The 57,671-nt window shown below is 28.5% G+C and carries 58 protein-coding genes, 2 tRNA genes and 1 pseudogene (1 of these 61 running past the window's edge); 25 read left to right on the top strand and 36 right to left on the bottom strand.

The features are described from left to right. On the bottom strand, nt 1–10 hold the 5' end (the start) of the coding sequence (gene mnmL, locus ACYUDJ_RS19400) for a tRNA modification radical SAM protein MnmL/YtqA (RefSeq protein WP_003488195.1). The gene continues 923 nt to the left of window position 1, outside the view; 10 of the gene's 933 nt are visible here — the first part of the coding sequence; it begins with the start codon at nt 8–10; its stop codon lies off the left edge, out of view. A 66-nt stretch (nt 11–76) separates the two neighbouring features. Further along, nucleotides 77–1,204, bottom strand: a complete 1,128-nt coding sequence (locus tag ACYUDJ_RS19395; RefSeq protein ID WP_003488193.1) for a hypothetical protein — start codon at nt 1,202–1,204, stop codon at nt 77–79. A gap of 139 nt (nt 1,205–1,343) precedes the next feature. On the opposite strand from ACYUDJ_RS19395, the gene ACYUDJ_RS19390 reads away from it, so the two are divergent. Both ACYUDJ_RS19390 and ACYUDJ_RS19385 read left to right on the top strand, forming a co-directional pair. Continuing rightward, the gene (locus ACYUDJ_RS19390; protein WP_003488191.1) at nt 1,344–2,390 is read left to right on the top strand and encodes a YkvI family membrane protein; all 1,047 of its coding nucleotides are present in this window, start codon (nt 1,344–1,346) and stop codon (nt 2,388–2,390) included. A 32-nt stretch (nt 2,391–2,422) separates the two neighbouring features. Next, nucleotides 2,423–3,319 (top strand): radical SAM protein, encoded by an 897-nt coding sequence (locus ACYUDJ_RS19385; RefSeq protein WP_003488189.1) that lies wholly within the window; start codon nt 2,423–2,425, stop codon nt 3,317–3,319. Nucleotides 3,320–3,484: 165 nt separating this feature from the next. On the opposite strand, the gene ACYUDJ_RS19380 is transcribed toward ACYUDJ_RS19385, so the two are convergent. From ACYUDJ_RS19380 to murI, 5 genes are all read right to left on the bottom strand, one after another. Beyond that, nucleotides 3,485–5,281, bottom strand: coding sequence for a heme NO-binding domain-containing protein (locus ACYUDJ_RS19380; RefSeq protein ID WP_003488187.1), 1,797 nt, complete (start codon nt 5,279–5,281; stop codon nt 3,485–3,487). Between the two features lie 298 nt (nt 5,282–5,579). Beyond that, the gene (locus tag ACYUDJ_RS19375) at nt 5,580–6,242 is read right to left on the bottom strand and encodes a helix-turn-helix domain-containing protein (RefSeq protein ID WP_003488186.1); all 663 of its coding nucleotides are present in this window, start codon (nt 6,240–6,242) and stop codon (nt 5,580–5,582) included. 14 nt (nt 6,243–6,256) lie between these two features. Then, a complete protein-coding gene (locus ACYUDJ_RS19370) occupies nt 6,257–6,631 on the bottom strand; it encodes a DUF3783 domain-containing protein (RefSeq protein WP_041347884.1) in 375 nt (124 codons plus the stop codon). Nucleotides 6,632–6,648: 17 nt separating this feature from the next. Continuing rightward, on the bottom strand, nt 6,649–7,167 hold the full coding sequence (locus ACYUDJ_RS19365) for a peptidylprolyl isomerase (RefSeq protein ID WP_003488184.1): 519 nt from the start codon (nt 7,165–7,167) through the stop codon (nt 6,649–6,651). 146 nt (nt 7,168–7,313) lie between these two features. Then, on the bottom strand, nt 7,314–8,087 hold the full coding sequence (murI, locus tag ACYUDJ_RS19360; protein ID WP_043032619.1) for a glutamate racemase: 774 nt from the start codon (nt 8,085–8,087) through the stop codon (nt 7,314–7,316). Between the two features lie 192 nt (nt 8,088–8,279). Here murI and ACYUDJ_RS19355 point away from each other — a divergent pair, with 192 nt between their 5' ends. After that, nucleotides 8,280–10,178, top strand: coding sequence for a type I glutamate--ammonia ligase (locus ACYUDJ_RS19355; protein WP_003488182.1), 1,899 nt, complete (start codon nt 8,280–8,282; stop codon nt 10,176–10,178). 45 nt (nt 10,179–10,223) lie between these two features. Here the strand turns inward: ACYUDJ_RS19355 and ACYUDJ_RS19350 are convergent, their stop codons facing one another. Then, entirely contained in the window at nt 10,224–10,772 is a 549-nt protein-coding gene (locus tag ACYUDJ_RS19350; protein ID WP_030032564.1) for a 2'-5' RNA ligase family protein, read from the bottom strand. Between the two features lie 395 nt (nt 10,773–11,167). Here ACYUDJ_RS19350 and ACYUDJ_RS19345 point away from each other — a divergent pair, with 395 nt between their 5' ends. The 5 genes from ACYUDJ_RS19345 to rlmH all read left to right on the top strand — a co-directional run bounded on the left by ACYUDJ_RS19345 (nt 11,168) and on the right by rlmH (nt 15,008). Beyond that, nucleotides 11,168–12,421, top strand: coding sequence for a UDP-N-acetylglucosamine 1-carboxyvinyltransferase (locus ACYUDJ_RS19345; protein WP_042386036.1), 1,254 nt, complete (start codon nt 11,168–11,170; stop codon nt 12,419–12,421). 25 nt (nt 12,422–12,446) lie between these two features. After that, nucleotides 12,447–13,232: an MBL fold metallo-hydrolase gene (locus tag ACYUDJ_RS19340; RefSeq protein WP_003488178.1), complete on the top strand. Its 786-nt coding sequence runs from the start codon at nt 12,447–12,449 to the stop codon at nt 13,230–13,232. A 16-nt stretch (nt 13,233–13,248) separates the two neighbouring features. Beyond that, nucleotides 13,249–13,830 carry a GerMN domain-containing protein gene (locus ACYUDJ_RS19335; protein ID WP_003488177.1) on the top strand — a complete coding sequence of 194 codons (582 nt, stop codon included), beginning with the start codon at nt 13,249–13,251 and terminating at the stop codon, nt 13,828–13,830. Nucleotides 13,831–13,844: 14 nt separating this feature from the next. Further along, nucleotides 13,845–14,348, top strand: coding sequence for an SEC-C metal-binding domain-containing protein (locus ACYUDJ_RS19330; RefSeq protein ID WP_003488176.1), 504 nt, complete (start codon nt 13,845–13,847; stop codon nt 14,346–14,348). Nucleotides 14,349–14,528: 180 nt separating this feature from the next. Further along, the gene (gene rlmH, locus ACYUDJ_RS19325) at nt 14,529–15,008 is read left to right on the top strand and encodes a 23S rRNA (pseudouridine(1915)-N(3))-methyltransferase RlmH (RefSeq protein WP_003488175.1); all 480 of its coding nucleotides are present in this window, start codon (nt 14,529–14,531) and stop codon (nt 15,006–15,008) included. Between the two features lie 440 nt (nt 15,009–15,448). Here rlmH and ACYUDJ_RS19320 read toward each other — a convergent pair. Beyond that, nucleotides 15,449–16,666 (bottom strand): annotated as a pseudogene (locus ACYUDJ_RS19320) (MFS transporter). A 35-nt stretch (nt 16,667–16,701) separates the two neighbouring features. After that, nucleotides 16,702–17,337, bottom strand: a complete 636-nt coding sequence (locus tag ACYUDJ_RS19315) for a flavodoxin family protein (RefSeq protein ID WP_003488173.1) — start codon at nt 17,335–17,337, stop codon at nt 16,702–16,704. Between the two features lie 292 nt (nt 17,338–17,629). On the opposite strand from ACYUDJ_RS19315, the gene ACYUDJ_RS19310 reads away from it, so the two are divergent. The 3 genes from ACYUDJ_RS19310 to ACYUDJ_RS19300 all read left to right on the top strand — a co-directional run bounded on the left by ACYUDJ_RS19310 (nt 17,630) and on the right by ACYUDJ_RS19300 (nt 19,742). After that, nucleotides 17,630–18,202 (top strand): TetR/AcrR family transcriptional regulator, encoded by a 573-nt coding sequence (locus ACYUDJ_RS19310; RefSeq protein ID WP_043032621.1) that lies wholly within the window; start codon nt 17,630–17,632, stop codon nt 18,200–18,202. 246 nt (nt 18,203–18,448) lie between these two features. Then, nucleotides 18,449–18,835, top strand: a complete 387-nt coding sequence (locus tag ACYUDJ_RS19305) for a helix-turn-helix transcriptional regulator (RefSeq protein ID WP_042386031.1) — start codon at nt 18,449–18,451, stop codon at nt 18,833–18,835. Between the two features lie 31 nt (nt 18,836–18,866). Further along, nucleotides 18,867–19,742: a methionyl aminopeptidase gene (locus tag ACYUDJ_RS19300; protein WP_043032622.1), complete on the top strand. Its 876-nt coding sequence runs from the start codon at nt 18,867–18,869 to the stop codon at nt 19,740–19,742. A gap of 80 nt (nt 19,743–19,822) precedes the next feature. Here the strand turns inward: ACYUDJ_RS19300 and ACYUDJ_RS19295 are convergent, their stop codons facing one another. The 7 genes from ACYUDJ_RS19295 to prdC form a co-directional block, all read right to left on the bottom strand. Beyond that, on the bottom strand, nt 19,823–20,362 hold the full coding sequence (locus ACYUDJ_RS19295; protein WP_043032623.1) for a nitroreductase family protein: 540 nt from the start codon (nt 20,360–20,362) through the stop codon (nt 19,823–19,825). A 306-nt stretch (nt 20,363–20,668) separates the two neighbouring features. Further along, entirely contained in the window at nt 20,669–21,430 is a 762-nt protein-coding gene (prdD, locus tag ACYUDJ_RS19290) for a proline reductase cluster protein PrdD (RefSeq protein WP_043032624.1), read from the bottom strand. A gap of 74 nt (nt 21,431–21,504) precedes the next feature. Then, complete coding sequence (locus ACYUDJ_RS19285) at nt 21,505–21,975, bottom strand: glycine/sarcosine/betaine reductase component B subunit (RefSeq protein WP_043032625.1); 471 nt, start codon at nt 21,973–21,975, stop codon at nt 21,505–21,507. 179 nt (nt 21,976–22,154) lie between these two features. After that, a complete protein-coding gene (prdB, locus tag ACYUDJ_RS19280; RefSeq protein WP_003488163.1) occupies nt 22,155–22,880 on the bottom strand; it encodes a D-proline reductase (dithiol) protein PrdB in 726 nt (241 codons plus the stop codon). Nucleotides 22,881–22,906: 26 nt separating this feature from the next. After that, a complete protein-coding gene (locus ACYUDJ_RS19275; RefSeq protein WP_043032626.1) occupies nt 22,907–23,098 on the bottom strand; it encodes a CBO2463/CBO2479 domain-containing protein in 192 nt (63 codons plus the stop codon). A 2-nt stretch (nt 23,099–23,100) separates the two neighbouring features. Continuing rightward, a complete protein-coding gene (gene prdA / locus ACYUDJ_RS19270) occupies nt 23,101–24,846 on the bottom strand; it encodes a D-proline reductase (dithiol) proprotein PrdA (RefSeq protein ID WP_043032627.1) in 1,746 nt (581 codons plus the stop codon). Nucleotides 24,847–24,958: 112 nt separating this feature from the next. Beyond that, a complete protein-coding gene (gene prdC, locus ACYUDJ_RS19265; protein WP_042386023.1) occupies nt 24,959–26,245 on the bottom strand; it encodes a proline reductase-associated electron transfer protein PrdC in 1,287 nt (428 codons plus the stop codon). 562 nt (nt 26,246–26,807) lie between these two features. On the opposite strand from prdC, the gene ACYUDJ_RS19260 reads away from it, so the two are divergent. The 8 genes from ACYUDJ_RS19260 (at nt 26,808) to ACYUDJ_RS19225 (ending at nt 36,665) form a co-directional block, all read left to right on the top strand. Beyond that, nucleotides 26,808–28,304: a YjjI family glycine radical enzyme gene (locus ACYUDJ_RS19260; RefSeq protein WP_043032628.1), complete on the top strand. Its 1,497-nt coding sequence runs from the start codon at nt 26,808–26,810 to the stop codon at nt 28,302–28,304. Then, nucleotides 28,297–29,133, top strand: a complete 837-nt coding sequence (locus ACYUDJ_RS19255) for a YjjW family glycine radical enzyme activase (RefSeq protein ID WP_043032645.1) — start codon at nt 28,297–28,299, stop codon at nt 29,131–29,133. Before ACYUDJ_RS19260 ends, ACYUDJ_RS19255 begins: the two co-directional genes overlap by 8 nt. A gap of 344 nt (nt 29,134–29,477) precedes the next feature. Continuing rightward, nucleotides 29,478–29,729, top strand: a complete 252-nt coding sequence (locus tag ACYUDJ_RS19250) for a TM1266 family iron-only hydrogenase system putative regulator (RefSeq protein ID WP_003488151.1) — start codon at nt 29,478–29,480, stop codon at nt 29,727–29,729. 2 nt (nt 29,730–29,731) lie between these two features. Next, nucleotides 29,732–30,790, top strand: coding sequence for a [FeFe] hydrogenase H-cluster radical SAM maturase HydE (gene hydE, locus ACYUDJ_RS19245; RefSeq protein ID WP_043032629.1), 1,059 nt, complete (start codon nt 29,732–29,734; stop codon nt 30,788–30,790). Continuing rightward, entirely contained in the window at nt 30,791–32,167 is a 1,377-nt protein-coding gene (hydG, locus tag ACYUDJ_RS19240; RefSeq protein ID WP_043032630.1) for a [FeFe] hydrogenase H-cluster radical SAM maturase HydG, read from the top strand. Nucleotides 32,168–32,175: 8 nt separating this feature from the next. Then, the gene (gene hydF / locus ACYUDJ_RS19235) at nt 32,176–33,369 is read left to right on the top strand and encodes a [FeFe] hydrogenase H-cluster maturation GTPase HydF (RefSeq protein WP_043032631.1); all 1,194 of its coding nucleotides are present in this window, start codon (nt 32,176–32,178) and stop codon (nt 33,367–33,369) included. A gap of 378 nt (nt 33,370–33,747) precedes the next feature. Continuing rightward, a complete protein-coding gene (locus ACYUDJ_RS19230; RefSeq protein ID WP_043032632.1) occupies nt 33,748–35,121 on the top strand; it encodes a sodium:solute symporter family protein in 1,374 nt (457 codons plus the stop codon). A 299-nt stretch (nt 35,122–35,420) separates the two neighbouring features. After that, entirely contained in the window at nt 35,421–36,665 is a 1,245-nt protein-coding gene (locus tag ACYUDJ_RS19225) for a glycosyltransferase family 4 protein (protein ID WP_043032633.1), read from the top strand. A 165-nt stretch (nt 36,666–36,830) separates the two neighbouring features. Here the strand turns inward: ACYUDJ_RS19225 and ACYUDJ_RS19220 are convergent, their stop codons facing one another. After that, a complete protein-coding gene (locus ACYUDJ_RS19220) occupies nt 36,831–37,508 on the bottom strand; it encodes a PHP-associated domain-containing protein (protein ID WP_003488140.1) in 678 nt (225 codons plus the stop codon). Nucleotides 37,509–37,803: 295 nt separating this feature from the next. Here ACYUDJ_RS19220 and ACYUDJ_RS19215 point away from each other — a divergent pair, with 295 nt between their 5' ends. The 4 genes from ACYUDJ_RS19215 to ACYUDJ_RS19200 all read left to right on the top strand — a co-directional run bounded on the left by ACYUDJ_RS19215 (nt 37,804) and on the right by ACYUDJ_RS19200 (nt 41,198). Beyond that, entirely contained in the window at nt 37,804–38,289 is a 486-nt protein-coding gene (locus ACYUDJ_RS19215; protein ID WP_003488138.1) for a dUTP diphosphatase, read from the top strand. 107 nt (nt 38,290–38,396) lie between these two features. Continuing rightward, on the top strand, nt 38,397–38,828 hold the full coding sequence (locus tag ACYUDJ_RS19210; RefSeq protein WP_003488136.1) for a DMT family transporter: 432 nt from the start codon (nt 38,397–38,399) through the stop codon (nt 38,826–38,828). Nucleotides 38,829–39,008: 180 nt separating this feature from the next. After that, entirely contained in the window at nt 39,009–39,914 is a 906-nt protein-coding gene (locus ACYUDJ_RS19205) for a selenium metabolism-associated LysR family transcriptional regulator (protein WP_003488134.1), read from the top strand. 87 nt (nt 39,915–40,001) lie between these two features. Continuing rightward, nucleotides 40,002–41,198: a S8 family serine peptidase gene (locus ACYUDJ_RS19200; RefSeq protein WP_460289932.1), complete on the top strand. Its 1,197-nt coding sequence runs from the start codon at nt 40,002–40,004 to the stop codon at nt 41,196–41,198. 34 nt (nt 41,199–41,232) lie between these two features. On the opposite strand, the gene ACYUDJ_RS19195 is transcribed toward ACYUDJ_RS19200, so the two are convergent. The 16 genes from ACYUDJ_RS19195 to ACYUDJ_RS19120 form a co-directional block, all read right to left on the bottom strand. Beyond that, nucleotides 41,233–42,114: a LysR family transcriptional regulator gene (locus ACYUDJ_RS19195; RefSeq protein ID WP_003488130.1), complete on the bottom strand. Its 882-nt coding sequence runs from the start codon at nt 42,112–42,114 to the stop codon at nt 41,233–41,235. A 28-nt stretch (nt 42,115–42,142) separates the two neighbouring features. Beyond that, on the bottom strand, nt 42,143–43,090 hold the full coding sequence (locus ACYUDJ_RS19190) for a phosphoglycerate dehydrogenase (RefSeq protein ID WP_003488128.1): 948 nt from the start codon (nt 43,088–43,090) through the stop codon (nt 42,143–42,145). A 199-nt stretch (nt 43,091–43,289) separates the two neighbouring features. Then, complete coding sequence (locus tag ACYUDJ_RS19185; protein WP_003488126.1) at nt 43,290–44,129, bottom strand: acetyl-CoA carboxylase carboxyltransferase subunit alpha; 840 nt, start codon at nt 44,127–44,129, stop codon at nt 43,290–43,292. Nucleotides 44,130–44,175: 46 nt separating this feature from the next. Next, complete coding sequence (gene accD / locus ACYUDJ_RS19180; protein WP_043032635.1) at nt 44,176–45,045, bottom strand: acetyl-CoA carboxylase, carboxyltransferase subunit beta; 870 nt, start codon at nt 45,043–45,045, stop codon at nt 44,176–44,178. Nucleotides 45,046–45,064: 19 nt separating this feature from the next. Further along, nucleotides 45,065–46,411, bottom strand: a complete 1,347-nt coding sequence (locus tag ACYUDJ_RS19175; RefSeq protein ID WP_003488122.1) for an acetyl-CoA carboxylase biotin carboxylase subunit — start codon at nt 46,409–46,411, stop codon at nt 45,065–45,067. A 31-nt stretch (nt 46,412–46,442) separates the two neighbouring features. Continuing rightward, nucleotides 46,443–46,877 carry a 3-hydroxyacyl-ACP dehydratase FabZ gene (gene fabZ / locus ACYUDJ_RS19170; RefSeq protein WP_003488121.1) on the bottom strand — a complete coding sequence of 145 codons (435 nt, stop codon included), beginning with the start codon at nt 46,875–46,877 and terminating at the stop codon, nt 46,443–46,445. A 19-nt stretch (nt 46,878–46,896) separates the two neighbouring features. Beyond that, complete coding sequence (gene accB / locus ACYUDJ_RS19165; protein WP_003488118.1) at nt 46,897–47,373, bottom strand: acetyl-CoA carboxylase biotin carboxyl carrier protein; 477 nt, start codon at nt 47,371–47,373, stop codon at nt 46,897–46,899. Between the two features lie 3 nt (nt 47,374–47,376). Further along, nucleotides 47,377–48,615 carry a beta-ketoacyl-ACP synthase II gene (gene fabF, locus ACYUDJ_RS19160; protein WP_003488115.1) on the bottom strand — a complete coding sequence of 413 codons (1,239 nt, stop codon included), beginning with the start codon at nt 48,613–48,615 and terminating at the stop codon, nt 47,377–47,379. A gap of 19 nt (nt 48,616–48,634) precedes the next feature. Beyond that, on the bottom strand, nt 48,635–49,381 hold the full coding sequence (gene fabG, locus ACYUDJ_RS19155; protein WP_003488113.1) for a 3-oxoacyl-[acyl-carrier-protein] reductase: 747 nt from the start codon (nt 49,379–49,381) through the stop codon (nt 48,635–48,637). 17 nt (nt 49,382–49,398) lie between these two features. After that, complete coding sequence (gene fabD / locus ACYUDJ_RS19150) at nt 49,399–50,343, bottom strand: ACP S-malonyltransferase (RefSeq protein WP_043032636.1); 945 nt, start codon at nt 50,341–50,343, stop codon at nt 49,399–49,401. 20 nt (nt 50,344–50,363) lie between these two features. Then, nucleotides 50,364–51,290 (bottom strand): enoyl-[acyl-carrier-protein] reductase FabK, encoded by a 927-nt coding sequence (gene fabK / locus ACYUDJ_RS19145; RefSeq protein WP_003488108.1) that lies wholly within the window; start codon nt 51,288–51,290, stop codon nt 50,364–50,366. A gap of 126 nt (nt 51,291–51,416) precedes the next feature. Then, nucleotides 51,417–51,641, bottom strand: coding sequence for an acyl carrier protein (gene acpP, locus ACYUDJ_RS19140; RefSeq protein WP_003359433.1), 225 nt, complete (start codon nt 51,639–51,641; stop codon nt 51,417–51,419). Nucleotides 51,642–51,681: 40 nt separating this feature from the next. After that, nucleotides 51,682–52,662: a beta-ketoacyl-ACP synthase III gene (locus tag ACYUDJ_RS19135; RefSeq protein WP_043032637.1), complete on the bottom strand. Its 981-nt coding sequence runs from the start codon at nt 52,660–52,662 to the stop codon at nt 51,682–51,684. After that, nucleotides 52,655–53,131 (bottom strand): MarR family winged helix-turn-helix transcriptional regulator, encoded by a 477-nt coding sequence (locus ACYUDJ_RS19130; RefSeq protein WP_003488104.1) that lies wholly within the window; start codon nt 53,129–53,131, stop codon nt 52,655–52,657. Before ACYUDJ_RS19130 ends, ACYUDJ_RS19135 begins: the two co-directional genes overlap by 8 nt. Before the next feature lie 15 nt (nt 53,132–53,146). Beyond that, nucleotides 53,147–54,205 carry an NAD(P)H-dependent flavin oxidoreductase gene (locus tag ACYUDJ_RS19125; protein WP_003488103.1) on the bottom strand — a complete coding sequence of 353 codons (1,059 nt, stop codon included), beginning with the start codon at nt 54,203–54,205 and terminating at the stop codon, nt 53,147–53,149. Between the two features lie 97 nt (nt 54,206–54,302). Next, nucleotides 54,303–55,238 (bottom strand): M23 family metallopeptidase, encoded by a 936-nt coding sequence (locus ACYUDJ_RS19120; protein WP_043032638.1) that lies wholly within the window; start codon nt 55,236–55,238, stop codon nt 54,303–54,305. Between the two features lie 180 nt (nt 55,239–55,418). On the opposite strand from ACYUDJ_RS19120, the gene ACYUDJ_RS19115 reads away from it, so the two are divergent. Then, nucleotides 55,419–56,405 (top strand): DnaD domain protein, encoded by a 987-nt coding sequence (locus tag ACYUDJ_RS19115; protein ID WP_042386012.1) that lies wholly within the window; start codon nt 55,419–55,421, stop codon nt 56,403–56,405. After that, nucleotides 56,398–57,375: an ATP-binding protein gene (locus ACYUDJ_RS19110; protein WP_043032639.1), complete on the top strand. Its 978-nt coding sequence runs from the start codon at nt 56,398–56,400 to the stop codon at nt 57,373–57,375. The genes ACYUDJ_RS19115 and ACYUDJ_RS19110 overlap by 8 nt, the downstream gene beginning before the upstream one ends. A 91-nt stretch (nt 57,376–57,466) precedes the next feature. Here the strand turns inward: ACYUDJ_RS19110 and ACYUDJ_RS19105 are convergent. After that, nucleotides 57,467–57,542, bottom strand: a tRNA-Thr gene (locus tag ACYUDJ_RS19105). A 4-nt stretch (nt 57,543–57,546) separates the two neighbouring features. After that, nucleotides 57,547–57,623 (bottom strand) — tRNA-Asp (locus ACYUDJ_RS19100). Nucleotides 57,624–57,671: the final 48 nt, after the last annotated feature.

The raw sequence follows: 57,671 nt of genomic DNA, 5'->3' as shown, positions 1-57,671 counted from the left end.
TTGTTTCCATAATAAATTCCTCCAAAAAAAGTATCTGTGAATATTATATGACACAGATACTTTTTTTTCAAAATAACTACATTTTTTTAACTTTAAATTCTTTTAAATCTAGTTGCCACTTACCTATAAATTCTGTTGAATTTTTATCATTTTTTTCTTTACTAGATACATTAAATATTATAGAATCTGGCGCAAAAGAAGATAACGTTACATTTACTTTATTTAAAGGAAATTTATCTTCCATCTTAAAAGGTATTATGTTTGCACTATCAGCTTGATATATTCTTGTATTTTTTGTTTTATCACTAGTTTCATATTGAACTGCTATAAATTTTTCATCAGGAGAAAACACCATGAAATCTATTTTACTTCCCTTTAATAAATCTAAAGAAGATATTTCTTTTCCTATAGGTTTTTCTCCAATTTCCTCCATGATGTCTGTTCCTTGTTGCCCTGTTTCACCACCTCCAGCTCCTCCTTGACCTCCTTGGCCTCCTTGATCCCCTTGATCTTGGCCCCCTTGAACAGCCTTTGATTCATCTATTGTTATTATTCCAATATAAGAGTCTTTATCATAAGTTGATATTGCTATAAAATTTTCACTATAAGAAAGACTCATAGGTCCTATATTTTTTTTAGGTACAGCTAACTTTTCCACATTTGCCTTATCATCCTTAGAATATGCATAATCAGGTATAGTTGTTGGTTTTATTATTAGTTCCGTTTTAACATTGTTTTTATTTCTATATCTTATTCTATTTTTTTTTGTAAATGCTTCTTTGTCCATACTTATGTTTACTTCATCTATTTTATATTCGTTTTCTTCTTTTATTACCTTTATTTTGTATTCTTCTATAGAAGTATATGGTTCCTTAACGCTTACACTAGCTACTTTTGTTACAAATAGCGCTGACTTACCAACCTCGTTTATCTCCTCTGTAGTATAACCCTTTATTTTTATATCACTATTTTCTTTTTTTGTTTTATCTTTTTTTAATTTCTTAGAGTATAGCTTTTGAGCTCCTTCCATATTTTCTTCAATTAAACATTCCATATAAGAATTCAATAAATTTGTTGCTATTTTTATGTCAAAATCATTAGTTACCTTAGTATCCTCTTTATTTTTTTTACATCCAAATAATGAAATAGTAGTAGTAAAAATTAAAAATATTATTATTTTTTTTGTAAAATTTTTATAATACAATATTTCCTTCCCTCCCTTATTTAATTCGCCATTTACTTTTATTTTCTCCTTAAAAAGAAAATTTAATTAAAAATCATTATTTTTATTTTTTTATATATATTTATATAAGGAGATTATATTAATTAAAATAGGAGGATGTATGGTTAAAAATAAATTTTCTTTAATTTTTCAAATGGGTGCAGTTTTCATTGGAACTATTGTTGGAGCCGGTCTTGCCTCTGGCCAAGAAATGACACAATTTTTTACTACATACGGATACAAAAGTTTTATAGGCCTAACTATATGTTTTTTTATCTATGTCATTATGGGATCTATAATTATTGACATTAGCATTAAACATAATTTAACTTCTTATAATAGCTTAATTTCTTTAGTTAGTCCTGGATTTTTAGGTAAAGCTATTGATTTATTAACTGGATTGTTTCTTATAAGTAGCTCTGCAATAATTTTAGCTGGAAGTGGTTCTTTATTAAATCAATACTTTGGTATTTCCAAATGGGTTGGTATTTGTATAATGGTTATATCTTCTCTTGTTATATTACTAAGGGATACAAAAGGTCTTATTGAAATAAATTCTTTTATTGTTCCTTCTTTAATGATAGTTATTATAACTGTGTTTATATTATATTTAGCCTTTTCAAAAAATGTTAGCATAGCTCAAATAAAATCAGTTCCTCATTATAGAAAACATTGGTTAGTATCTACACTTATATATAGTGGATTTAATATATTATGTTGTAGTGGTGTTTTGGTACCTCTTAGTACTGAAATAAAAGATAAAAACATATTAAAATCTGGTTTAGTTGTTGGATCTTTAGGGCTTACAATTTTATCTTTTATAATAAATTTATTGCTTTTGCTTAATATTCCTTACATTTTTAAATATGAAATACCACTTTTATATATAGCTAATAGATTTGGTACTATAATTCAAATAATGCTTCTATGTATAATTTGGCTTGAAATGTTTTCAACTGAGGTTTCTAATATTTTTAGCGTAGGAAAAACCATGGAAGAATCTTTAGGAATATCTTATAATAAAGCAATTTTCATAGTTATTCTTTTAGCTATACCTATATCTCAACTAGGTTTCGTTAACCTAATAAGTGTATTATATCCTAGTTTTGCTGTTGTAAGCTTTATTTTTATGATCCAATGTATTATATTTTATATTAAAGAAAAATAACATAATTCTAAAGAAGAACAGGATGTGTAAACATGAATACATTGGAAAATTGTACAGTATGTCCTAGAAATTGTGGTGCAAATAGAATACAGGGAACTTTGGGTTTTTGCAATGCCAATTCTAAAATAAAAGTTGCAAGAGCTTCTCTTCATCATTGGGAAGAGCCTTGTATATCTGGAGTTAACGGCTCAGGGACCGTATTCTTTTCAAACTGTAATTTGAAATGTGTTTTTTGCCAAAATTATGAAATTAGTCATTTAGGTAAAGGGAAAGAAATTTCCATAGAACACTTATCTAATATTTTTTTAAAACTGCAAAGTAAAAAAGCTCATAATATAAATTTAGTTACTCCTACTCACTATGTTCCTCAAATTATAGAGGCTATAAAAATTTCAAAATCTAATGGATTAACTATACCTATATTATATAACTCTAATGGATATGAAAATATTGAAACTATAAAATCCTTAAAGGGCTATATTGATGTGTTTTTGCCAGATCTAAAATATTTCGATGATAAATATGGGAAGAAATATTCCAATTGTAATAATTACTTTAATACTGCATGTAAAGCTATAAAAGAAATGTTTAATCAAGTTGGAGAACCAGTATTTAGTAATGATAGAATTATTAAAAAAGGCATTATAATAAGGCATCTTATGTTGCCTGGCCTATTATTTGATACAAAAAAAATAATAGATTTTATATTTAAAGAATTTAATCATAAAGTTTATATAAGTATAATGAATCAATACACTCCTATGAAAAATATCTGTAACTTTAATGAACTAAATAAAAATCTTAATCCTAAACATTATGATGCTATAATAGATTATTGTTTAGACCTAGGAATAAAAAATGCCTTTATACAAGAAACTTCATCTTCATCTAAAGAATTTATACCTAATTTCGATTTAACAGGAATATAAAAAGAATATCTTAAAATAGAATATTTTTATATTAATTTAAAAATGAATAATAAAATAAATGAAAGCTATAAAATTCAGGAATCACCTGTATATTTCATAGCTTTCTTAAAATAAAATTTATATTTTATAAAATTTTTCAAATAGAGATTTCACTTAAGCCTTCTATTATATTTTATATCTACTTAAATCTGATTTAAATGTTTCTGTTATTTGTTTAAATTCATGAATATTATTAACTAATTTTTTAATCTCATTAGTATAGCTTGAAACGTTAGCACTAACTTCTTCTGATGAAGCTGAATTTTCCTCTGCTATAGCGGCCAAAGATTCTATGTTATCATATATACTTGATATAGAATCCGCTTCTTTATTAAGTTCATTTATAGTCTTAATCATGGCAGAAGCTACGGTGCCTATAGATGTTGTTGCCCCATAACTAATATCTCTAACCTCTTCTAATCTGTCTGTTTCTTGCTCTAATACATTATATTGAGATTCTATTCTAATAACTAAATTTTTTATATCTCCTGCAAATTCTATAAGATTATTATTAATTTCTTCAACTGCTTCTTTAGACTGTTCCGCTAGCTTTCTGACCTCTTCTGCAACTACCGCAAAGCCTTTACCTTGCTCTCCTGCCCTTGCGGCTTCAATAGATGCATTTAAGGCTAATAAATTAGTCTGTTCTGATATGCCTGACACAATGGATACTATATTTGTTATATCTTTTGCCTTGGTTTCTAATTCTAATCCTTTATCCTTAACTTTTTGGAATTTTTCAAGGGAATCTAAAATATTTTTACTAGTATTATTAACATTATTATAACTGTTATTGACCTTTTCTAAAGCCTTTTCTAATTCTAACTTATTACTATTTTCACTATTAACTATATCTTTTAAATTTTGTATATTATCATTTAGAACTGCTACTACTTGTTCAGTATTTTGAGCTTGGTTTACTGCACAACTAGCCACCTGTTCAACTACCCCTGATATTTCTGTAGATGTGTGACTCATAGTTTCTGATATAACATTTATATTGCCTACAAAAGTATTCATTTCATCTGTAACACCCTTAAAACCTACAAAATCAGCTTTAATTATATCTTTATGTTTCTTTAATTCTTTATATAATTCCTCTAAAAAATCACCTGTTTTAATATCACCATCTTCTACATAATGGTTTTTATTTATTTTATTTATTTCTTCAAATATTAAATATTTAGGTTTTAACAATATTTCTGTTGATATATAAGCTGCAACAGAAGATATAGAAGCTATCGATAAAACCTTAAGTAAATTATTAAATCCTAATAAAGCAAAAGATGATAAAATAGTTAATATAAATGTAAATAAAGCAACTTTTCCACCTATATTTTTTATAAATCCTAAAGACAATATTTTATTAAATTTAAAAGTTTTATTATAATAAATATTTTTTTCAAAGGTAATCTTAAGTTTTAAAAAATCATCTTTTCTTTCTATTTCATCTACTTTGATGTTTTCTTTAAAATGCTCTGCACTTCCTTTTAAAAGCCCTAAAAAGTAATCAAACATTCCTCTTTTTGAACTATAACTAAATATAGCTTGTTTTTCAGATATAGGTTCTATAGTTAAAAGTGGTGGCTTAGCACCTGGAAATTTTTTAGTCATAACTACATGAACGTCAAACATAGACTTTAAAAATGAATATAAGTTCTCATGTTCAAAAAAAGCTGGATAATCATTATTAAAAGCTTTTAAATTATCTTGTCCTATTTGTCCCCATAAAGTCTTTACATCCCTATTAACATTATTTGCTATTTTATTTATCATATCTTTAACTTTTATATCTTCAACATTTTCCATTGGTGAAAATATTTTACCTTGCCATCCTACAGCATTCATAGCTTGGTCAACTGCTTCTTCCCCATAGAGCTTCTTGCAGGTCTTTACCCATGTTGCTACTACTGTACCCTTCATAAGAATTCCTCCTCATACCTTGTATTTTCTATTTAATAATCGTAATTATTTAAATTCTTTTAATATATTAATTATATAATGTATGCAAATTATTTACAAAGCTTTATCATTAATTATAAAATATATTTATTCTATAATTATAATTTTTATCTAAAAATACATATTAATTAACCGTTTTTTAAAAATAAACACTATCAACATTATTGAATTATAATAATATTTGATAGTGCTCTAAAGATTCTTTATTTATATTTTTAGTTTGACATTTACTTTTAATAATAATTAGCTAAATATATTGTTAAAGAGTTACTTCTACTTTTAACAATTTAGCTATAATTTTTATATCTTTTAGTCTGACAGCTTCAGTTCTTAAAGATATTCCATTATTTATTAATAATATTTTATCTCCATCTAATCTTTTCAATTGTCTTACAGATCTTTTATTATTGTGTTCTATAAGAAATATACAATTGTTTTCCATTTCATAATGGATATATCCAAAGGCTATGTCTCCTTTATTTATTCTAAAACCAGACATATCCTCTTCCTCTATTTTTAAAAACAAAACTTTATCTTGGTGTATACCTTCAACCTTATTACCTATAACAGGTAATTGTTTCTTATCAATAACTCTATCTAAGTTATAATTATAAACTGGAACATCTTTTATTATAGAACTAAAAGCATTATCCCATACATCCTTTATTTTATTATCTTTATTTATAGGAATTTCTCTTTTAGGCTCTGAAGACACTTCTTCTTCAAAAGAAATTCCTATATCATTTATACCTTTTCCTAATACTTTTGATATTCTATTCATTAGACTTTCATTTATTATTTTTCTTCCTGATTCTACTTCATTTATAAAACTCTCCGCTACGCCTAATTTCTTAGCCAATTGTTTCTGTGTTAATCCTTTTTTTAGCCTAGCTTCTTTTATTTTATCAGATACTCTACTCACTTTTTCATCACCTTTTACCTATTTTGTTTTCTATACCATTCTCTTTCTTCCATTAAATGATCTACCAAATATTTAAATTCCCAGTCTATGGAAGTTTCTGTTACTACTGCCATTATAGGAACTGGTTTTAAAATTTCTTTTATTTTTTTTACGCCTAGCTCTAATTCATTATCAGAAAAATTATTGAATATAACTACTTTTTCTTCTGGCATATCTACATCTTCTACTTCTAAGTTCATACCCTTTATTATATCTCTTAGTTTCATTTTACACATACTCTTGTTTACAATTTTATAATTAGGCAAATTATTATTAGCGCACATATCTTTTAACAAGTTTAACTCTGCTTCTTTTAATCCATAAACAAGCATCAACTTATTATTAATCAAAACAAACTGCCTCCTTTTTAACTTAATTTTTCTGGCTGATCAAATTCTTCTCCAAAAGTATCTACTGTTACAGTCTTCATAACTTGATCTTCAAGAGGTTTATCTTTAAAATCTCTATCTACACTTACTATTTCTTTCGCAACATCTAGTCCTTCTATAACTTTTCCAAAAGCTGCATATTGGTTATCTAAATGTGGTGCATCAGCAACCATTATAAAGAATTGACTTCCTGCAGAATTTGGTTGCATTGTTCTGGCCATTGATATAATACCTTCTGTATGTTTTAATTCATTGTTAAATCCATTAGATTTAAATTCACCTTTTATTGAATATCCTGGGCCTCCCATTCCGTTTCCGTTAGGACAACCTCCCTGAATCATAAATCCTGGAATTACTCTGTGGAATATAACACCATTATAAAAACCTTTATTTACTAATGATATAAAATTGTTAACTGTATTAGGTGCTATTTCTGGATATAATTCTATTTTCATTTCTTTTCCATTACTCATTTTTATAGATACTATAGGATTCATTTCTATTTCCCCTCTCAAAACAATAATTTTGTTCCATATATTTCATATTAGCATAAATTATATCATATTTTAATATCTTTATTATACTCTGTTTTTTATGTATACTAAAAATTATAATTATGAAAATAAACTTATTCTTAAATATTTTATTTCATATTAAAAAGTTTATAGCTTAGATCTATTATATCCTTATCCTCTTTTGAATTAAATATGGTAACTTTTCCTATTCTACTTTCTTTTCTTAACATATTCCTATCTTCTAGTTGTCTTTTTAATTCTTTGGATGTACCCAAACTACCATCTATTATACAAGCTTTATTATGGGTAACCTCTTTTAAAGTCTCTTCTACAAAAGGATAATGAGTGCATCCTAGAACAATAGATGATATTTTTTCATTGTCATATTTTGAAAATTTATCCTTCAAATAATTATAAATTACATCTCCAGAAACTATTCCCTGTTCTATTAGTTCTGGTAGCCCAGGACAAGGCAAAGGCTCTATATCCTCTGTTTCTTTATACAAATCCATTAAATTAGCAAATTTCTTTTCAGCTAAGGTCATAGGCGTTGCCATTATTATTATCTTTCCACCTTTCTTTAATTCCACTGCAGGTTTTAAAGCAGGTTCAATGCCTATAATAGGGATATCATAATTTTCCCTTAAGTCATTTATAGTTACGCTAGTAGCTGTATTACAGGCCACTACTAAAGCTTTTATTCCCTTATTCATCAAAAAGTCTGTTGCATTAAAGGTTAACGCCTTAACTTCTTCTACTTTTTTAGTTCCATAGGGTGCATTTTTTGAATCTCCATAATACAAAAAATCCTCCTTTGGTAATAACTTAAATGCTTCTTTTAACACACTTATTCCGCCTACTCCAGAATCAAAAAAACCTATAGGCTTATCATTTATACTCAATTTTATCACCTCATCATATAAATATCATTTCTCACTCTATAATATATTATCAATAATATATATTATATAAATGTATGAATAAAATTTCTATTGACATATAAAAATTTTAATTATAATATATTGCATATATTATATACAATAAAATTATATAATGTTAAATTGATTGTATTTAAAAATTTGGGGAGGTAAATTATGTTAGATGATTTAGTATATGTTATTCCTAAAGAAATGCATTCCGAAGAGCAACTTAAAGAATTTTTAGTTTCCCATCCTGAAATAAAATTTGTGTCTTTAGTTTGTATCGATTTGGCCGGTAATGACACTGACGAAAAAATTCCTATAAAATTGTTTTTAGAGGACATGAATAAATTTATAAAAGGCTGTGTTCAAACAGACGGATCTTCCGTTGTCCTTCCAGGTATTGCAACTCTTAATAATGCTAAAGTTGATATGATTGTGGATATGGATGTTAACTGGTTTGTAGATTATAACTATGAACTTATAGACTCTAAAACCAAAAAACCGATCGGTACTCTTAGAATCCCTTGTTTTCTTTATCATGAAAATAAACCTGTCGATTCCAGATATATATTAAAAAAGTCAATAGAATATTTTAAAACAACTTTATTAAATTTAATAAAGGCTCATCCTGAATCTATATCTTCCTTTAATATAAAATATGAAGATATAGAAAAAGTAGATGTAACTTGTGCTACAGAACTAGAATTTTGGGTAAAAACTCCAAATGACGATGCAGAAGTAGATGAATTATCCACCTCTCAAGTTCTTCATGAGCAGTATTGGAATAGAACTAAAGGAAGTGTTAGGACTGCTTTAGAAGAGTCTTTACTACTTATGGAATATCACGGATTAGAACCTGAAATGGGTCATAAAGAAGTTGGTGGAGTAAAAGCTAAATTAACTAGTTCCGGTGGATTTACTCACATAATGGAACAGTTAGAAGTTGATTGGAAATATTCAACTGGGCTCCAAGCAGCAGATAATGAATTATTAGTAAAAAGTATAATAAAAGAAACCTTTAGAAATAATAAATTAGATGTTACATTTTTTGCAAAACCTATAGATGAAGTTGCAGGTAGCGGAAAACATGTTCATTTAGGGGTTGCGCTTAAATTAAAAAATGGAAAAAGAATTAATCTTTTCTCTACAGATGAGAATCACTACTTAAGTTCTTTTGGCTATGCATCTATAATGGGTATACTAAAAAATTATGAAGTGATAAATCCTTTTGTTTCATCAACTAATGATTCTTTAAGAAGACTAAAACCAGGCTTTGAAGCCCCTGTATGTATAGTAACATCTTTAGGTCATACTGCACAATTACCATCAAGAAATAGAACAGTTTTAGTTGGAGTTATAAGAGACTTAGACAATCCTTTAGCTACAAGATTTGAGTTAAGATCACCAAACCCTCGTAGTAATACTTATCTAACAGTAGCTTCTTTATGTATGTCTATGATTGATGGAATAAAATATGCTACAGAAAATAATAAAGGTGAAGATGCTCTTTTAAAAGAACTTTCAAAAACTGCTGAAGAAGATACTAGCTATCTTCAGAAAGGAAGACAATATAGAAGTGAAGAAGATGTATTTGAATACTATACTGAAGAGGAAAGAAGTAAAATCTTTGGTACAGCCCCTTCTACTGTATATGAAAATATATGTTCCTTAGATAAATATAGAGACAAAATAGAAGTATTGAAATCTGGCGATGTATTTACATCTAAAATTGTTAATAGCTACAAACTAGCTGCTCTTGAAAGATGGTTAGTTGAAATAACAAATAGGATAATTCCAAATTATGTAGAAGAAATCAGAAGCTTTTCTCAATTGCACGAAGTAAACAAAGCCTCTGATTTAGATATCCATAACTGGTCCAAAATCAATGAACTTAGACAATGTTTAATGAAAGATACTTACTCTGATAAATCTTTATTTGGACAGATAAGAGAAGCTAAAGAAAATAATGATTATAAAACTATTTCTAATTTACAATTAGAAATAGATAAAAAAATGAAATTACTTAGAAAACTTTATTCTGATTACAAAAAAAATCTTTTAGATATATAAACAAAAAGCACACCCAGTATCAGGTGTGCTTTCATTATTATAATATTAAAATTCTCTTAATGGGAAAGATCTTATTACCATTTCCTTCTTGTTATTTATAGGCTTCCAAATTTCTATCCTATCAATTTTAGCCATTTCATGCATACCTACTCCCTTTAAATTGCTACAAGCAGATATGTACTCTTTAGCCGACCATTCTCTAGATGCAAAATTAGTATTTGCTAAAGACACATGTAAATCCCAATTTTCTATATTTTCTCTCACTTTAAAACCGTGCAATTTTAAAGTATCATTCATTATCCTTGCTAGCCTCATTATATAACCTTTGTTTTCTATCTTTAAATTAACTGATTTATAAGGTGGATCAAAACAGATAGCTCCATTTATTTCTACCTTAAATTTTTTATATGGTTTTATTATCTTTTCTATTACTTCCTCTAATTTATTAATATTAGGGTCTTCTATTACCTCAAGAGTTATATGTAACATAGGTAAATTTCTATATATTTTGTACTTTTTAGATATATCCCTCTGTATCTTTTCTATTTTATAGTAATCTTCTTTATCAAATAACGCTACTAAATAATACTTCATGATTAATTTTAATCCCCCGTACATCTATTTTATAGTATTATACCATAATATATTATGTTTTAAAATGTCAATAAATTATACTAATTTAATAAAAATCATACAATTATCATGTATAATTAAGAAAAGTAATAATAATTATTTCATCTATGGAATATATTTAAAATTTAAGGTTATAATTTAATAAAAATTGTATTATTCTATAGATATTATTAAAATTTAGGGTACATTGAATTTATTTCCATTTTTTTAAGATATTTTTCTTAAAATAACCCTTAACATTTTAAAATTTGGTGTTAAAATAATAAATAGTTATGATATAATATATTTTGTTACATAGGTTTGAAATTAACGATTAGTTTAAATATATAAATTCTAAAGTAAGGATGGATGCGGGGATGAGTAAATTAAAAATAACAGGAGGTAACCCCCTCTTTGGAAAAGTTGAAATTAGTGGAGCAAAAAATGCAGCAGTAGCTATATTACCAGCTACTATTATGGCTAGCAAAGGAGTTTGTACTATAGAGAACACTCCAAATATTGAAGACGTACATTGTATTGAAAGAATTTTAAATGGATTAGGTTGTGAAATTAAAAGGCAAAGCAATTCTATTTTGCAAATAGATAGTACTAATATAACAAAAACAGATGCTAATACTGAAGATGTAAGAAAAATGAGAGCTTCTTATTATCTTATCGGAGCTTTATTAGGAAGGTTTAAAAAAGCTAGAGTAGAATTACCTGGTGGATGTCCTATAGGTGTTAGACCTATAGATCAACACATTAAAGGTTTTGAAGCTTTAGGCGCTCATGTTGAAATAGAACATGGTGCTGTAATTGTTAAAGCAGACAGATTAATAGGGACTAATATATTTTTTGACGTTGTAAGTGTAGGTGCCACTATAAATGTAATGTTAGCTGCCACACTTGCTGAAGGCAATACTGTGCTAGAAAATGTAGCAAAAGAACCTCACGTAGTAGATGTAGCTAATTTTTTAAATAGTATGGGAGCTAATATTAAAGGTGCTGGGACAGATGTTATAAGAGTTACTGGTGTTAAAGAATTAAAAGGCTGTACTTATAGTGTAATACCTGATCAAATTGAAGCTGGTACATATATGATAGCAACAGCTGCCTGCGGTGGAGAAGTTACAATAAATAACGTAATACCTAAACACTTAGAATCTATAACAGCGAAACTTATAGAAATGGGCGTAGATGTTATAGAAAATGGAGATTCTGTTACAGTAAAATCTAAAGGTAATTTTAAAGGTGCTAATATAAAAACTCAACCTTACCCAGGATTTCCAACAGATGTACAGCAACCAATGAGCACACTTCTAACTATTGCAAAAGGAAGAAGTATTGTAAATGAAAGCATTTGGGAAAGTAGATTTAAACATGTAGACGAATTAAAGAAAATGGGAGCAAATATTAAAGTAGAAGGTAGAACAGCCATTATAGATGGTGTACCTAAACTTACAGGTGCTATAGTAAAAGCTACAGACTTGAGAGCTGGGGCTGCTATGGTAATTGCTGGATTATTAGCTGAAGGTGATACCGAAATCCTTGGTGTAGAGCATATAGATAGAGGATACCCAAATATTGAAAATAAATTTAGATCTTTAGGCGCTACTATAGTTAGACTATAGTTAAGTTATGGTTTAAAATTTTATTATGATTTTTTGTTCTCTTTATAGTGGTAGTAGTGGTAATTCCATATTTATATCCTCTGAAAAATCAAAAATACTGGTGGATGCTGGGCTTTCTGGTAAAAGCATAGAATTAGCTTTAAGCCGTATAAAAGAATCTCCTTCATCTATAGATGGAATATTTGTTACCCATGAACATATAGACCACATAAAAGGCGTAGGTGTTCTATCTCGAAAATATGATATACCTATATACGCTAATGCTAAAACTTGGCATGCTATGAAAAAAAATGTTGGTAAAATAAAAGAACATAATATAGAAATTTTAGATGGGAAATCTGTAGTTCTAAATGATATGGAAATAAACCCTTTTCCCATATCTCATGATGCTGCTTCCCCCTTTGGATATACTATATGTTCTAAAAATAAAAAGGCAAGTATTGCTACAGATTTAGGTGTCTTTTCAAAAGATATACAAAACATTTTAGAAGATTGTGATGTAGTATTGCTTGAAAGTAATCACGATACAGAAATGCTGAAATTTGGTCCGTACCCTTATACTTTAAAAAGAAGAATTTTAAGCAATATAGGCCATTTATCTAATGAAGATTGTGGTAGAGCTATAATAAACATTACTAACAATAAGTATAAAAATATAATATTAGGGCATCTTAGCAAAACTAATAATTTTCCTGAGCTTGCTTATCAAACTGTTTTAAATGCATTAAACTCTTCTGATATTAGAGTAGGTAAAGAACTTTCTTTATCCGTTGCTAAAAGAGATACTCCAAGTAACTATATAGAATTTTAGGGTAAGGTGATTAAATTTGAAAAAATCTATTAAATTAGCTTTTTGCTCATCTTTAATAATTTCTTCGGTATTTTTTATATCCTGTGAAAAAAAAGATAGCATAAGTATAAATAATAAAGATAAAATTAAAAATATAACACTTCATAATGAAAAAAATAATTTAGTAGATTTAAACTTATATTTTGATTCTACTAATAGCTCAAATAATGCTGAAATAACTAAAGAAGAAAGAATTATTAAAAAGGATGAACTTCTTGGTCAATTTATAATTGGAGAATTAATAAAAGGTCCTTCTGTAAATAATTCATTAAAGCCAATCTTCCCAAAAGAAACAAGACTATTAAGTTTTTCTATAAAAAACAATATAGCTTATGTTAATTTAAGCAGTGAAGCTTATTACTCTATGACTGCAGATAAGGAAGAGGCTTATCTAAAAAGTATCATTTGGTCTTTAACAGAACTTCCTTCAATAAAAAAGGTTAAGTTATTTATTGAAAATAAGGATATGTCTTCCCTTAGCAAAAATTTTAAATTTGATGATCCTATAGGAAGAGATGATATAACAAAGATAAATAAAAAAAATAATAAAAATAAATAAAAGGAGAATGTATCATGAGTTTGTATAAACAATGGACAGACATGGTTATCGATTATGTAAAAACTAAAGGAGAAGCTGCATTTTGGAAAGAATACGGCTCAATCGAAGAGAATGTTTATACCCAAATATTAGGTGAGCATAGCAGGATTATAGAGGGTACTGTAAAAGATTTGGCAGAAAAATTTAATACCCCTGTAGTGTTCTTCATGGGATTCTTAGATGGAATAAATGACAGTTTAACTAATACTTTAGATTTGGACAAGATAGAAGAAAGCTCTAACATTTCTCTTAAGATAGATTTTGAAAAATTATACTTCAATATGTTAGAAGCTAAAGCAGATTACTTATATAATCTTCCTCAATGGGAAGCTATACTTTCAAAAGAGAAAAGAAAAGAAATACACAAAGAGTGGGTTTCTTCAAAAACTATAGTTAAAACTAATAAAATTGGTAGAAATGAACCTTGTCCTTGTGGAAGCGGTAAAAAATATAAAAATTGTTGCGCAAAAAAAGCTTAAAACAAAAAACTTTTAATAAAATTATCTAGATAATTTATAAATACCTATGTTTAATAAATATAGAATCAAGAGGTTTATCATTAAATAAAATTGATTTAATGATAGGCCTTTTAGAGCTTTTCTAAAAACTTAAAATTATTAATAAAAGTATCTTAAATTGCTTTAAACTAGGAGGATAAAATGAATATATCTATAATTTCAGTAGGAAAAATAAAAGAAAAATTTTTAAAAGCCGCAATAGATGAGTACTCTAAACGATTAAGCAAATACTGTAAGCTAAATATAATAGAAGTGACCGATGAAAAAACTCCAGATAATGCCTCTCTTAAAGAAGAAAATATAATAAAAGAAAAAGAAGGTAATTTAATATTAAAACATATAAAAGATAATAGTTTTGTTATAGCTTTAGATTTAAAAGGTAAATCTATAACTTCAGAAGAATTCTCAAATCTTATAGAAAATTGTAGATTAACAGGTAATAGTGCTATTACCTTTGTCATCGGTGGATCCCTAGGACTATCCGAGCAGGTTTTGTCTAGAGCTAATTATAAGCTATCTTTCTCAAAGATGACCTTTCCTCATCAACTTTTTAGAGTAATGCTTCTAGAACAAGTCTATAGAGCTTTTAGAATATTATGCAGAGAACCGTACCACAAATAAAGGACAAAAAGTGGAAGATAGGAAAATAGGGGAAATAATTTATGTAAGAAAAGTTTTCAGAGAAAATATCAGAAGAAAGGTTTCATGAAATAAATTAAATTTACATCAGCAGTTGCTAACATAAGACAAGGTGATCCTCGTAAAACAGTGTCAATTCCTTTATTATGATAAGATTGAATATAGTGATGGAATCTTATCATAATGAAGGAATTGCCAACCAGTTCTTCAATAGTAAGCTTAATAGCCTTGTTCAGTAAATTTTTGTAATCTACAATTATATAAGATATTCCTTGTAGATTACTTCCAATAGAAGCGAAGTAAGCAATATCAACAAGGTCGATTAATTTTTCTCTTGGGCAGATAACTATACAATGACCATAGACAATACAGTTTTTGGGCGAAACTCCTTCAGGGCCATTTTTTCCTAAAATTAATACATTTTATGCATTTTTCCTAACCTTGTATAGAATAATTGCTATGATTTGAGTTGCCATTCCAAAAGTTCAAACTCCATACCATCCAAAACGGGAATAGCTATAGGAACCTAAAAAGGAACCTAATGCTCCTCCGAGAAAAAAGCTGACCATATAAATAGTATTAAGTCTATTACGTGTTTTTTCGTTTAAGGAATGTACTCTTGCCTGATTAGAAACATTACAGGATTGTACTCCTAAATCTAGAAGAATAATTCCTAAAATAAGTCCCCAAATTTTAAAGCCAAATAGAAAGAAGAATAAATATGCAATTATAACTACGATTATACATATACCACTAGCAAATCTTGAACCTCTTTTGTCAGCTACTTTTCCAACTATTGGAGCAGCAAGAGCACCACTAATACCAACTAATCCAAGTAAACCTGCTGCTTCAGCTCCCATATTGTAATGAGAACTTTCAAGTAAAAATATGAGTGATGTCCAAAAGGCACTAAAAGCTGAAAACATTAAAGCACCATTAATAGAGGCTTCCCTTAAAATTGGTTCAGTTTTTATTAAGTGTATCATTGATTTTAACAGTTGAGTATATTTAATGTCAGAGATAGGTTCGCATAAGGGTATCAACTTCCTAAGAATAAGCATGAGAGCAAGCATCATAATCGCTGCAATAAGATAAACTGCTCTCCAGCCAAAGTAGCCGCCTAAGATGCCGCTGATTGTACGAGAAAGTAATATTCCAATTAACAAGCCGCTCATTATTGTACCAATAGTTTGCCCTCTTCGCTGTGGAGTTGATAGTTGTGCTGCTAAAGGGATAATAAGTTGAGGAATAATAGAAGTAAATCCAACAGCAAAGGAAGAAATTGTAAGAATATATATATTTGAAGAGAAGACCATACTCATAAGTGAGATTATTGAGCATAAAAGCATTATTACTATTAACTTTCTCTTTTCTTTTATATCTCCCAAAGGCAATATAAATATCATTCCAATTGCATAACCTATTTGTGTAAGCATAGCTGCAAAGCCTATGCTTAATTGGTTAACATGAAAGGTTTTTGCTATATCAGCTAAGAGGGGCTGGATATAATATAAATTTGCTACAGTAAGTCCACAAGCCATGGACATAACTAAAATTAATAAATTAGTCAATATGGGTTTAGCTTCAAGATTATTTATTGATGAATTTGTTTTTATAACCTTGTTATTTGATTGATACATTTATAAATCACTTCCTTAGATTATGATAATACATTTCATCGAATAAAATTAGTAAAAATCTTTTCTTCTCTTTCTGGCTTTTTGATAACTCCTTGTTCATTTTCAACAAGTTTCATAAGCCAAGCCATATTCTTACCTAATATCCTCATTATTTGTATTCCTTCTTCGTCTTGCATTGCCTCACCTGGTAATCTTCCATTAATAATATTCCAATAGTTTGAAGTAGGAATGAGCATTTCAGAATGATTAATGTAATTATTCAACTGATTGAAGGTTGGAATTCCACCTGCACGTCTTACTGCTACTACTGCAACTCCAACTTTATGTCTTAGCATACTATCATGGGCATCTGCCACATGAAAAGCTCTATCTAAAAATGATTTCATTGTTCCAGCGATTGCTGAATAATGTACTGGTGATCCTAAGATTATTCCGTCGGCATCTTTCATCTTTTCAATCCAATCATTAACTGGATCAGTAGTAATAGCACATTTTCCATTCTTATTTTTTGTACAATATCCACAAGCAATACATCCTCTAATAGATTTATTCCCTACGTGAATTATTTCTGTTTCTATTCCTTCCTTTTCTAGTTCGTCAACAACTATTTTTATTGCATGATAAGTATTACCCTCCTTATTGGGACTTCCGTTAAAAACTACAACTTTCATTAATTTTTCCTCCTTATATATTTAATAATATTTACACACTTTACTAATATAGTAGGCATTGATTTAATTGGGCGTAGTTCTTGCACCAATTAGGTATCTCAGTAATTTAAGCTTTTCACTAAATGATTAAGCAAATTTATAAACTGAACGTTTAGTTTATAAATATATAATATACTAAACGTTCAGTTTTGTAAATAGTTTTTTATCTTTAAAACAAAAAAATATATAGTATAATATACGTATAGTTTATTAAGTATATTATTATAAATTAAATACAATGGAGGTAATTATAATGGAGAAAAAATTGGGACGTCCCCGTAGCGAAAAAACTAAGCAGGCCATTCTTTCCGCTGCATATGAGTTATTGCTTGGAAATGGTTTTGGAGCTGTTACAGTTGAGAAGATTGCTGAAAGAGCTGGAGTTAGTAAAGCTACTATTTACAAATGGTGGCCCAACAAAGCTGCTGTTGTTATGGATGCTTTTTTTGATGCTGCTGTTGTGAGACTTCCAATACCTGATACAGGATCAACTATTAATGATATGATAATTCAAGTAAATAATTTAGCAAAATTTTTAATTAGTCGAGAAGGAAAGGTAATTAATGAGATAATAGCAGAAGGCCAATTTAATCAAAAGCTAGCTGAAGCCTACCGCGCAATATATTTTAAACCTCGCAGACTTGATTCACGATATATTTTAGAACGTGGAATTTCAAGAGGAGAACTAAAGGAAGATTTGGATATAGAGTTAGTTATAGATTTAATTTTTGGCCCATTATTCTATAGATTATTAATAACGGGAGATATGGTAGACGAGGCTTTTATAAAGGATCTAATAAATTATGCATTTAAAGGTATAAAATAAAAATTAATATTAATGATAACTTAATAAAATATTAACAGGAAGAAAATTGATTCTACTTATGAGTGGATAGAAGAACTTCAAATGTTTTGAATAATTTGTGTTTATAATATAGATATAATTTAAATCGTATAATAAATTTTTATATCTTTAAATAAATGAATATGTAGATTAGTGAGATTATCATTGCAAGTCACATCAAGTTTTTATTCGTAGAGAATGATATAATACCTTATAGGGGTGATCTAATTGTCTGTAAAAACTATAGAAAATATGGTTAACTGGATTGAAGATAATATAATGAGGAATCCAACACTAACTGAAATGTCTAGTTATGTTGGGTACTCTCCATTCTATTGTTCATCAAAGTTTCATGAAAACGTTGGAGTTACTTTTAAACAGTATATATCAAAACGTAGATTAAGTCTTGCTGCAATAAAAGTAAAGGATACTAAAGTTAGATTTTTAGATATAGCATTAAAATATGGATTTTCATCTCAAGAAGCCTTTACGAGAGCTTTTGTAGCCACTTATGGGTGTACACCCAATCAATATAGAAAAAGATTAACTAATATTCAATTATATATGAAACCTAATGTATTTCCAGTACCCCAAAATGAAACTCTTAGTGATTAATAATATTATTCAATAATGGAAGGAAAGTAAAATGCTTAATAAATTAGGTAGAAATGATTTATGTTGGTGTGGTAGTCAAAAAAAATATAAAAAATGCCATTCTGCATTTGATAAAAGAATTGAACTTTATAAAACACATGGTCACATAGTTCCTCCTAGGGAAATTATAAAAAAACCAGAACAGATAGTCGGAATACGTAAAAGTGGGAAAATTAATACCGCAGTTTTAGACTATATTGCAGACCATATCCAAGCTGGTATAACAACAGAGGATATTAACCAGCTTATTTATAAAAAAACAATAGAATTTGGTGCTGTACCAGCACAACTTGGATATGACGGATTCCCCAAGAGCGTATGCACTTCTATTAATGACCAGGTATGCCATGGAATCCCATCAGAAAACATAGTCTTAAATGATGGAGATATTATAAATGTTGACGTTTCAACCATTTATGAAGGATATTTTTCTGATTCTTCTAGAATGTTCTGCATTGGCCATGTAGATGAAGATAAGAAAAACTTAGTTAATGTGGTGAAGGAATGTGTAAATTTAGGAATAAAACAAGTAAAGCCATGGGGATTTCTCGGAGATATAGGGCAAGCAATCCATGATCATGCTTTAAAAAATGGATACTCTGTAGTAAAGGAAATTGGTGGCCATGGAATTGGGCTAGAATTCCATGAAGAACCTTGGGTAGGTTATACATCAAAAGCAAATACAGGTATGCTAATGGTGCCAGGAATGATATTTACAATAGAACCAATGATTAATATGGGTACTGATGAAATATTCTTGGATAAGAAAAATGGATGGACTTATTATACAACTGATGGTAAACCTTCAGCTCAATGGGAAATAATGATATTAGTAACAAATGACGGTTACGAAATATTGGCATACTAACTTCATTATATAAATTTTAATGCTGCAATTAATCACTATAGTTTTTAATCGCAGCATTAAATTTAATATAAAAATATTCTTTACCATTGTTCATAATGTATTATATCTTGTAATTTCTTCCTTGGCCTAGCTTTAGGTGATTCATTTGGATATCCAATTGTAATAATACTAACAACATATTTATCAGAAGGTATATTTAAAATTGGTCTAATTTCTTCTTGAGTAAACCATGCAACCCAACAAGTACCCAATCCTAAGTTCTCAGCAGAAAGTACTAAATGTTCTATAGCTATGGATGTATCTCTTATTATTTGTTTAAGTTCTTGTTGTGGACTACTTTCATTCAGTGATAGCTCTATATCTTCTTTAATCCTAGAACGTATATCTGCAGCACATACAATAAAAACTGGAGCAGCCATCATCCATTCTTGATTATGGGATATTTTAGCTAGCCTTTCTCTAGTAAAATCAGATTTTACTACAATAAAATGCCCAGGCTGTGTGTTAGAACCAGATGGAGCAATCCTAGCGCTCTCAATAAGCTCAATTATTTTTTCATCTTCAACTGGCTTATCCATATATTTTCGTATACTTCTTCTCGATCTCATTTCTTCAAGCATACCTTTATGAACCTCCTTGTTCTGTTTATATTGTTTTAACATATAATCTTATTCTAAAATACAAGTATTCCCATTACAAGTACGCACTTATTTGTATTATAGTATCTAAAAATATACTATTGAATTAATAAGAATGAGATACTACCAAATCTTAAAGAAATCACATTCAAATCATAATTATAAATTATAAGTGAAAATTAATATACTCCTTAACTAATATAATACTATAAAAGGCTATTTAGCTACATAACATAGTTTATATAACTAAATAACCTTATAATTTAAAAACTAATTCAACTTAAATAATTAGGACATAGCTTTTATAGCTCCATCTCTATATTGATTAGGGGTTAAAACCATAGGCATATTACCTAAATCCATTATAGATTTGCATCCTATAAACCCTGCTGGTTCCTTTGAGAATACTCCTGTATCATACATACAACCTAATCCAGATACTTGTTTTATTATTACAATTTTTTTTCTTTCTGGATTTATCTCATCGACGTATTCATGAGTTTCATCACATAATATACCGCTTATATTTTTTAAATATTCTCTTATCTCTTGAATTATTTTATCGCAAGCCCTATGTGATGCCATAATTCCTTCTCTACTTCTAGCCCCACCATTTTTTAAAGTTACATCTACATGTATTATTATATCATCTTCTGCAGGAGTTCCATTTTTATTAAACTTAATCTGATCTTTTAATATGCCCTCTGAAGATCCAATATTAGCCGCTTGAAATCCACCAACCTCTACTCCTGTTATCATAACAACTACACCTGTTAATACATGAGTTATTCCCTCTCCTATCTTCCCTTCTACCTTAGTGGCTATAGGAAAAATATCTAAGACAGAATTTATAAACATATTATGATTATTGGGATATATTATATTAATTTTTAAATCCTTAATTATATTTTCTTTTTCTAAATCATTAAGTTCTATATTATTTCTTAAATATAAAATTCCCTCCTCTATTTTAGTATTTTCCCCAAATAAAACCTTATTTATATGAAAGCTTTTAATGATGAGACTTTTTAATCTTTTTTTATCTTTCATATATTTCACCTCAACTTTAAATATTAAATTTGTTTCAGGTAAAATTATTCTATACTTTTAGCTATCTTTAATTTCTATTTATTATTTCTCTTCATCTGTAGTTTCAGAAGAGCTAAAGCTTTTATAGCATCAATTTCTACCACACTATTTTCACCTACAACTTCTGTTTCTATCCCCTCTGCAGTTTTATTAAAATCAATTATAGTATCCATATATTTATTTGTAACAACAAATGAAGCTTGATTCCCTACAAAACTCATCCCCACTACTGGAATTTCTTTTTTTCCTATTTCTTCAATAACTGTAGCAAAATCTACATGACTATTTCCCCAGCTGTCTATAGAAACTATGACACCATCAGCTCTCATAGCCTCTGCTAAGTCCGCTCCTCTTTCAGCAACAAATATCTTGTCTGAAACTACTTCTGGGGTTCCTTCCACTATAATACCTAAAAGATCTACTTCTTCATCCTTTGATACTACACTTAATAAAGGATCTCTAAAATGATGAAGAGTAGTTTCTTCAGTAGATGGACCAATTCCCATATGATCTCTCCTCCTTATAGTGTTATATTTATTTAAAATAGCAATCATAACTTTCACATTTATTAGATTTCTATAATTAACAACAATACTAAGTAACAAATAAAGAACTTATCTTTTTAAAAAGCACTAGACTTAAAAATCTAGTGCTTTCTAAAATTATTAATTTTGCTTTTTATATTTTAAACGTTATGTCTGTACTCATATGGTAACATGATTAATTCTCCAAATTCTTTCATCTTTGTCATTGCATTTAGTGAATCTTTTAATATAGCTGTTTGCATTTCTATATTATTTGGTTCTCCGGCATTAGATCCTATTGGCACATGAGCTGCTGCTATACGTGGCGCACCTTGTTGTTTTGCGATTGGTGGTAATGCAGCAACTATAATTGTAGATATTCCTACAGATTCTATTGCTCTTTGAACTATTGTTGCAGATCTATGACAAGTTCCACAACCTCCTGTTAAAAGAACTATATCTACACCTTCATCTTTAAATATTTTAGCAATAGCTGGTCCAGTTTCTTCTTTGAATTTTTGAACATTTCCACCGCCGCCCATGAATCCAATTAATACAGGGGATACGCTTCCTATAAATCCTTCCTTAGCTAATTCATGTAATCTATCTATAGGAAGCATTGCATTTACATCTTTATTGATATCACTATTATCAAATCCACCATGTGTAACCATTAATTCTGAAGATGGTGTATCACTAGGTATTATTCTATATGTGAAATCTCCAGCTGTCTTAAAAGGTTCTTGTGTTTTTATATGAATTCCTCCAGCTGTTGCAAATCCAACCTTACAATCTTTTAATGCTTTTGTAAGTGGTGTCCAAACTGGTGGTGGTGTAACCGGTGCATAAACTTCAGATTTCATTCCTTTTGCAGTTGTTAAATTCATCTTATAATCTCCTCCTGTTTATATATTTATTTTAGTACCTTAGCATAGCTGATATATATTTCTACCTGCTCATCAATTTCTAACTTCTTGTCTGTAAAAACAGATCTTAAAGGTAAATGGATAATACCCATTTTGCCTTTTAGCTCTATTTTTGCACTCATCTCTGTTATTTGTACAATTCTTCCGGTAACTAATTTAGGTGTTATCTCTACTTCCATAATTATTTCATTACTCCATCTGCTATTTTTTGATTTTCATCTATTACTTCTTGACTCCATTTACGATCTGCTGGCTCTATTTCAACTCCTGCTATTTTATTTTTAAGCATAAGAACAGCACGTTTTGCATCATCCATTGTTATTGTATTTTCACCTAGAAGTTCTGATTCAAATCCACCCTCGTCTTTATTTACTTCTATCATTGCATCCATATACTTATTACCAACAACTAGTTGTCCTTGGTAAGCTGCATAAGTTACACCTACAACATTAATTCCACGTTTTCCAATTTCCTCTATATTGTATGAAAAATCAATATGATTATTTCCAAATCCTTCTGTAGTTACTATGGCTCCATCTAACTTCATAGTATCTGTCATCGCACCTAATCTCTTAGATACAAATGCTTTTTCATCATTTACTTGAGGACTTCCTATAAATGCAACACCTACAATATCTAATTCTTCATCTGCTGCAAGTGCTTCTAAAACTGGCTCTCTAAAATAATGTCTTGTATCTTCTTTTGATGCTGGTCCTATGCAAGTAAGTGCATGTATTCCACCATCTCTTACTTCATTTACAGATAGTACAACAGGTACATTTCCAAGGTCAACATTTTGTCTTCCGCCATGTACTCCTGCTGGCTCTGTAGGCAACATTACATTATCATGCATTGCTCCTTGTCCCATTATTTCTTTAACAAGAAGTACACGTGGTCTTCCATGTCTCTTTACTTGATTAAATGTTTCTTCTTTTTCTGCTTCTCCTGCTGGAGTTTCTTTTAATACTTTTCTTATTTCTTGAATTATTACATCGCAAGCTTTATGTGCTGCATAAGGTCCTCTTCTTTCCATTCCTGTTTTATCTTGAATAATAGCGTGAACTCTTACTATAATATCATCTTGATCTGGACAACCTGGTTTTCCATAAATTATTTTTTCATCAAGATAGCCTTCGCAAGAACCAAATTCATGTACTTGAATTCCTGCCTCATCTACTCCTGTAAGTATAAATACCATGCCATTTAATATATGAGTAATTCCTTCACCTAACTGTCCTTCTACCTTTGTAGCTACTGGAATGACATCCATTATTGTATTAGAATACACATGTCTATTGTTAGGCGTAATTATATCCATTTCCAATTTCTTAACAAGAGGGTCTGCCTTAAGAGCTTCTTTGCAAAGTTCTTCTCTTATAGTTAATACACCATCTTTAAAAGAAGTTTCTTTACCAAGCTCTACCTTTTTAACGGCAAATTCTCTTTTCTTTAATGTACTAACAATTTCATCTTCTATTTTTTCAGTTATACCTTCTGATGAATTTATATTTCCACCATTAAATGCTCCCACTGGGAACTCAAGATTTACACCATTCATTTGGTCAACCGTTAAACGAACAATGCCTCCACTGCATTGGGTTACCTTATTGGCAGATATGTTTTCCACTTTATCTCCTCCATTTTGAACCTTATTATTTCCCTCTTTTACCTCTTCAACTATTCCCTCTAAAAGGTCAGCTGTAAGAGGAGTAAGACCATCAATATCTTTAAGTAACTTTGCTCCTATTACTTGTCCAATTTTTAATACATTTGATGGTATTTCTACTAATCCAGAATCCTCTAGGTCTGGTAATATATTTGGATCTTCAAGTTCTCCTGAACCAATTATTGTTCCCTTTGTAGTACGGCAACAAACAATTGCTGGATCTTTTTTGTGTTGGTTAACTGTTTCATTTGTAATAGACATATACTTCCTCCTCCTGTTATACTACTATTTTTCTCGACAAATCGAGATTATATATTGAACAAAGCATTAAACTTTGAACAAACCACAATTAAATAATTCATAAAAATTTATATTATTTTAATCTGCGAATTAATGGATGATTTACAGTACGCATTACATGATCTGTAAGATGATAAACAGGCATCTTTAATTTAGGTGCAACACACATAACTGTATTAGTACAATCACTGCAATTACTTATTAAAACAACCTCTGCACCACTCTTTTTTAGTTTAAGAATTTTCTCAGCTTGCCCTGGACAATTCCCAGGATCTTCACATTTCAAGTTTCCTTTAATCTCTACAGCTTGTTTACACTTCTCTACTCCTACTACATTAGCCCCCATATTTGTAGCTATTTCCCTTAATCTATTTTCATTACCTCCACAGGCACATACCAATAGTCCCATATTTCTAGTTTCTTTTAAAAATGGTATAGTTACTATTATTCCACCACTTGTTTTTGTAATAGGCTCATCTATTTGAGCACTACGTCCTGTAAAAGGTCCTCCAAGAATTATCTCTCCATATTCACCATCTATACCACCTGCGGCTTCTATAATTTCTCTTACAGTTGTGCCTATAGGTACATTCATAAATACTTGAGATTTTAATCCATTTTTTAATTTCCCTACTACAGTAATATTTTTACTTATAACTGGCTTTTTTAATTCTACTGCTTCAGCAATTTTAGCCAAAGTCTCTACATTAGAAACAACAGCATTAGCTTCTAATGGTAATTGACTTGTACCAAGTAATTTTCCAAGAACTTCTCTAATTATTGCTCTTTCCTCACCCATAGGATACATATCAGATAGTTCCACTATTTTAATATTGCTATCTTTTATTATATTTTTAAGTGAAGAAATAGCTTCAACATTTTTAGATTTTATTGCAAAAATCCCTTTACTAGCATTTACTGCTTCCATAGCATAGCATAAACCCTTATAAATAAGTTCTGGTTCATTAACAATTTGATTTATATTATGAGCCAATAAAGGTTCACACTCTACAGCATTAGCAATAACTACTCCGCCATTTAAATCAACATCCATTTTAATGTGAGTAGGAAATCCTGCTCCCCCCATTCCTACTATTCCAGCCTCCTGAATTAAATCCAATATATTATTGCTACTTTCTAAAGGTTTAAACTCATCTTTTTGTACTTCATCTGCTTCTATAATTATTTCATTTTCATCAATATTTTTAATTATTCCACTTACACTAGCATGTATATTGGCTCCCATACCTTCTGGAATAGCTATCAAAGTACCTTTTTCTATTCTATCCCCTAGTTTAACAACAGGTTTATTAATTTTCCCTATATGTTGTTTTAATAAAATAGAATATAATTTTTGCAAAATATGCACCCCCTTATTTCTACAGATTAATTAAATATTTATAGATTATAATTAGCTCTTAATATTTATAATTTAATAATTTATATAATCTTTTGCTCAATATATGTATAAGCAATACTTATGCCAACATATATAATTCTGTAGATTCCTATGTTTTACCCAAATATATAATAAAAGACAAAATTAATATGTTAAAAATCCAACACAATTTTACCAATATATAGTTTATATCCTTTTTTGTACCAATTGGTGTATAATGGTTAACAAAGTATATTTCATTTTTTGACACACCTGTTAACTTTTTAAAAATTTTAATTATTCATAAAATTAGCTTATATACTAAGTTTATTGCTATCATTATATGTTATAGGAGATTTCTCCACTCTTATTTTTTAATTTTTTTATTATCTTATTAATTTAAAATTAAAAATCAATTCTCATTTATCGTTAAATATTTATCATTTATTATCTGGATTGAAAAGAAAATGTTTGCACAAAAAATTATTTAAATATAAAATGATTAATATAATATATTATAAATTTATATTAGGAGATGAGAGTTTTGAATAACACTTTAAATATAATAAAAAATAAAACTTTAACTTATGAACAAAAGGTTTTATCTCTTGCTCGTGAAGCTGAAAATTCATTAGATGTACTTAACCTTCCTTCAGATATACAAAATCTAAGAAATGAAGGTATTATATGTGATTTAAATGAAGGTGATGCACCTTATAGGCCTAGATATATTTGTCCTGATTACGAGAAATTTATGAAACGGGGAAGTGAATTCCTTAACTTAAATCCTCCAAAAGATATTTGGGAAGCTACAAATAATTTACTTATTTTATATAAACATGTTCCTTCTATAACTTCTATGCCTGTTTATATAGGAAATATCGATACTCTTTTAGACCCTTTTATAGAAGATGAATTAGAAGCTTATAAAGCAATAAAATTATTTTTACTTCATATAGATAGAACTATAACAGATTCTTTTTGCCATGCTAATATAGGTCCTAATGAGACTAAAGCTGGAAGACTTATATTAAAGGCACAAAGAGAACTTCAAACTGCTATACCAAACATAACTTTAAAATATGGAAAAGAAACTTCAAAAGAATTTGCTATAGATTCTATAAATACAGCTTTAGTTACAGCTAAACCTAGTTTTGCAAATCATGAAATCTTTTCAAAGGATTTCCCTTCCTATAACTATGGAATCGCTAGTTGCTATAATGGTTTGTATATAGGTGGTGGTAGCTTTACTCTTGTAAGACTTAACCTTTATGGTGCTGCTAGAAAAGCTTCATCTGCAGAAGATTTCTTGGATAATGTTTTACCTGATGTTATGACAAAAATGAGTAGCTATATAGATAAAAGAGTAAATTTTATAGTAGAAGAAAGTAATTTTTTTGAAAGTAGCTTTTTAGTACGTGAAAATTTAATATATAAGGATAGATTTACAGCTATGTTTGGTATGTTTGGATTAGCTGAATGCGTTAATCATTTATTAAAAGCTAGTGAGTTAAAAGATAAATTTGGTCATAGTGAGAAAGCTAACGAACTAGGTATAAAAATAATAGAAAAAATGTACAATATAGTAAATAGCAACGTAAATAAACATTGCTCAGCTACAGATGGGCACTTTTTATTACATGCGCAAGTAGGTATAGAAACAGACAAAGGAACAAGTCCAGGTTGTAGAATACCTATTGGCGAAGAACCAGATTTACCTATTCATCTACTCCAAAGTGCTAAATTTCATAAATACTTTCCATCTGGTATAGGTGATATATTCCCATTTGAATCTACTGCAAAGAAAAATCCTGAATCTATATTAGATATAATAAATGGAGCTTTTAATGAAGGAATGAGATACTTCTCTCTTTACGCCTCTGATAGCGATGTAATCAGAATAACAGGTTATCTTGTTAAATTATCTGATATTAAAAAATTAGATAAAGGTGAGCAAGTTCTCCAAGACACAGTAGCTTTAGGTTTAGGGGCAGTTAAAAATTCTAGAATACTGGAAAGAAAGGTAAGAGATGATGCTTAGAGGATTAGTTAACAAAATAATACCTTTTAGTTCTGTAGATGGTCCTGGAAACAGGACCGCTATATTTTTTCAGGGATGTAATTTTGATTGTAAATATTGCCATAATCCCGAAACTATAAATACCTGTAAAGCTTGTGGAACCTGTGCCTTTGTATGTCCTTATGGTGCTGTAGAATTTTTAGGTGATTCTGTAAAATGGGATGAAAATAAGTGTAAAAACTGTGGTCTATGTCTAGAAAAATGTAAAAATAATTGTGGCCCTAGAAATAAATATATGAGTGTTGGAGAAATTATAAAAGAAATATTAAGAACAAAACCTTTTATATCCGGTATCACTGTATCTGGGGGAGAATGTACTCTCCAAAAAGATTTTTTAATAGACCTATTCGAAAAAGTTAAACTTTTGGGTCTTACTATTTTTGTAGATACTAATGGCTCTTTAGATTTTTCTAAAAATCCTAAGCTTACAGAATTAATGGATATGGCTATGGTTGATGTAAAATCCTTTGACAATGAAGAGCATAAAATGCTCACTAAAAGAGATAATGATATAGTACTTAAAAATGTTAGATATTTAGCTAGCATAGATAAACTGTACGAGATAAGAACTGTTATAGTTCCTGATCTTCTAGATAATGAAAATAACGTATTTGAAATAAGCAAAATTATAGCTTCTTTAAACCCTAATATAAGATATAAACTTATAAAATATAGACCTATGGGAGTTAGAAAAGAAAAAATAGATCCAAAAACTCCAACAGATAAATACATGGAAAATCTTAAAAACATAGCATTAAAAAATGGTTGTAAAGATATAATAATATTATAACCTTACATAGCATAAATTTATTGACAAACATTCTTTGCTAAAGTAGAATTAAATCAAATTTAGTTCAAATAATTAGAGAGGTTTTTTACTTCTTTAATTATTTGTTCTTAAAAATATACGTTACCTAACAGTGAAGATTGATCTGATCTGAAAGGAAAGTTATATAATTTAAATTGAGGTATTTAATACCTTTTATTTTGGTACTTTAACTTTCCCTTTGGGAAAGTTTTTTTATCTTGTAAAACTAATCTCTAATAAACGTTTATATTTAATATCTACTTTTATTACTAACTATCCTCAATAAAATAATTATGAAATTTATTATTTGCAATAGGAGGTATATTATGAAAAAAATAGCTGTTATTAGCGCTATCTTAGAAGATCCTAAAAACTGTCAACAAAAATTTAATGAAATAATAGCTGATTTTAAAGGTATTGTAAAAGGAAGAATGGGTATACCCTTTGAAGAAGAAGGTGTATCTGTAATCTCCATTACTGTAACTGGAACTCTAGATCAAATTAATAGTCTCACAGGTAAACTAGGGAATATAGAAAATGTATCTGTAAAAACATCTATATCAAAGAAAGAGATATAAATATGAAAAAACTACTAAAAAAAATTATTGATGAACTATATGAAAAAAATAATACCTCAAATGATAAACTTTTATATTTGCTAAACAATATTGATAAAGATAGTAAAAAATATCTAATATCTAAATCTCATGAAACTAGATTAAAATACTATGATAACAAAGTTTTTTTAAGAGGACTAATAGAATTTACAAACTATTGTAAAAACAGTTGTCTATATTGTGGTATATCCTGTAGAAATAATAATGCTGAAAGATATAGACTGTCTAAAGAAGAAATTTTGAATTGTTGCAGGAAAGGATATTCTTTAGGTTATAAAACCTTTGTACTTCAAGGTGGAGAGGATCCTTACTATACAGATGATAAAATTATCAACATTATAAAATCTATAAAAAACTTATTTCCAGACTGTGCTATAACATTATCCATGGGAGAAAAAGACTATAGCACATATAAAAAATTTTATGAGGCAGGAGCTGATAGATACTTATTAAGACATGAAACAGCATCTAAAAGTTTATACGAAGAACTTCACCCTGATATGAGTTTTGAAAATAGACGTAGATGTTTAAAAAATTTGAAAGAAATAGGCTATCAAATTGGTGCTGGTTTTATGATAGGACTTCCTAATCAAACAAATGAAGATTATGTAAATGATTTAGTGTTTTTAAAAAAGTTAAAACCTCATATGGTTGGTATAGGTCCCTTTATTCCTCATAAGGATACCGTACTTAAAGATCAACCTGCTGGTACATTAGAAGATACTACTACATTATTAGCCCTTATACGATTACTCTTACCTGATGTTTTACTACCAGCAACTACAGCTCTAGGTACAATAAATCCCATGGGCCGTGAAGAAGGCTTAAAAGCAGGTGCTAATGTAGTTATGCCAAATCTTTCTCCTACTAATGTTAGAGATAAATATATGCTATATGATAATAAAATTTGTACTGGTGATGAGGCTGCAGAGTGCAGGAAGTGCATAGAAAATAGAATTAATAATGCTGGTTTTTCTCTAGATTTAACTAGAGGAGATAATATTTTATGGAGGCGAATATAAATGTTTATAAATCATGATTATATAGAAAATTTATTAAAAGAAGCTGAAAATGCTACAAATGAAGATATAGAAAAGGTTTTAGATAAAGCCTGTAGTAACGAGAAGTTAAGTCATAAAGATATTGCTATACTTCTCCAAATAAAAGACAAAAAATTATTATCTAGAATGTTTAAAATTGCCGGAGATATAAAGAAGTCTATATACGGCAATAGAATTGTCTTATTTGCTCCTCTATATATTAGTGACTATTGTGTTAATAATTGTGTATATTGTGGTTATAAAAGCTGTAATAGCTTTGAAAGAAGAAAGTTAACCCAAGAAGAAATTAAAACTGAAGTTAAAATTCTTGAAAAAATGGGACATAAAAGATTAGCTTTAGAAGCCGGAGAAGATCCTGTAAACTGTGATATAGATTATATATTAGAAAGTATAAGAACTATATATGATACTCAAAATGAAAATGGAAATATAAGAAGAATAAACGTTAACATCGCAGCTACTACTGTTGAAAATTATAAAAAATTAAAAGCAGCTAATATAGGAACTTATATATTATTCCAAGAAACTTATCATAAACCTACTTATGAAAAAATGCACCCTAGTTGCTTAAAAGATAGCTATGAATATCATCTAACTGCATTTGATAGAGCAATGGAAGGTGGCATAGATGATGTAGGTGCTGGAGTTCTCTTTGGTTTATCTAACTATAAATTTGAAGTTTTAGGATTGATGCTTCATAATCAACATCTAGAAGAAAAATATGGCGTAGGATTCCATACTATCTCAGTCCCTAGACTAAAAAAAGCTGAAGGAATGGACCTTAAGATGTTTCCGCATTTAGTAGATGATGAAACTTTTAAACAAATAGTAGCTATACTAAGAATAGCTGTACCTTTTACTGGTATAATATTGTCCACAAGAGAAAGCGCAGAAATGAGAAAAGAAGTGATTGAATATGGTGTTTCTCAAGTAAGTGCTGGTTCTTGTGCTGGAGTTGGTGGCTACAAAGAAAGAGAAGAGGGAAAAAATACTAACCAATTTATCATCGCAGATCATAGAAGTCATCTAGATGTTTTAAAAGAATTAATTGAGGAGGGTCACATTCCAAGTTATTGTACGGGTTGCTATAGAAAAGGAAGAACTGGAGATAGATTTATGAGCCTTGCCAAATCTGGAAATATCCAATATGTATGTCAGCCTAATGCTATAATGACTTTAATGGAATTTTTATTAGATTATGGTGATGAAGAGCTAAAAGAAAAAGGTGAAAAATTAATAAAAGAAGAGATAAATAAAATAGAAAGAGAAGATATTAAAAATACAGTTATTAAAAATATAGAAAAAATAAAAAATGGTGAACGAGACTTATTTTTTTAGGAGGATTTATGAATACTACACCTAATGCCAATAGAATTCATATAACTTTTATAGGTAAAACTAATTCTGGAAAATCTTCTTTAATGAATGCAATAATAGGTCAAGATATATCTATTGTATCCTCTATAGAAGGAACCACTACTGATCCTGTAAGTAAGGCTATGGAACTTATACCTTTAGGTCCAGTTTTATTTACAGATACTGCTGGATTAGAAGATAACACTGAACTTGGCAAAATAAGAATTGAAAAAACTTTGAATACTCTTTTAAAAACAGATTTTGCTGTATATGTTATGTCTGCTGAAGATATTGATATAAATCTATATGAAAAAAGTATAAATAGATTTAAACAGCAAAATATACCTTATATAACCGTTGTAAACAAAATAGATACTGTGGATAAAAATACAATAAATGGACTAAAAAAAATAATAGAAAATCCTATATTCGTTTCCTCAGATGATATTAATAGTATCCTTAATTTAAAAGACTCAATAATAAAAAATTTAAGCAAAGCTAAAGAAAATGATACTATCATGGGCACTTTACTTCCCTATAATAGCAAAGTAGTTATGGTAATACCTATAGATTCTGAAGCTCCAAAGGGTAGACTAATATTACCACAGGTTCAATTAATAAGAGATTGTTTAGATCATGGTATAAAAAGCTATGTAGTTAGGGATACAGAATTAAAATCTGCATTAGATGATATAAAAAATATAGATTTAGTTGTAACAGATTCACAAGCTTTTAAAAAAGTAGATAAGATTGTTCCTAAAAGTATAGGCCTAACAAGCTTTTCTATTTTGTTTGCTAATTATAAAGGTGATTTGAGAACTTTTGTAGAAGGAACTAAGGCTATAAATGCTTTAAATGAAGATTCTAAAATACTTATATCAGAAAGCTGTACACATAATTATTCTCATGAAGATATAGGCAGAATTAAAATACCAAACATGATTAATTCACATGTGGATAAAAAATTAAACTATGAATTTAAAATGGGTGGAGATTTTCCACAGGATGTGGATAAATACGATTTAATAATTCATTGCGGTGCTTGTATGGTAAATAAAAAATCTATGGATTCAAAACTTAAATTATGCAAAGAAAAAAATGTACCTATTACCAACTATGGTATACTAATTTCCTATTTAACAGGTATATTAGATAGAAGTATAGAATTATTTAATATTAAATAAAACATAAGTTTACAAACACTATTAAATTTATATATATAATAAACAACTTAAATAAAAAGTTGCTGTTTAAAATAGATTTAATTTTAATATAATAAATAAAAAAAATACTAATGAACATATAAGTTTGTTTATTAGTGTTTTTTTATTTGCAGTGTTAAAATTAAATCTACTTCATTTTGAATCAATCTTATTTTTATTTAAATTTTATATATAATGTTTAAATAAAGTTTATTAAACAATTTTTAATTATAAATAATGATAATGAGCTCTAAATAATAAATTAACTTATATTTAGTATGTTATAAGATTTGAAATAAAAACGTATATGTCTTTTATTGGTATAATAATATTATTAGACATTAAAAAGGGGATGGGACATTGCTTATAGTAAGTATAATTTTAACATTAATTTTAACTGGAGTAGCTGGATGTATTGGAAAGCTAAAAGTAAAAACAGCCAAAGACTTTATAAATGCAGACAATAAATTAGGTGTATTAGGCGTAACTAGTATGCTTATGGGATCTATAATAGGTGGCGCTTCCACTGTAGGTACTGCACAGATGGCTTATAAACACGGGATTTCTGCTATATGGTTTATATTAGGTTTATGTATTGCTAGTATTTTATTGGGACTTATATATTCAAACCAAGTTGGTAAGGATAATATGACTACACTACCTGAGATCATAGGAACCACTTATGGTTTAAAAGCAAGAACTAGTTCTAGTTTATTACTTTCTTTAGGTATGTTTATTCATATAAATGGTCAAGTATTAGCTTGTACTCCTCTTTTTACATCTATATTTAATATAGATGTAAAAATAACTTCTATAATAGTAATTTTTTTATTAGTTTTTTATATAATCTTCGGAGGTTTCTGGGGAAGTACTATGGTAGGTGCTGTTAAAACTGTACTTTTATATACTACAAGTATAATATGTGGAATTATATTAATATTTTCATTAAATGGAACTACAGAAATTTTTAATCACTTTCCTAAAAATCCTTGGTTCAATATATTTAGTGATGGTATTTTTGAAGATTTAGCCTCAGGATTCTCAACAGTACTTGGAGTACTATCTACTCAGACCTACTTTCAATCTATTATGGCAGGCAAAAATCCTAAAACTTCTAAAATAAGTTCTTTTTTAGTAGCTTTTTTAATATTTCCAGTAGGCATTGTATGTACATTTATAGGAATGTACATGAGAATTCATTTTCCAAGCATAAATCCAAATGAAGCTTTTCCTCTATTTTTAATTAATTATCTTCACCCAATTTTAGGTGGAGTATCCATAGCTACAGTACTTATATCATCCATAGCTACTGGTGCCGGATTGGCCTTAGGTATAGCTACCATGATGGTAAAAGATATTATACCAACTTTATCTAATAAAAAATTAGAAGATAAAAAACAAATTTTATATTTAAGAATATGTATTTTAATAATAGGTGTTCTAACTTTGGCAATAGTTATAAATAACACTGATTCCATGATATTAAATTGGGGATTCTTATCTATGATATTTAGAGCCACACCTATTTTTATACCAGTATTATGTGCATTATTCTTTAAAAACAAGATTAATAATAAAGCAGGATTTTATTGCGTATTAGTTGGTCCACTATCAAGTATTTTATGGATAATTATTGGATTTAGTGGAATAACTTCTATATATATAGGTATTACTATGAATATAATTACTATGGCTATAGCAAGTAAAAAATTTAATTCTATGGAAAAAATATAAATTTTATTTTGTACTGTATTAAAAAACCTCTTTTGATTAAAGATAATACTATATTAATTAAAGGAGGTTCAGTATGGCTAAAAAAGGAATGAAAAGACCTTCTCAAGAGGAAAATAATAAGGGTCAAACAAAAAAAAGAAAAAACACTCCACCTTCTGTACCAGAAGTAAAATAATTTTTAGAGTATAAAGTTTTAAACTTTATACTCTTTATTTTATTATATATTAATGGTAACATATTGTAGAATATACACCTATTTTGGCATATTTCAAATTAATATTAATCCTAGGAGGATTTCGATGAAAAAAATACTAAACATATTAGCTCAAAGGCCTGACAAAACTGGAAGTGGTATGTATCTTCAAGCCCTTGTTAAAGAAGCTGATAAAAATGGTTATAAGCAAGCTGTAATAGCTGGTATATCAGCAAAGGATAAAAAGGTAACTTTTTCTTCAAAAAATCCTATTACATTTTTTCCTGTAATATTTGAAACCTCAAATTTACCCTTTCCTATTGTAGGTATGAGCGATGTAATGCCTTATGAAAGTAGAAAATATAAAGATTTATCCATAGATATGCTAAAAAAATGGGAAATTTCTTTCTCATCAGTTATAAAAAAAGCTATTGATGAATTTAATCCAGACATAATAATATGTCACCATTTATGGATTTTAACTGCTTTAGTAAAGGAGCTATATCCAAATAAAAAAATTATAGCTTTTTGTCATGGAACAGATTTAAGACAATTTGAATCCTTTAAAAATAGTACTAAACCTATTTCAAAAGAAATATTAAATTATGTAATAGCTAATTGTAATAATTTAGAAGCTGTAATAGTATCTCATAAAGATGAAGAAATGCGGGTTATAGAATCCTATAAAATAGATGAAAATAAAATATATATTGCAGGTACAGGTTTTAATCCAGATACTTTTTATATAAATGAAAATAAAATTAATTCAAATAAAATTAAAATAGTCTATGCTGGCAAACTAAGCTATTCCAAAGGAGTACCTTTTTTAATTAATTCAATTAACCTAATAAAAAAATATGTAAATAATATAGAACTTTACTTAGCTGGTTCTGGGGCTGGTGATGAAACTACAAGTATAATTAAATTATGCAAAAACAATTCTTGTAATTTTAATATAAATGTTTTAGGATCTCTTTCTCAAAAAAAATTATCTGACTTATTTAGAGAATGTAATATACTAGTACTTCCTTCTTTATATGAAGGCTTACCTTTAGTATTAATAGAAGCTATGGCCTGTGGACTAAAAATAGTTTGTACAGAACTGCCTGGTATAAAGGAATGGATGGGAGAAACAATTAACAATAGTGGGATTATAGAATATGTTCCTATGCCTAAATTAAAAAATATAGATACTATAGTACCTGAAGAAATACCTAGTTTTGAACATAATCTAGCTTCATTTATAGAAAAACAAATTAAAAATGATTTAGTAATAAATGCTAAGGTTAAAGAAGCTATAAAGAGCAAATCTTGGGCCAAGGCCTTCTCAAATATAGAAAAATTATTTTAAATTTTCTATACTATGTGTCATACTCTTACTGAAAAACATATATTTATTATAAATAAATCCAATATAAATCTAAAAATAACTTAATAAATAAAAGAGATAATATCTAAAAATCCAACATTATCTCTTTTTATTTGTATTTAATTATAATAATAAATTTTTAATGTATTATATAATTTTATATATTTTATTATCTAAATTATTAATTACTTTATTATATATATCTATATATTTATATCCTCCATTATCATACATAGCAGGACAAACATTACTCTCTTTTATAGCTTGTATTAAATCCCTTTCATCTCTTATACCATTTGGAAATACAGTAGCATATTTACCCACATTTTCTATAACATGAGCATCACTAGATCCTATACATGGAAGGCTTAACTCTGTAGCTAAGGAATAGGCTAATAAATTTTGATGAGGTTCTGTACTACCATTAAAGGCTTCTACTCCAGATAAACCTAACATTTTTGCTTCTCTTATATAATCACCCATACCTCTATTGTTATTTCTATATGGGTGTGCACTAATAGCTACTCCATTATTCTCATATACTATTCTTAATAAATCTTTAGCATGCATTTTATTCTTAGGTATATCTTTTAATCCAAATACTAATATATCGCCTTCATATGTAAGTATTTCAGCACCAACAAGTATTAAAAATCCTGTAGCTTTTGAATAAGCATGTGCTTCATCCATAATATCGCTACTTTCATGGTCTGTGATACAAACTCCATCTAATCCTATTTCTTTTGCTCTTTTCACTATTTCTTCTAAAGATATTTTGCTATCTAATGAATATTTACTTTCATGTATATGAGTATCTATTATCATAAAATCCTCCAAAGATATAATTTATCATCATTATATGATAATATCATTTTTTTAGAATCATTTGTTGATTTATTAAATAAAATTATAGTCATAACCTATACTATAAATATTTATTATTATTTTTTCACAATACAATTAATCTATAAAATTAAAAATATTTAGTAATTTTATAAAAAAAAATCATGTAACCGATTCCACCTTCTTTTAAATTTCAATGATTTTAGATAAAATATATATGTGACTTTTTTATGTTTTTTAATACTTTTAAAAAATTAGGGAAAGGCGGCCTTTTTATATGAATTTAAAAAAGTTATTTGAACTTCAAGAAAATCTAGATGAACATATAACAAAAAATCATTCTCTACAAGGTAAATCCCTATTAAGTGAAAAAATTTTAGCTCTACAGGTTGAACTAGCTGAATTAGCTAATGAAACTAGATGTTTTAAATATTGGAGTATCAAATCACCTTCAAATAAATCTACTATACTTGAAGAATATGTGGATTGTATTCATTTTATTTTAACATTAGGATTAGAGCAAAACTTTAAGGATTTAACTCTGCAACCCAAAAATTTAAACTACAGTTTAACTGAACAATTTTTAAATCTTTATATAGATATAAATGATTTTATGATCTGTTCCTCTAAAGATCACTATATTACTTTATTTGAAGATTTTCTAGACTTAGGAATTAATTTAGGATTCTCAGAAAAAGATGTAGAAGAAGCTTACTTAAAAAAGAATAATATAAATCATGACAGACAAAATAATGGTTATTAGAGGATTTAAATGGATAATAAGTAAAATGTAACTTGTTATCCATTTTTTTTATATAATAATCCCTTATATTATAGGAAATCCTACTAAAATAAAGGAGGTTTTTATATATGATGGGAATAATATATTCAATAATATCAGGCTTAGCTATGACTTTGCAAGGAGTCTTCAATACTCGTTTAGGTGACAAAATAGGTATGTGGGAAACCAATACCTTTGTCCAAGGAACTGGATTTATAATAACTATTATAATTTGGATGTTGGCTGGTGATGGTAATTTTAAAGATATAAAAAATGCTAATAAGCTATATTTATTAGGAGGAGCTTTAGGAGTTATTATTATTTATACAGTAATGAAAGGCATTGGATCTTTAGGTCCTACCTGTGCTATAGGTATAATATTAGTATCCCAACTTACCTCTGCAGGAATAATAGATGCCTTTGGATTTTTTGATTCCCAAGTTATAAAATTTACTGCTAATAAACTTATAGGAGTTATAGTAATGTTAATTGGTATAATCATATTTAAATGTAAAGGTTAACATTTTATATACTATAAAAAAAAATTATAATTGTTATAACTTATATAAATAACATCTATTCAATTGTTTATCATCCCTAACTACAATAAACAATCTATAGCAATGATTTATTTACTTTTACTTTAATATTACAAATTGTTATAATAAATATAATATTATATCAATTTGGGAGGTAACTAAATGGATTTTAAACAAATAGAAGCTTTTATAAGTGTAGCTAAATATAAAAGTTTCTCTAAAGCAGCTAATTCAGTATTTCTATCACAACCTGCTATAAGTTCTCATATAGCTACTTTAGAAAAAGAACTTAGTGTACAACTTTTCGATAGAACATCTAAAGAAGTTTTATTAACCCCTGCTGGCAACTCCTTCTTAAAATATGCACTAGAAATTTTAAATGCTAGAGATAAAGCTGTATGTTGTTTATCTAATTTTAATAACACTGTCTGTGGAAAGCTAACTCTAACTGCTAGTAGTACCCCTTGTAACACTATAATACCAGATTTAGTTAAAGGTTTTGAAAATAAATTTCCAGATGTATCCTTTAATGTATTAGAACAAAGTTCTGGAGAAGTACTAGATAATTTATTAAACTTTAACTCGGAAATTGGTATTATTGGAGATTTAATAAGTGATGATAAAATTAAAACTTACAAACTAGTAGAAGATAATTTGGTTTTAATATCCAATCCTAGCTTAAACATTCCTGACGAAATAGATGCAGAATCCATATCAAAATATAAATTTGTACTTAGAAAAAAATCTTCTGCCACAAGAAAAACCTTTGAAAATAACTTAAAAAAATCTGGTATTGACCCATCAACTCTAGAAGTTTGTTGTGAAGTTAATAATTTGGATACAATTTTTCAATTTGTAAAGACTGGTGTAGGCGTATCTGTTATTTCTGAAAAGGTTTATAATGGTTACTTAGGATTAAATTCTATAAAGAAAAGCAAAATAACAAACCTAAATTTAAAAAGAAGCTTATATTTAGCAATCTGTTCTAAAAGAACCCTTACCCCTACAGCTAAAGCATTTTTCGATTTTTGCTTAGATTATTTTGATATACATAAAAGTAATCAGTAATATTAACATAAATATAATTTAATATAGGAACAATTTTAGGGTATCTTTACTATAATATATATGTAAGCATTTTAATAGGAGTTTTATATGTTTTCTTTTAAAAATAAAATTGAGGAAACTTTAAAAATAGCAATTAAAAATAACTACTATAAAAATTATAGAGTCCTTATTATTTGTACAAACCTTCAAAAGGATATAGAAAAAAAAGTTAAATTATACAAAGGTAGAATACTAAAATCCATAGCTTTATGTAATTGTGTTTGTGCTTATGTATCCTCTAGGGCTATTGAACGACTTTTAGAATATCCTCAAGTAATATATATATGTTTAGATCCTTATGCTTATATATGTGGAAATAGCGTATGTGCTTCTAATAATGTAACTATATCGGAAAGATACTCTCTTACAGGACAAAATATTGGAATAGGTGTTGTAGATACAGGTGTCTATCCCCACACAGATTTGATTAATCCTACTAATAGAATAAAAAGCTTTTTAGACTTAATAAATAACTATAATTATCCCTATGATGACAACGGACATGGTACCTTTATATCTGGTGTTATAGCCGGAAATGGCTCCTTATCTGATGGACTTTATAAGGGCATTGCTCCTAAAAGCCATCTATGTGTAGTTAAAGCTTTTAATAAATTAGGCAAAGGATTTGTATCTAACATATTGTTTGGAATTGAAAACTTAATAAATATAAAGGAAGAATTTAATATAAAAATTATTTGTCTTCCATTTGAAGTTCCTTCTATTAATCATAATATATTAGATTTATTTTCTAAAATTTTTAACATAGCTTTAAATAATAACATAATAATTATAGTACCTTCTGGCCATAATGGAAATAATGAAGGTTCTATACAAGGTATTGCAACTTTAAAATCTTGTATAACCGTGGGCGGAATAGACACTACACCCTTAGAAAAAAAACCATATATTTATTCCTCTTCTGGACCTTTTTCGAATATAGAAAAACCTGATTTAGCTGCTGCAGCCGTTAACATATGTTCATTAAATTCTAATACAAATTATATTTCTGAAAAAAGAGGTAGAAAAATATATCCTAAACCTCTTGAAGAAGCTTATACTAATTTTACTGGTACTTCTTGTGCCGCTGCATATATAAGCGGAGTATGCAGTTTATTATTTGAAAATAATCAAGAACTTCTATTTAAAGATATACTATCCCTAATGAAAGTATCTTGTTCTCTTTTACCTTTTTCTAAATGGATTCAGGGTGCTGGAATCATAGATATAAATAAGCTCTTACCTTAAAATATATAATAAAAAAAGAGCTTATGCTCTTTTTTTATACATTTTCTAATGCAAATTTTATAAAAGTTTTTAATAATGTAGATAAAAACTTATCTTTATGATATATAAGTATAAGTTTTCTCTTTATTTCGAACTCTTTTAACTTTGTCCATGATAATGTATTATTATTTATTTCATTTTTTATACATCTTTTGGATATACATGATATACCTAATCCGGCTTCAACAGCCTTCTTAATAGCCTCCGTATTTCCTAATTCAAAAGCTATGTTATAATTTACATTATTAGCTGTCATATAACTTTCAAAAACTTCTCTTGTACCACTTCCCATTTCTCTCATTATTATTTTTTCTTTATCTATTTCATCTATACTTATCTCATCTTTATTACTCCAAGGATGTTCTGGACTGGTTATAAAAACTAATTCATCATTACAAAAGTTTTCTTTTATAATTTCCTCATTATATACAGGCCCCTCAACAAATGCAAAATCAATACTGTTTTCTAATATCATATCACTTATCAATTTAGTATTCTCTATGGCTATAGATGTGTCTATACCTTTATACTCTTTTGTGAATTTACCTATTATATCTGGTAAAATATATATTCCAATAGTGGTACTAGCTCCTATTTTAAGCTTTCCTGTTTTTAAACTATTAATATCCTTAAGACTTCTTATGGAATCATCATACATATTTAAAATTCTTCTTACATAATTTAAAAAAATCTCGCCCTCATTTGTTAAATATAATCTTCTGTTTATTCTATCAAATAATTTGACCTCTAATTCATTTTCTAATTCTAGTATAGTTTGACTAACTGCTGGCTGACTTATATATAACTTTTCTGCTACTTCTGTCATATTAAGCTTTTCTGCTACTTCATAAAATATTCTAAGCTTTCTTTCATTCATAAAATCACCTTAATTTATACCTTTAATTTTAGTAACCTCTATTCATATTAACGATACTTTTTAATTCCATGCCTTCTTTATATCTTTTTAGGTTTTCATATATTATATCAAATCTTCTAATATTTCTTTTTTCTGAAATCCATGAGTTATGAGGAGTTATTATAACATTTTCTAATGCCCAAATAGGGTTATCTTTAAGTAAAGGCTCCTCTTCAAACACATCTAATGCTGCTCCTTTTATTTTCTCTAGTTTTAAATTTTCTATAAGCCTTTTTTCATCTACAATAGTTCCTCTTGATATATTTATAAATAATGCTCCATCCTTCATACTACTTAATACATTTTCATCTACTAAATTTTCTGTTTCTTTAGTATAAGGTATACTTACTATTACAACATCACATTTTGAAACCATTTCTTTTATATTATCTTTAGGATAGCACTTATTAAAATACTCTACATCTCTTCCTTTTGTATTAACTCCTAATATATTAACATTAAAGGCTGAAAATCTTTTAGCTGCTTCTTTTGCAATACTTCCAGTGCCTATAAATCCTATAGTTTTTCCCCATAACTCTAGTAGACTAGTATCTAGTTTCCAAATCTTATTTTGTTGTTTTTTATAGAATTCTTTACTATTTTTTAAAAGTTCCAATGTCTTTAAAACAATCCATTCTGCTATTGGTATAGAATATCCTCCATTATTATTAGTAACTATAATATTATTTTTTAAAACAACATCCTTAGGTACTTGATCTACACCTGTGCTTGAAAGTTGTATCCATTTTAAGTTTTTCATAAGAGATATATCTAAGGTATTAAAAGGATTATAACAAACCAAAACTTCTATATCTTTAAGCTGATCTTTATATTGTATTTCTTTTTCGTTTATTATAGTTATATCATAACCTAGATTTTCTATTTTTTTCATGTTTTCTTTACCATAATTATAAGTAAATAATGCTTTTATGCTCATTACTATCCTTCTCCCTCTTTTACTTTTAATAATTTAAAGTTAATTTTGATTTTATCATTAATATATTGAAAATTCAATCAAATCAATATTTATATTTACTCTATGTAAATTAATGTTATATACTTTTTTCAACTTATACTTTTTTATCTCTCTTTTTTAGATTTGTTTTAAATAGAATTTTAAAAAGAGTATTTAGTGCTTATTCACTAAATACTCCCATATTTCTAAATTTATTATATCTTTTATCTAGAAGTATATCCAAAGGATATTCTTTTAATATTTCTATTTCATTTATAATATTTTCTTTTAAGGTTTCTGCCATTTTATCTAAATTCTTATGAGCTCCACCTGCTGGTTCCTTTATAATTTTATCTATTATATTAAATTCTTTTAAATCCTCTGCTGTAATTTTCATCACTTCTGCGGCCTCTTTTGCTTTAGATGCATCCTTCCATAATATACTTGCAAAGCCTTCTGGTGATAATATAGAATATATAGAGTTCTCTAGCATTATTACTCTATCTGCTACTCCTAAGGCTAAAGCACCACCACTTCCACCTTCCCCTATAACTATAGATAAGGTTACAGTCTTTAATCTTGACATTTCTAATAGGTTTCTTGCTATAGCTTCTCCTTGCCCTCTCTCTTCTGCATCTATGCCACAGAAAGCTCCTGGTGTATCTATAAAACATACAATTGGCCTTTTAAACTTTTCTGCTTGTTTCATTATTCTTAAAGCTTTTCTATAACCTTCTGGCTTAGGCATACCAAAATTTCTTTTTATATTGTCTTTTATATTTTTACCCTTTTGCTGAGCAATTATAGTTACACTTTTATTGTTTAATAGCCCTATACCACATACTATAGATTGGTCATCACTAAAGGATCTGTCTCCATGTAATTCTATAAAATCATCAAATATAGTATTTATATAATCTAATGCTGTAGGTCTTTCTTTTAATCTAGCTAATGTTACCCTTTGCCAAGCATTTTTAGAAGCATATTTTTTTACATTATGAATCAATTTTTTATCTTCCATATTTATATCTCCAATCTAAGTTAAGAAATAATATTAATGTATAATCTTAAAAAGAATTTTGATGCATATTAATAAGCTTTGCTAAAACTTTTCTTAAATCAGACCTTGGGACTATTTTATCAATAAAACCATGCTCTAATAAAAATTCAGATTTCTGAAAGTCCTCTGGTAACTTTTCATTTATGGTTTGTTCTATTACCCTCTTACCAGCAAATCCTATTAACGCATCTGGTTCAGCAAGTATTATATCTCCAAGCATAGCAAAACTAGCTGTAACCCCTCCTGTAGTTGGATCTGTTAGTACACATACATACAATAACCTTTCTTCATCTAATTTTGCTAATGCAGCACTTACTTTAGCCATCTGCATTAAAGATAATATTCCTTCCTGCATTCTTGCCCCACCAGATACAGTAAATATTATAACTGGCAATTTTAACTCTATAGCTCTTTCTATAGCTCTAGTTATTTTCTCTCCTACAACAGATCCCATACTTCCCATCATGAATTTACTATCCATTATACATACTACAACTTCCATACCAGCTATCTTACCTTTTCCTGTGGTAACAGCTTCACTTAAATTTGTTTTTTCTTTTATATGTTCTATTTTTTCATTGTAGCCTTTAAATTCTAATGGATTTTCTGTTTTAACTTTATAATCCCACTCTTTAAAGGTATCTTTATCAAATAAATATTTTATTCTTTCCTCGGCGCCTATTCTAAAATGATTTCCACATAAATTACATACCATATAATTTTTTTCTAAATCATTTTGGTATAATATCTCTCCACATTTATTACATTTAACCCACATTCCATCTGGAATAGTAGGAGTATTTTCTCTTTTATAATTTTCTATATTTTTTTGACTTACAGTTATATATTTTGTTTTTCTAAATAAATTTTTTAACATATACTTCCCCCTGACTACACTAATTGTCAGTTAGCATTTTTTCTATATATTTTGTAGTGTATTCTCCCTTTATAAAATTTTCATCTTCTAATATAATAAATTGAAAATCTATATTGGTGTTTACACCTTCTATAATCAGTTCTCCTAATGCTCTTTTCATAATTTGTATAGTTTCTTCTCTATTCCTCCCATAAGCTATAAGTTTACCTATCATAGAGTCATAGTATGGAGGTATAGTATATCCTGAGTATACTGAACTATCTAATCTTACACCCAGACCTCCTGGGATGTATAAATTTTCTATTTTCCCTGGACAAGGTCTAAATCCATTTTTATAGTCTTCTGCATTTATTCTACATTCAATAGCATGCCCTTGTATTTTTATATCTTTTTGTTTTATATTTAATTTTTCTCCATAAGCTATTTTTATTTGCTCTTTTAAAATATCTATGCCTGTTACCATTTCTGTTATTGGATGTTCTACTTGTATTCTTGTATTCATTTCCATAAAATAAAAACTTCCATCTTCATCTAGTAAGAATTCTATAGTACCAGCATTTTTATACTCAACAGCCTTTGCTGCCTTTATAGCAACATCACCCATTCTTTTTCTTAATTCTTCATTCATACGAGGAGATGGAGCTTCTTCTAACACCTTTTGATTCCTTCTTTGAAGAGAACAATCTCTTTCTCCTAGGTGTATTATATTACCATAGTTATCCCCTAGTATTTGAAATTCTATATGCCTTGGATTTTTTATGAATTTTTCTACATACATACTATCATCACCAAAAGCACCTTTAGCTTCAGACTTTGCAGTATTAAAAGCTTTTATCATATTCTCCTTGGAATGGACTATTCTTATTCCACGTCCTCCACCGCCCGCTGAAGCTTTAACAACTACTGGATAACCTATTTCTTCTGCTATATTTAAAGCTTCTTCTTCATTATGTATTACTCCATTAGAACCTGGAATAACTGGCACTCCTGCCCTTATCATTATATCTCTAGCATTGGACTTATTTCCCACTTTATCTATTGTTTCGCTGTCTGGTCCTATAAAAACTATATTGCAATCTTTACACATATTAGCAAACTTACTATTCTCAGATAGAAACCCAAAACCAGGATGGATAGCCTGTGATCCTGTTAATACAGTAGCACTTATTATATTATACATATTTAAATAACTATCCTTTGAAGAAGGAGGCCCTATACAAACTGCCTCATCTGCCAATTGAACATGTAGAGCATCTTTATCTGCCTCTGAATATATAGCTACAGTTTCTATTCCCATTTCTCTACAAGCTCTAATTATTCTAACCGCAATCTCACCTCTATTAGCCACAAGTATTTTTTTAAACACTGCTATCTTCTCCCCTTCTATTTTTATAGATTTATTTTCCTATTACAAATAATAATTCTGCTTCTGCAGCTACTTTTCCATCTACAGTAGCCACGGCCTTACCTACTCCTGCAACACCTTTTATTTTAGTAAGATCTATACTAAGTTTTAAAACATCTCCTGGTACTACCTTTTTTCTAAACTTAGCTTTATTTATACCTCCAAAGTAAGCTATTTTGCCTTTAAATTCTTCTTTACTTAAAATAGCAACGGCTCCAACCTGTGCTAAAGCTTCTATAATTAGAACTCCCGGCATTACTGGTTCTTCTGGAAAATGCCCATTAAAAAAGTATTCATTAGCTGTAACATTTTTATATCCAACTGCACTTTTTCCATCTTCTAATTCAGTTATTTTATCTATCAATAAGAATGGATATCTATGTGGAATAATTTTTTTTATTTCATTTATATCTAAAAATTTCTCCATTAAAAATTCTCCTTTTTCATTATAGTGGCTTTATCTTAAATAAAGCTTCTCCATATTGAACCATTTGCTCATTTTCTATCAATACCTCTACTATTTCTCCATCTACTTCAGCTTCTATTTCATTCATAACTTTCATAGCTTCTACTATGCAAACTATATCTCCTTTTTTAACCTTATCTCCCACCTTAACATAAGGCTTTTTATCTATTCCTGGTGATTCATAAAAAGTTCCTACTATAGGTGATACTATTTCTATAAAATTATCTCCCATAGATATATCTGTTTTTTCTTCATTATTTAATAAATCTAATTTTTTCTCTTCTACAATATTATCTCTATTTTCTTTTTCATATTCCCCAGATATAATTTCTTGTTTATAACTTTTATTGTTTTCTTTTTTCATTTTTATAGCTATACCATTATATTCTATATCCATAGAAGATAAATTTGACTCACTCATAGCTTTTATTAAATTTTCTATGCCTTTAAAATCCATTTATTACTCACCCCATTTTTTTAATAATATTACTGCATTATGTCCTCCAAAACCTAAAGAATTAGACATAGCATAATCTATCATTTTATTTCTTCCACCTGAAGTCACATAGTCTAAATCACATTCTTCATCTTTAGCCTTATATCCAACTGTAGCAGGTATATATCCTTCTTCTAAAGACTTTGCACATATTATAGCTTCAACTGCTCCCGCTGCTCCTAATAAATGTCCTATCATAGATTTTGTAGAACTAACAGGTATACTAGCTGAATAATCTCCAAAGACTCTTTTAATTGCTTCTGTTTCAAATTTATCATTATATGGAGTACTAGTTCCATGGGCATTTATATAGGATACTTCTTCTTTATTTATACCAGCTTCCTTTATAGCCATTTCTATAGCTCTTGCAGCTCCTTCTCCTCCCGGTGCAGGGGATGTCATATGATATGCATCACAAGTAGATCCATATCCAACTACTTCTGCATAAATTTTAGCTCCTCGATCTAATGCATGGTCTAGTGATTCTAATACTAATATTCCTGAACCTTCCCCCATAACAAACCCATCCCTCTCTTTATCAAAAGGTATAGATGCTCTATTAGGATCTGTACTTTTACTTAAAGCTGTAAGAGTTGTAAAACCTGCTATAGCTATAGGAGTTATAGTTGCTTCAGTACCTCCAGCTAACATTATGTCTGCTTCTCCATTTTTTATAACTCTGAAAGCTTCCCCTACACAATTAGTTCCTGTAGCACAGGCTGTAACTACAGTACTGCATATAGCCTTAGCACCGAATCTAATAGCTATGTTTCCAGCTGCCATGTTGCTTATTATTGTTGGTATAAATAATGGGCTTACTCTATTGGGACCCTTTTCTAATAATTTTTGTTCTTCCTTTTCTATAGTTGCTAATCCACCAATACCTGACCCTACTATAACTCCAAATTTTTCTTTATTTATTTCATCTAAATCTAGTTTACTATTATCAACAGCTTGTTGTGCTGCTGCTACAGCAAATTGACAAAACCTATCTAATCTTCTAGCCTCTTTTTTATCCATATATTCTTCTGGATTAAAATCTTTAACCTCTGCTGCTAACTTAACTTTATAATCTTCCGTATCAAAAGATTTTATATTATCTATTCCTACTTTTTCTTCTTTTATGCTATTCCAAAACTCCTCAAGATTATTACCAATAGGTGTTATAGCACCCATACCAGTTATAACTACTCTTTTATTCATATTATTCACCCCTTTTTACCTATATAATCATTCCACCATCTACATGTATAACCTGACCTGTTATATATTCAGCTTTATCTGAAGCTAAAAATCCTACAGCTTCTGCTACATCTTCTGGAGTTCCTAACCTTTTAAGTGGGAGCAAATCCTCTATAGATTTTTTCATTTTTTCAGGTAATGTATCTGTCATATCTGTCTTTATATAACCTGGTGCCACTGCATTTACAGTTATTCCTCTACTACCAAGCTCTTTAGCTAAAGATTTAGTTATACCTATAACGCCTGCCTTAGCGGCTGCATAGTTACATTGTCCTGCATTTCCTGCTACTCCAACTACAGATGAAATATTTATTATTTTTCCTGATCTTTGTTTTAGCATTATAGGTGCTATATGTTTACTACAATTATATACACCTTTTAAATTAACACTAATTACTTTATCAAAATCCTCTTCTGCCATTCTTAATATCAAAGAATCTTTTGTTATTCCTGCATTATTTATAAGTATATCTATTGTACCGAACTTATTTTTTGCCTCATCTGCTATTTTTTTAGAGTCCTCAAAAGAACTTACATCTCCCTGAATAACTAAAGTTTCTACTCCAAATTCTTTAATTTCTTCTAATAAAGTATCTATTTCTTTAGCACTGCTTCTATAATTTAATACTAAATTAGCACCCATAGATGCTAATTTTTTAGCTATTGCTCTTCCTATACCCCTACTTGCTCCTGTTACTATTGCGGTTTTTCCTTCTAAGCATTTCATATTATTACCCAACTCTCCTAACTATTTATTGTTTTTAATTTTTCTATTGTTTTATTAAGGGACTCTATATCTTCTACATTTAATATATCTACTTTTCTATCTATTTTCTTAACAAAACCTGATAAAACCTTTGAAGGACCTATTTCTATAAAGGTATCTACTCCAAAATCTATCATTGTTTTTATACAATCTTCCCAAAGTACAGTACTCATAACCTGTTTCTTTAATAAGTCTTTTATTTCACTAGTATTTTTTACAAAATCTCCTGTTACATTTGTTATAAATGGAACTTCTATAGACTTAAGCTGTATTTTTTGTAACTCTTCATATAAATTTTTTCCAGCTTCTTTTAACATACTACTATGAAATGGACCACTAACACTAAGGTTTACACACTTTAAAGCCCTTTTTTCTTTTGCTATTTCACATGCCTTTTCCACTGCATTTATTTCCCCGGAAATAACAATCTGCCCTGGACAATTAATATTTGCTATTTCAACTATTCCAACCTCTTTTAAACTATCACAAATTTCCTTAACCTTTTCCTTTTTAAGACCTATTATAGCTGCCATAGTGCCCACACCACTTGGTACCGCATGCTCCATATATTGACCTCTTTTTCTTACCAAAGAAACTGCTTCTTTAAAATCTATAACTTTACTACAAACCAAAGCTGAATATTCACCTAAGCTTAGCCCTGCTGTAACATCTGGCTTTATACCATACTTTTCTAATGCTTTCATAGCAGCAATACTAAAGGTTAGTATTGCTGGTTGGGTATTTTCTGTTTTATCTATTTCATCCTTTGGACCTTGAAAACATATTTTAGTTAAAGGTATTTGTAGCTCTTCCTCTGCTATATGAAATATTTTTCTACACTCAGGAATATTTTCATATAACTCCTTACCCATACCTACATATTGAGCTCCTTGACCTGAGAATATAAAAGCTATCTTTGACATAATATCCTCCAAAATAAATATTATTTACAACCTAATAGTGTATAGGCTTCATTAAACATTTCATTTATAATTTCACTACAAGTTTGTTCCTTATTTATAAGTCCTGCGATTTGACCTGCCATAATAGAACCATTATCAATATCTCCATCTCTTACAGCTTTACTTAATGCTCCCCGGCCTAGGCTTTCAAATTCCTCTAAAGGAGCACCTTCCTTTTCTAGTATTTGAAATTTTCTAGATAATTTATTTCTTATAATTCTAACAGGATGTCCTGTAGGTCTACCTGTAACTTGTGTATCTATATCCTTAGCTTTCATAACTTTATTTTTATAATTTTGATGAACAGTACATTCTTTTGCTACTAAAAATCTAGTACCTACTTGAACAGCATCTGCTCCTAACATAAAACTAGCTGCTATACCTCTTCCATCACCTATTCCTCCAGCTGCTATAACAGGTATATCTACAGCATCAACTACCTGTGGTATCAATGCCATTGTTGTTAGTTCACCTACATGACCGCCAGACTCGCAACCTTCTGCTATTATGGCATCTACCCCTGATTTTTCCATTCTCTTAGCCAATGCTACAGAAGGAACTACAGGTATCACGATTATGCCATGCTCTTTCCACTTTTTTATATACTTTCCTGGATTACCTGCTCCAGTAGTAACTACCTTTACACCCTCATCACAAACCATTTGAGCTATTTCATCTGCGGTTTCCGATAGAAGCATTATATTTACTCCAAAAGGCTTATCTGTTAATTCTTTTGTCTTTCTTATTTCTTGTCTAACCCATTCTACTGGTGCATTTCCTGTTATTATTCCAAGACCTCCTGCATTAGAAACTGCCGCTGCTAATGAACTATCAGCAATCCATGCCATTCCACCTTGAATAATAGGATATTTTATTCCAACCATATGAGAAAATATGGATTTCTTCATACTTTTAATTCCTCCCTAGAATCTTAAATCAATAGTTTATTATTAAATGTTTATGTGCTATAATTAATTTGTTTTTAAAATTTAATTTTATGGACCATCTTAGATGGCCCTTTTTTTATTACTTTTTTATTTTTCTATTTTACTTTCAACATATTTTACTGCTTCTTCTACAGTTTTTATTTTTTCTGCCTCTTCTACTTGTATATCAAAAGCTTCTTCTATTTCTATTATTATTTGAAATAAATCAAGAGAATCTACTCCTAAATCTTCAAAAGATGTTTCTAATTTAACTTCTCCCTCATCTAAACCTAATTGTTCTACTATAATGTTTTTAACTTTTTCAAATACCATAATCTTTTCCTCCTAAAATTTATATTTATTTTATTTTTTATTAAATGCTCCATACAATGGCAACTCCACCAAAGGTTAAACCACCGCCGAAGCCTACTAATATAATCTTATCTTGTTTATTTAGTAGACCTTTTTTGTTCATTTCATCTAAAGCTATAGGTATACTTGCTGCGGATGTATTGCCATATTTATCTAGATTCATGTAAAATTTATCCTTATGGGTATTAAGCTTTTTAGCTGTATATTCTATTATTCTAGAGTTAGCTTGATGAGATATAATATACTTAACTTCATTCAAATCCCATTTAGTTTTTTCTTGTATATTACAAATAGTTTCACTCATTGCTCCTACTGCAAATCTAAATATTTCTTTACCATTCATTTTTATAAAATTATTAGTTTCTAACATATCATTCTTATTGAAATTATTATTTGATTTTAAAGCTCCGCAGGTAAGGTGTTCTCCTTTTAATCCATTTGATCCTGAATGAAACTCTAAAATTCCTTCTTCTTCAGTTTTACTTAATATAGCTGCTCCTGCTCCATCGCCAAACAATACACAGGTATTTCTATCTTCCCAGTCAACTATTTTAGATAAATTCTCAGCCCCTATTATTAAAGCCTTATTTCTAAAACTATTTTTTAACATAGAACAGGCTATCTCAAGCCCATATATAAATCCTGAACAAGCTGCAGATATATCAAAGCATAAAGCATTCATAGCTCCTATTTCTTTTTGAACACTACAGGCAGTAGAAGGCATAAAGTTATCAGGAGTCAATGTAGCTACAATTATTAAATCTAAATCATTAGCATCTATATTGGCATTTTTAATTGCTTCTTTTGCAGATTCTGTTGCCATATAAATAGTATTTTCTCCTTTAGAAATCCTTCTCTCTAATATACCTGTTCTAGTTCTTATCCATTCATCACTGGTATCTACTATAGTTGATAAAAAATCATTAGTAATAATATTATTAGGTACATAACTTCCAGTTCCAATAACACTAATATTACTCATTATTTTTCTCCTTATTAACTTTATTTAAACTATACTTTTCCTTAAAAAATTTATTTAGCTTATCCAAAGATTTTATAAGTACTCTTTCTTCCTCCTCCGTTAACCCATCTATAGTGGCCTTAATCATATCACTATGAAATTTATCATGAATCCTGTATGCCAATTTTCCTTTTTTAGTTAATTTAATTTGAACAATCCTTCTATCCTCTTCACTTCTTTTTCTTTCGACATATTCTTTTTTTACAAGATTGTTTACTGCGGTAGTTAAAGTTCCTACAGTTATCCCTAAATCCATAGCTACCTGTGACATAGTTCTAGGTTTATACATACCAATGGCCTCAATAGTATGTATCTCCGTAACAGATATATCTTTAAATATGCCTGCCTGCAATGCTTGTTGTTCAATGCTTAATATATCATTAAAGTTATCTACTAAAAGCTCATTTAAAATGTTTATTGATTCACTCAAAAAATCACCCCTCCCTTATATATTTTCTGTTAATTCTCTTATTAAATCTTTTACAGTAGTAATTTTATTTATTCTATGCCCATTACTCCCTGTAAAGATTAATCCTTCTTCTAAATTTCCTTTTACTGCTTCTATTAATGCTTTCGATATACAATAAGGAGTTTCCTTAGGATTACAACTTTTTAAGCACTTAAAGCAAAATTCTGGATTTATCCTATCACTGCATACTCTATCTACAAAACCATTTTTTATAGCTCTTCCAGGCAATCCTACAGGGCTTTTAATTATTTTTATATCTTGCTCCCTGCAATTAATGAAAGCTTTTTTAAAATTAATATGAGCATCACACTCTTCTGTAGCTATAAATCTTGTTGCTATTTGAACACCACTAGCTCCTAATTCTAAAACTCTCTTTATATCTTCCCTTTCATATATACCTCCTGCTGCTATCACAGGTATATTAATATGAAATTTATCCTCATAAATCTTTACTTCTTCTAAAACATCCTTTAAAATATTATCCAAGTTCATATTTTCATTATTTAAGTCATCATATTTAAATCCAAGATGTCCCCCTGCTAATGGTCCTTCCACAATTATTAAATCAGGTAATTTATCATATTTTTTGATCCATTGTTTTATGATTATAGTTGTAGCTTTTTTAGAAGAAACTATAGGTGCTATTTTAACATCACTATCCTTTGTATAACTTGGTAATTTTAATGGTAATCCAGCTCCAGAAATTATTATATCTATTTTTTCTTCTAAACAAACATTAACTAATTCTTCATAATTATTCATAGCTACCATTATATTTACACCCAGAATTCCCTCTGGAGATAGTTCTCTTGCTTTTCTTATTTCTTTTCTTAATGCTCTTATATTAGCTTCTTTAGTATTGGCTTTAAAATCTTTTTCTCTATATCCTATTTGAGCTGCAGATATTACCCCAATAGCTCCAGCATTTGCTACAGCTGATGCTAAATTATATCCTGATACACCTATCCCCATACCACCTTGAATTATAGGTATGTTAGAAATTAGCTCTCCTATCTTTAAAGGTTTAAACCCCATTTCTTTTTCTCCTCACTTTTTGATAATCAAATATTTTGATAGTCAAAGTATATAATAAAAAAATATCACTGTCAATGATAGTGATATTTTTTTATTATCATTTTATATAAATTAATGGATTACAAGGTTCATTATTTTTTCTTAATTCAAAATGTACATGAGGCCCAGTGCTTCTTCCTGTATTACCTACTTCTCCTATTTTCTCTCCTTTTTTAACATATTGACCTACTTTAACATATAACTTACTACAATGTGCATATATAGTTATAAGTTCAGAATTATGTTTTATCTTTATAACTTTTCCATACCCTTCTTCCCAACCAGAATATATAACTCTCCCATCTAAGCTGGAATAAATAGCAGTGCCACTAGGAGCACCTATATCTAAACCTTTATGAAATTTGCCCCATCTTTTACCAAATTGAGATGTTATACATCCACTTGTTGGCATTGTTAAAACTATTTTATCATTTGAAGTTCCTCTTGATAGCCTTTTATTATTTATAAAATTTTTCAAATTTTTTGATTGGGATATGTTTATTACAAGCTCATCTATAGTATTAATTTCCTTAACTGCTATGGTCTCTTCCTTTATTTTTATATGATCTATTATATTTACAGAATACTTTTTATTTATTATTTCATTTAACTCTTTAATTTCTTCTTTATTTGATAATATTCCTATAAATTCATCTTGAAGTTTTACTTTAAAAGCTGTTACTTTTATATTGGAATTTTCTAATATAGATTTTTTTATAAAATCATTACTTGTAAATATATCTCCCTTAACCTTTATATTTTTGAATTCTATATTGTTTTTCATATTTAAATTAAATCTTTTTTTCGTATTATTTTCCACTTCTTTATATATTTTGTTAAAATCTTCTTTATTCTTCATATATGCTACAGGATTATCGTTTACTAACACCTCATAAGCATTAGGTTTAGTATAAATATAAGTATATGTGGCTACTAAAACGGTAACCCCTATAGATAATAATAAAATAAGTTTTTTTCCTATATCTTTACTCAAAATATCACCCTTTTTAGTTTTTATACAACATATACTTTAATATTCCCAAATTAATATGTTTTATTACTATTTTTAATTATTTATATAATTATTCTCCAGTGCACCTATTATTGTAATAATATTTATAGTTTGATATAATGTATTAATGTTAATAATAATCAAAAGGTAGGTGATACACCTTTGAGTACTTTTGTATTTAAGAACAATAGTTGGAATTATACTCCTGTAAGTAACATTTTCATAGACAAATTTATGCCTAAAGCCCGAGGAGAATTCGTAAAAGTATATCTTCTAGGGCTAAAATATTGTATGTCAGGAGAAATAGGTGTAAGTTCTGAAATAATAGCTAGTACATTACATTTATTACAAACTGACGTAATGAATGCTTGGAATTTTTGGAATGATGAAGGTGTAATAAAAATACAACCTATAGATAATATGGGTAATTACAATATAGAATTTTTAACTTTAGAAGATAGTAAAGGCTCTGATGATAACATAAATTTATTAGAAGAATTAAATAATAATTCTGTAAAAGACATGCTTCAGGACATAGAAAAACTTTTATCTAGGCCTTTATCCTCTAAAGAAATGACTGTTTATATAGAATGGATAAAAGACTACAATTTTTCTCCTGAAATAATATTATTATTAATTCAATATTGTGTATCTAAAGGAAAAACTGACTGGAGATACATAGAAAAAATAGCTCTAGGCTGGTTTGATGCTAAAATACAAACTATAGATGATGCTCAAATGTATATAAAAAAACATGAGGATAAATGGGTTAAAATAAGAAAAATCCTAAATTATTTAGGGGCAAAAGATGGCGAAATAATGAAACCTCAAGAAGAAATTTTGGATAAGTGGATTAATATATATAATTTCCCTTTAGATGTTATCTTTAAAGCTTGTGATATTTGTTTTCAAAGAATTAATAAAGGAGACTTTAGATATATTGATGGAATATTAAACAGTTGGCATAAAGAGGGTTTACAAACCTTACAGGATGTTACACTAAAGGATAACAATAAAAAAACATACAAAAAAGAAAACAAAAATTATAGTACTCCCGTTAAAAAAGATAAATTTAATGATTTTGAACAAAGAAATTATGATTTTGAAGAACTAGAAAAAAAATTATTAGGATGGGATAATAATGATTAAGGGTTATAAGTCAGAAATCCTAAAGGAATATGAAAAAATTAGAGAAAAGGAATCCTTAGCTCTAAAAAATAGAAGAAAAGAAATAAAAATGAAATTACCTAAAGTATTAGAACTTGAACAAGAAATAGCTAAACTTTCTATAGAAATGTCTATAAATATATTAAAAAATCCTGACAAATCAGAAGAGTATATTAATATAATAAAAAACAAAATAACAGACTTAAGAGTAAAAAAATCTGAACTTCTTGTTAGTAATGGTTATGATATGGATTTTTTAGAAATGCACTACAACTGCAATACATGTAAGGATACAGGTTTTGTAAATAACAAAAGATGTTCCTGTTATAAACAAAAATTAATAAAACTATATTACGATAATTCAGATTTAAAACATATACTTAAAACAAACAATTTTCATAATTTTAACTTTGAATACTTTACTAATGAAAAAACAGATTTTCATTCTGATACACCACGAAAAAACATAAAAAAAATCTTAGATAAAATGTGGCATTTTATAGAAAACTTCAACAAAACAGATGAAAATTTTATGTTTATTGGTAATCCTGGTACAGGTAAAACATTTTTATCTAATTGCATCGCCAAGGAACTTTTAGATAGAGGTAATTTTGTAGTTTATAGAACCGCTGATGAATTAATACAAAACTTGAGATCTATTAAATTCAATAATGATAAACACTTAGAAGATATTCTTATAAACTGTGATTTACTTATAATAGATGATTTAGGCACAGAATCAATAAATGAATTTTCAAAAGTAGAGTTATTTAATTTCATAAATAAAAAACTTCTTATGAGAAAAAAAATGATAATATCATCAAACTACAGTATAGAATCAATTTTAAAAAATTATTCTGAGAGAATATCCTCACGACTTCTTGGAAATTTTACATTATTTAAATTTTATTGTGATGATATAAGAATACAAAAAAATATACAAAATAAATAAAGTAGCTAGAAATCTAGCTACTTTATTCTATATGTATAATAAATAATAAAAACTATATACAATCAACTTTGAAAGCATATAGTCCTTTAACTGGAGCTGGCAATAGGACTTGAACCTACAACCTGCTGATTACAAGTCAGCTGCTCTACCAATTGAGCCATGCCAGCATAATGGCGACCCAGAAGGGGCTCGAACCCTCGACCTCCGGCGTGACAGGCCGGCACTCTAACCAACTGAGCCACTGGGCCATATATTAATGGTGGGCACAACAGGGCTCGAACCTGTGACCCCCTGCT

The organism is Clostridium sp. CTA-6 (assembly GCF_054768115.1).
Note: the sequence above shows the minus strand (reverse complement) of the source record. Positions and strands in the feature narration are given on the sequence as shown.

Coding starts and splice junctions, on each gene's coding strand:
- ACYUDJ_RS19390 (WP_003488191.1), top strand. CDS start 1,344: ATGGTTAAAAATAAATTTTCTTTAATTTTTCAAATGGGTGCAGTTTTC.
- ACYUDJ_RS19385 (WP_003488189.1), top strand. CDS start 2,423: ATGAATACATTGGAAAATTGTACAGTATGTCCTAGAAATTGTGGTGCA.
- ACYUDJ_RS19380 (WP_003488187.1), bottom strand. CDS start 5,281: ATGAAGGGTACAGTAGTAGCAACATGGGTAAAGACCTGCAAGAAGCTC.
- ACYUDJ_RS19365 (WP_003488184.1), bottom strand. CDS start 7,167: ATGAATCCTATAGTATCTATAAAAATGAGTAATGGAAAAGAAATGAAA.
- ACYUDJ_RS19355 (WP_003488182.1), top strand. CDS start 8,280: ATGTTAGATGATTTAGTATATGTTATTCCTAAAGAAATGCATTCCGAA.
- ACYUDJ_RS19350 (WP_030032564.1), bottom strand. CDS start 10,772: ATGAAGTATTATTTAGTAGCGTTATTTGATAAAGAAGATTACTATAAA.
- ACYUDJ_RS19345 (WP_042386036.1), top strand. CDS start 11,168: ATGAGTAAATTAAAAATAACAGGAGGTAACCCCCTCTTTGGAAAAGTT.
- ACYUDJ_RS19340 (WP_003488178.1), top strand. CDS start 12,447: ATGATTTTTTGTTCTCTTTATAGTGGTAGTAGTGGTAATTCCATATTT.
- ACYUDJ_RS19330 (WP_003488176.1), top strand. CDS start 13,845: ATGAGTTTGTATAAACAATGGACAGACATGGTTATCGATTATGTAAAA.
- rlmH (WP_003488175.1), top strand. CDS start 14,529: ATGAATATATCTATAATTTCAGTAGGAAAAATAAAAGAAAAATTTTTA.
- ACYUDJ_RS19315 (WP_003488173.1), bottom strand. CDS start 17,337: ATGAAAGTTGTAGTTTTTAACGGAAGTCCCAATAAGGAGGGTAATACT.
- ACYUDJ_RS19310 (WP_043032621.1), top strand. CDS start 17,630: ATGGAGAAAAAATTGGGACGTCCCCGTAGCGAAAAAACTAAGCAGGCC.
- ACYUDJ_RS19300 (WP_043032622.1), top strand. CDS start 18,867: ATGCTTAATAAATTAGGTAGAAATGATTTATGTTGGTGTGGTAGTCAA.
- ACYUDJ_RS19295 (WP_043032623.1), bottom strand. CDS start 20,362: ATGCTTGAAGAAATGAGATCGAGAAGAAGTATACGAAAATATATGGAT.
- prdD (WP_043032624.1), bottom strand. CDS start 21,430: ATGAAAGATAAAAAAAGATTAAAAAGTCTCATCATTAAAAGCTTTCAT.
- ACYUDJ_RS19285 (WP_043032625.1), bottom strand. CDS start 21,975: ATGGGAATTGGTCCATCTACTGAAGAAACTACTCTTCATCATTTTAGA.
- prdB (WP_003488163.1), bottom strand. CDS start 22,880: ATGAATTTAACAACTGCAAAAGGAATGAAATCTGAAGTTTATGCACCG.
- ACYUDJ_RS19275 (WP_043032626.1), bottom strand. CDS start 23,098: ATGGAAGTAGAGATAACACCTAAATTAGTTACCGGAAGAATTGTACAA.
- prdA (WP_043032627.1), bottom strand. CDS start 24,846: ATGTCTATTACAAATGAAACAGTTAACCAACACAAAAAAGATCCAGCA.
- ACYUDJ_RS19255 (WP_043032645.1), top strand. CDS start 28,297: ATGCTTAGAGGATTAGTTAACAAAATAATACCTTTTAGTTCTGTAGAT.
- ACYUDJ_RS19250 (WP_003488151.1), top strand. CDS start 29,478: ATGAAAAAAATAGCTGTTATTAGCGCTATCTTAGAAGATCCTAAAAAC.
- hydE (WP_043032629.1), top strand. CDS start 29,732: ATGAAAAAACTACTAAAAAAAATTATTGATGAACTATATGAAAAAAAT.
- hydG (WP_043032630.1), top strand. CDS start 30,791: ATGTTTATAAATCATGATTATATAGAAAATTTATTAAAAGAAGCTGAA.
- hydF (WP_043032631.1), top strand. CDS start 32,176: ATGAATACTACACCTAATGCCAATAGAATTCATATAACTTTTATAGGT.
- ACYUDJ_RS19225 (WP_043032633.1), top strand. CDS start 35,421: ATGAAAAAAATACTAAACATATTAGCTCAAAGGCCTGACAAAACTGGA.
- ACYUDJ_RS19220 (WP_003488140.1), bottom strand. CDS start 37,508: ATGATAATAGATACTCATATACATGAAAGTAAATATTCATTAGATAGC.
- ACYUDJ_RS19215 (WP_003488138.1), top strand. CDS start 37,804: ATGAATTTAAAAAAGTTATTTGAACTTCAAGAAAATCTAGATGAACAT.
- ACYUDJ_RS19210 (WP_003488136.1), top strand. CDS start 38,397: ATGATGGGAATAATATATTCAATAATATCAGGCTTAGCTATGACTTTG.
- ACYUDJ_RS19205 (WP_003488134.1), top strand. CDS start 39,009: ATGGATTTTAAACAAATAGAAGCTTTTATAAGTGTAGCTAAATATAAA.
- ACYUDJ_RS19200 (WP_460289932.1), top strand. CDS start 40,002: ATGTTTTCTTTTAAAAATAAAATTGAGGAAACTTTAAAAATAGCAATT.
- ACYUDJ_RS19195 (WP_003488130.1), bottom strand. CDS start 42,114: ATGAATGAAAGAAAGCTTAGAATATTTTATGAAGTAGCAGAAAAGCTT.
- ACYUDJ_RS19190 (WP_003488128.1), bottom strand. CDS start 43,090: ATGAGCATAAAAGCATTATTTACTTATAATTATGGTAAAGAAAACATG.
- ACYUDJ_RS19185 (WP_003488126.1), bottom strand. CDS start 44,129: ATGGAAGATAAAAAATTGATTCATAATGTAAAAAAATATGCTTCTAAA.
- accD (WP_043032635.1), bottom strand. CDS start 45,045: ATGTTAAAAAATTTATTTAGAAAAACAAAATATATAACTGTAAGTCAA.
- fabZ (WP_003488121.1), bottom strand. CDS start 46,877: ATGGAGAAATTTTTAGATATAAATGAAATAAAAAAAATTATTCCACAT.
- accB (WP_003488118.1), bottom strand. CDS start 47,373: ATGGATTTTAAAGGCATAGAAAATTTAATAAAAGCTATGAGTGAGTCA.
- fabF (WP_003488115.1), bottom strand. CDS start 48,615: ATGAATAAAAGAGTAGTTATAACTGGTATGGGTGCTATAACACCTATT.
- fabG (WP_003488113.1), bottom strand. CDS start 49,381: ATGAAATGCTTAGAAGGAAAAACCGCAATAGTAACAGGAGCAAGTAGG.
- fabD (WP_043032636.1), bottom strand. CDS start 50,343: ATGTCAAAGATAGCTTTTATATTCTCAGGTCAAGGAGCTCAATATGTA.
- fabK (WP_003488108.1), bottom strand. CDS start 51,290: ATGAAGAAATCCATATTTTCTCATATGGTTGGAATAAAATATCCTATT.
- acpP (WP_003359433.1), bottom strand. CDS start 51,641: ATGGTATTTGAAAAAGTTAAAAACATTATAGTAGAACAATTAGGTTTA.
- ACYUDJ_RS19135 (WP_043032637.1), bottom strand. CDS start 52,662: ATGAGTAATATTAGTGTTATTGGAACTGGAAGTTATGTACCTAATAAT.
- ACYUDJ_RS19125 (WP_003488103.1), bottom strand. CDS start 54,205: ATGGGGTTTAAACCTTTAAAGATAGGAGAGCTAATTTCTAACATACCT.
- ACYUDJ_RS19110 (WP_043032639.1), top strand. CDS start 56,398: ATGATTAAGGGTTATAAGTCAGAAATCCTAAAGGAATATGAAAAAATT.